Below are 55,409 nucleotides of genomic sequence, written 5' to 3' on the forward strand. Positions count from 1 at the left end.
GGAAACTTCATTAAAAACAGGAAGTTTAAATAAGGTGTTAGAAAAAATGGAACAAAACCCTATCTATAGCCATGAGTGGTATCACAAGATGTCCGGAAACTTTGATAATATGAAGGTTGATGAAAAATTCCCTTATGTTTTAATAGGAACCGATCCGAAATGGGGGAGCGGGATTGAGAGTGTTATTTACCTTGAGCGAGATGGCAGAGGACTACTAGTTACATCACAAAAGGGCCAACATTATTTCCGTTCTGAGGAATCTCTTCTAGAGGAGGGTAGTCAATGACTAAAAAGAGAATTTCAGTCATCGTGATTATTCCTATAATTTTAGTATCTCTATTTATAATCTATTTTATTTATTTTTCAAAGCCAACTGCCCTCCCGGCGGATGATGAATTAGCAAATCAGATAAATGAAATCTTTCCGGAAGCAAATGTAGAGACGATTCAGGAAACAATTTACTTGGATCAAGAGCATGTATATGTTCCATTCATATCTAGCGAGAATAATTATGGTTCAAGCTATTGGGTATGGGAAAGTCGTAATTGGAAACCGATGAAGATAGATATTGGGGGAGAACCAACTGCTTGGACGATAAATAAGGAGGAACCTTCTTCATACATTGTTTGGAATATACATCCGGATGATAAAGTTAGCTATGCGAATTTATCAATGATGCGGGAGCGAGACTTTCAGATTTCTCACACTGAGCATCATTATAGCCCGAGCATTCATATGAAAGAACAAATATCTTTAAAGGAACAACCTTATGGTGTGCTCGTGTTTCCAGAGCAATGGCAAGCTTTATTGACTCAAGAGAACAAATTGATATCGTCACAAAATTCCCGGGATATCAATACTAGTGTTTTTTTGGATGTTAGACTTCATTTTGGTTGGACACCATTTAACGAGAACGATGATATAATTTTCCCGGAAGAATCTATAAGCAATAATGGTTTCATTAATGGAAATATAGAAACGAATTTCGTGGAATATGTTGAGGAACCTCAATTAGAGAATTAGCTTAGTAATTATTTCCGTTCAGATAAGTCGCTGTTGGAGGAGGGTAGAAATGACTAAAAAAAGAGTTTCAATCGTTGTCATCATTACATTTATTTTAATATCTCTATTTCTTGTCTATTGGTTTTATTTTTCAAAGCCGACAGCCCTCCCGGCGGATGATGAATTAGCTAAGCAGATGAATGAAATCTTTCCGGAAGCAAATGTAGAGACGATTCAAGAAACAATTCAATTGGATCAAGACCATGTATATGTCCCATTTATATCTAGCAAAGATACCTATGGAGCAAGCTATTGGGTATGGGAAAGGCGTAAATGGAGGCCGGTGTATATAGATACAGTTGGAGAACCAATAATTTGGATGATCGATGGGAAGAAACCATCATCATCCTTTATTGTGTGGAATCTTCACCCGGACGATCAAATCAGTCATGCTAATTTTGCTTTGGTGAGGGAACGCGGCTTTCATATTTCGAACAATGAACATAATTATACTCCTCGTATTCAAATGGAGAATGAAGTTTCTTTGAAAGAGGAATCATACGGTGCACTCGAACTACCTGAAGATTGGCAAGCTTTTTTGAATCAAGAAAATAAACGTGCTTCCTTACAAAAATCACATATTAATACTACTAGTATTTTTCCGGACATTGGTTTATATATCGGGTGGACACCATATAACGAAAAAGATGAAATAAGTTTCCCGGAAAGTTCTGTAAACGGACATGGTTTCTATAACGGGGACATCGAGACTGATTTCGTGAGATTTATAAATGAATCGGAATTAGAAGAGTAGCTGTTCTAGATGTACTTAGCGACCATTAAGCCTAAGGGAAGCACATCCTAGCAGGTTGTAAACAGAACGGATTATGATTTTCGAAACTTTTTGTATAGATTCATTACTAAATACTAATGAATTTCTTAACAAAAAAGGAGGTGCGATATGCACCTCCTTTAATATTGATTTAAATTTAGTATGATTTTGCACCTAGATATTTCGGTGCCCAGTAAGAGTTATTCATGTCGCTTACTGTAACTCCTGTTGATGAACCAGCGTGAACGAATTCACCGTTACCTAGGTAAATTCCTGCGTGAGATGGGCCTGGTTTGTATGTTTCGAAAAATACGATGTCCCCACGTTCAGGAGATCCTGTACTTTCACCTGCATTCCAAATGTCGCTAACGGTACGCGGTAGGTCGACCCCTTCTTGAGCGAATACGTACTGTAGATATCCACTACAATCGAAACCAGACGGGGATGTACCTGCCCAAACATATGGAGTACCTACGTGTTTCATAGCTTCATTGATTAATGATTCTGTAGAAGAAACTTGATCTGAAGTTGAACCATATGAACTTGTTGTCGCTTCGCCATTTACTTTTAAGGTCTGTCCAGCATAAATCAAATCACTTGAAAGGTTATTTAGTGATTTCAAGCTCGAAACGGTTGTGTTATAGTCTCCAGCGATTCTTGATAATGTATCACCTGATTGTACTGTATAACTTGTCGTTTTAGTTGCCGTGCTCGTGGTTGTTTCTTCAGTCGCGGACCCTGATACTTTAAGTTGTTGTCCGACTAGGATAAGGTTTGATGATAATCCGTTCAGCTGCTTTATGTTACTTACTGGTGTGTTGTATTTACCTGATATATGAGATAGTGTGTCTCCAGATTGTACGGTATGTATTTGTGTATTCTGTTCTACTTCTACGTTGTTGTTATCTGTATTGCTGATAACAAGTATCTGTCCCGGGTAAATCATGCTTCCTGATATGTTGTTCAATGATTGTAATTCTTGAACACTTGAATCAACTTGCTGTGAGATCTTCCATAAACTGTCGCCTGATTTTACAGTGTAAGACTCCTCTGCATGAGCGTATGTTTGCCCTGCCACGACTAATCCTGTTGTCAACGCCAATGTTGTAATTGTCTTCTTGATGATGTCGTCCTCCTTTGATGTCTAGACACGTTTTGCGCCCGATATATGCATTTTATAGGAGGATATTACAAAATAAAAGAGTAATTTCTTCCTTCACTTTAACGCAATTTCCACAACCGATGCGTGGTAAGGGGTGAGAGGTGTATCGCGACCATAGGACTATTTTTAAAGTATAAGTCCTTTGTCCTGCGTAGTGTGACAGTTTGTTATGTAATTGAAATATAACTGTAAAATAATCAACTAATCTATTAATATTTTATTTCTATTACTGTGGAGTTAAACAGATACTTAGTAAATGATTGGTAAATTTATGGTATCATAGATTAAATTTAAAAATTGATTGACCCTATTTGCAAAATAATAGAAAAATCTATCCTAAATTTACAGATGTAAATTATGTGGCATATTTATGAAACTTTAATTAAATGGAGAACGTACTATTTTGCTAGAAGAGGTGATACATATGGGACACTTAATGCTCTTGCTTTTTGCAGTCTTGGTGGGGTTAACATTGCGCCTCATAGTAAACGGACAATTTGAGATGGACCAATTTCTCTTAATTTTATTGTGTTCGTTAGGGGCAGTTGGGATTTTGCTTTTCGAAAAAAATCAGATTAAAAGGGATCGAAATTTTGTTCCTAATCATTCAGGAAATCAGATGGTCACAAGAATGAGTAATAGACTGGTTTCAAGCTCAAAGCAAATCTACGATTATAATAAATTTATTGGTACATATCGACGTTTTTATAATAGTTCATGGAAACGGTTCGTTGCTGGAATTATGAGGAGACCAGGCCATTGGTACCTGAATCTATCATTTTTATTTTCCGATGGAGAAGAATACATATTTGTCGGTATTAATGAAAATAAGTTGCACGGAAACCAGAAGTGGAAAGTATATCGTGGTGACGAGGAAGTTGGTTTGGTGAGGACAGATCTCTCAATAAAAAATGCTTCTAAACTAAAAGAAAGTCTCTTTCTTGAATATGACCATAAGACTTATTGGTACAGGTCATTTGGTATTGGTTCAAAAACTGAGGTCAGTGTGGATGAAAATACTGTAGCATCAGGTGAAAGGGCTCGGGGGTTTGTATACCAGTTTACACCTAGCCATGGCACTGAGCATGACGCCAAAATGTTATGTATGGTTTATATTCTATTTAACTATCAGTTTGGGCAATAAACAGAAGTGAAAAAACATAAAGGGTTTGGTGAGTTAAGTTGAGCAAAAGTGAAAAGGTTGTACTTACAAATATGTGTATGATATATGAAGGCGATCGTATTTTGGTTCAGGATCGCTTGAAAAGTAATTGGCCAGGCATTACCTTTCCTGGAGGCCATATCGAAAAAGGAGAATCATTCACTGAATCCGTTGTTAGAGAAGTACTTGAAGAAACGGGTTTGAAGATTGAAAACCCATCTCTGTGTGGTGTGAAACAATTTCAAACGAAGAATGATGAGCGATATATTGTGTTCTTTTATAAGACGGACAAATTTACTGGAGATTTGGCATCATCAGATGAAGGTGAAATTTTTTGGATTAATAAAGATGATTTGCATGAGTATCAGTTGGCTAATGATTTTGAAGAAATGTATAAAGTCTTCGAATCAGAAGAATTGAGTGAATTTTTCTATGATCGAGCCGGAGAAGAGAATGTTTTAAGGCTTTTATAGGCCAACTTTATCAAGTGCTAGTAACAAGGAGTTAATATAATGGAATTTACCCCAACAAAAGATTTTGAACTAATTGCTAGATTAAATGAGTATGTCCACGGTTTACATCACTCCCTTTTCCCTGAACGATTTCAGCCCTATAACTATGAAAAGTTTCAGGTGTTCTTTGAGGAAATGGTTGATAAAGAGAACCATTATTTTTTCAAAGGTGTCGATGGTGACGAGGCATTCGGTTATGTATGGCTTGAAGTGAAGGAACAATCCGAAAGTATCTTCAAAAAAAGATATTCTTGTGTCTACGTTCATCAGATTAGTTTAAAGAAGAATAAAGAAGGTAGAGGGTATGGAACTTTTCTGATGGATCAAGTCATTAACTTCACTGCAGAGCGAAAAATCAAGTTTATTGAGTTAGACTACTGGATTAAAAATGACCGTGCAAGAATGTTTTACGAAAAGCATGGCTTTGTGAGAACTAGAGAAATAGTTTGCAAAGAATTGTAATGAGGATTCAATTCCCTATACCTGGATGGAGGTATCATTGTGCCTGAATTCGAAGATTACATGAATGAGGAACCAGCAGATTTATTTATCAAAGACATCGGTTTTTCTGAAGGTGAAGAAAAACCACCACTAAGGATCCAATTGCAGCGCGGTCACATTGGCGATGAAGCAGGGCGTACTATCTTGGAAAGTAAAGAAGTGGTTAAGTCGAGTCCATATGTGATGGATGATAGTATAATACAAGTAGATTTTTATTGGTATATCAGTTATTCAGTTGTTGAGGAAAGTTATTCTCCATTTGATGAGTATGAAAAATATAGTGGAGGTATGTTTCGAATTTATTCTCAATCGAGATTTATAGATTACATCAAAAAAGGTACATTGGCACACCATTTACACCCAACAGAAAATATTAAGCATTATCAAATTCCGACCTTGAACCACCTCATTGATGTAGTTGCGGTAGAGAACCCGGTTGTAAGTGAAATAAAGGTGAGTGATCTGAACATTTAAAGAAGTTTGGCTATCATCGGTCTAGAAATGTTGAATATATTGTAAGAAAACCTTGCATTAGTAAAACCAATTGTATATAATTTCAAATAATATAATTTTTCGGTGATGAAGAGAGTAATTATGATCAAGTTTCAAGCGAGTTAGGGTTGGTGGAAGCCTAATAAACTTTTCATAACGAACCGCACTTCTGAGATACCTCCTGAAACAAAAGTAGGGTAGGTCGGGTTATTCCCGTTATCAATTATTTGAGTTGGTTCTATAATGGAACAACAAGAGTGGTACCACGGGTAATCTCGTCTCTGTATAAGAGGCGGGATTTTTTTATTTTATATAAAGGAGGTTGTTTGGATGAATTTAGTTGAAACATACGCAGATTGTATTGTTCAAAATCTCGACGGAAAGTTGGGTAAGCAGGAAGTAATAGGGTTGATTGAAAAGCCCAAATACAAAGAACAAGGAGAACTAGCCTTTCCTTGCTTCGCTCTAGCAAAAATATTGAAGAAATCACCTGCTCAGATTGCGAACGAATTAGCTGAAGAATTTAATGATCCACTTTTTGAAGAGGTTGTGGCTGATGGCCCTTATTTGAACGGATTTTTAAACAAAGATTATGTCAGTGAGATCACTTTGAAGAATATAATTGAGGAGGGGGAGAAGTATGGCTCACATACTATTGGTGAAGGAAAAAAGATTGTGTTGGATGTTTCGTCACCTAATATCGCTAAGCCATTTTCTATGGGTCATTTACGTTCAACAGTTATCGGAAATTCGCTCTCAACAATAGCTGAAAAGTGTGGTTTTCAGACGGTCAAGATTAATCATATTGGAGATTGGGGTACTCAGTTTGGGAAATTAATCGCTGCTTATAAATACTGGGGTGAGGAACAAAAGGTACGGAGGAATCCCATTAAAGAATTATTGGATCTTTACGTTAGGTTTCATGAAGAAGCGGAATACAAACCAAAACTAGAGGATGAAGCAAGAAAGTGGTTTAAAAACTTAGAAGAAGGAAACGAAGAAGCGTTGCAACTATGGAAGTGGTTTCGCGATGAGTCTTTGAAGGAATTTGAGAAAATTTATCAGCTATTGGATGTGGAGTTCGATTCTTTCCATGGAGAAGCATTTTACAATGACAAAATGGTTCAAACGATTGATTTAATTTCTAACAGGGGGTTACTTAAATACTCCGAGGGTGCTGAGGTTGTTGAATTGAGTGAATATGATTTACCTCCTTCTTTAATCAGAAAGTCTGATGGAGCTACTTTATATGCAACAAGAGATTTGACGGCTGCGATCTATAGATATAACAAGTTCCAATTTGATAAAGCGATTTATGTGGTGGGTCAGGAACAGAGTATCCATTTTCAGCAATTATTTTTGGTACTTGAGAAGATGGGCTATGAATGGGCTAAAAACATGCAGCATGTATCATTTGGTTTTATTCTTAAAGAAGGCAAAAAGATGTCGACCAGGAAGGGGAAAGTTGTCCTCTTAGAGGAAGTTATAAAGGAGGCAATTGATCTGGCTGAAGAAAATATTAAAACTAAAAATCCGCAGCTAGAAAACAAAAGAGAAGTAGCAAAGATGGTCGGTGTAGGAGCTATCATCTTTCACGACTTAAAAAATCACCGTAAAAACAATGTAGAATTTTCCCTTGATGACATGCTGAGATTTGAAGGTTCGACAGGGCCATATGTGCAATATACACATGCAAGAGCAAAGTCTATTTTAAAGAAGGCTGAAGCGAACGAAGTGATGAAGTCACCGCAAGGAATTTCTGATGAATATGGTTGGCAGGTAGTAAAACAGCTGATGGGGTTTCCTGACGTTGTAGAACGCAGCCACTTTCAGAATGATCCATCGCATATTGCAAAATATCTATTAGAACTCTGCAGAGATTTCAACAAGTATTATGGTCAAATAAAAATTCTTCAAGAAGATGATCAGTTGGAGAGTAGATTAGCATTAGTTAAGTCAGTAACAATTGTATTGAATGGTGGGCTGAAACTTTTAGGGATAAAAGCACCGGCTAGGATGTAAAATCACAGTGGAAAACTGCCAGCTGACGAAGTGGGCTCTTACGACAGCTGGCATTTGAATGTAGTAAGCGAGTAGGATAACAGGGTTATTTCATGTGCGCTTTAACCTTTTTAGGTATCATTACAACTTCTGTATTTAGATCAACAAATCCAAAAGAGGGGTCAATGCACTCCTCCCAATATTCAAGATGCTTTTTTGCGATCCAGTTCTCATTTTCGGTAATTTCTACCCCACCCTTTCCTTGAACGGAGTACCAGTACAAATATTCTTCACCATTGAGCACTTCTCTGAAAATTGTTTCGACGTACATTTTTTCGATTTCTAATCCTTCCTCAAGCTCGTCCATATGAGCTCTGAGGAAGTTCAACCACTCATCAACTTTATGGGATTTCCCATTTTTTACTTTGAATCGGGTCAATTCAATTTCCATAATTTCATTCCACCTTTAATTCTTTACCCAATACTTGGTACAATCTTTGCTTCGATCCATGAAACCATATTCAATCATATATCTTCTTAATGTCGCGAAGTCGTTGAATTTTGATTTTAGGACTTCATTCACTTCTTTCTCAGAATAGACTTCATTCGATTTAAAAGATTTTAGTATTTGCTGAAGCACAATGATTTTACGTTTTTCTTTACTTGGAAATGTTGATAGTGGACCTTCAACACCCTCATCAAAATAGGTAGATAATACTTTCTCTTTTTCTTCTACTGTAATTGTATATCGTTCATCCACCATTTTTGCCCCCTTATGGATTCCAACCAAACTATTTTTGTTTTCCTTTTCATCACTTTTTAAAAGGTTCATGATTGCGAGGAATACCTTCGCTTGCTTTTCTTTTTCTCTGAATTTAAAACGATGATTTCTGATCGTAGAGGGGCTTCCGCTGTCCAACTCTTTGACGATTTCCTTATCAGCCAAACCCCTTTTGAAATAATGAAGAAGTTCTTTTTGGTGATCAGATAATCCGGTATACTTTTTATCCATACTCAACAGAGAATCGAACATGGAGTCGTGATCGTCTTCAATGTGATATTGAACCGCTTTTTTCGCTTCTAAAAGTACATCGCCTCGACGGTAAATGACTCCGCATTCAAAAGGTTCGTCACAAACGAGGCATATGTATGTTTCGTTCTGGTCGTCATAAATATACCCTTGGGAAAGTTCTTCGACTGTTGAGTTCCAAAACATACCTTCCTTAGACATACAATAAACACCTTCCATTATAATCTTATTATTTATAAACAATATAACATATTGTTTGTTAAAATAACAGATGACTATTAGTTTTATATTTTTTATTGTCATTTTTAAGGAATGTCATGTTAGCATTATTTGCTAAGGGTATATGGAATGTTAAGTTAACGAAAAAGTAATGTAGGTTAAGTTTTTTGTAAACTGCAGATAATATTTGTAGTAATTTATTGCATGGAGTGAATATGATGAGTGGGACCAAGATAACAAAGGAAACTATCGTTGTTTCAAATGTAGAGATATATTGTGAACATGTTTTAAATGGAAAACCCCCGATATTTTTAATTCACGGGTTTCTATCTTCAACTTACACATTCAACAAGGTAATCCCCCTTTTAGCTGAAAACTTTTCTGTCGTGGCTATTGATTTACCGGGTTTTGGAAGAAGTGAAAAGGCAGATTCTTTTCATTATTCGTTTACTAGTTTTGCTCAACTAGTTGTGGGTTGTATGGAGTATTTTGGGATAGAAAAAGCCACTCTTGTTGGTCACTCAATGGGAGGTCAAGTAGCTCTGAACGTTGCTAGAATGACTCCTGAAAGAGTAAATAAGCTCGTCTTATTATGTAGTTCAGGTTATATGAAAAGAGCGAATAAATTACTTGTTTACAGTACGTATTTTCCATTCTTTAACTTGTTCGCTTACCGATACGTTAATCGAAAAGGGGTTAGAGAAACATTAAAAAATGTATTGTATGATCATTCGTTGATTACAGATGAAATGATATCCGAATTTAAGAGACCTTTGTCAGAAAAGCCTTTTTATAAATCTCTTATAAGGTTAGTGAGGCATCGAGAAGGTGATCTTTCGTCCGCCGAACTCAGCTCAATCAATACGCCAGCGCTATTAATATGGGGAGAAGAGGACAGGGTTGTGCCTGTAAATGTGGGACGTAAATTAGTAAAGGATTTACCAAACGCAAAATTAATTACTTATAAAGAAGCTGGACATTTAATTACTGAAGAAAGACCCCAAGAGGTTTATTCACAAATTCTTTCTTTTGTTTAATAAGTTAGTGTTCCAATGACTCAAATTTGTGAATGTGATTTCATTAATTCAACCTTTCAGGAGGCTTTCGCGAGTGATTTTTATTTTTTACTTCAACAAAGATATCATCTGAAAGGTTAGATTGGTTTTTATTTAATGGTTGATTACCCTTAAGTGCAGACATAAGTAGCTGGATATCTTCTTTAGTAGCATTTTGTTTCTCAGGCTTTAAGGAGTAGCCGAGCTGTCCATTTGATTCTATTGTGGCCCATTGCAGATCACTGATTCGGTGGACGTTATGTTGTCTGAGTCTAACTTCCAACATATCTACAGTTAGTCTTAACTGTTTTAAATTCTTCTCAACAAGTTGCCCGTTATCTACAACTAGAACGGACTTTCCATAAATAAATGATTCAGCAACATCGAATTTTAAGACGATATATTCTACGATTATAAGAGTAACGATCATCAAAAGTGTAATAAGCATGGAGACCCATACATTATTTTCGCTCACCGGTTGAATAATTAAGGATCCTACTGCAATCATTATCACGGTTTGAGCTACTGTTAACTGTGATATTGATTTTCTGCCAGCAAGCCTAAGGATCAAGATACCTCCGATTACAATGACTACTACCTTCCAAAGTATATTCAGATCCATAAACTACTCCACCTTTGTTATTTATATCTTTTTTATTTTGCGATTCCAAAATTAATATATACATTTTCGGTTTTTGATTATTTGCTATAATTAAAGAGCTAATAGAGGCGGAAATAGGGACCTAACAATGCTCTTTATAAAAAATGAATCAGTCATCATAGGAATAGGTTTTAAATAGAAAAGAATTATTTACTGTAATTAGTTACATAAGGGAGTTAAGAGTTTATGAAATTTTCAATTGAAAAATTATCACCACAAGACGCGGAGCAGCTATATCAATTTGAACTCGAGAACCGACACTTTTTTGAAAAAATGGTCCCTTCTAGAGGAGAGGATTATTTTCAATGGGAAACATTCCAGGAAAGGCACTCGTCTTTATTAGAAGAACAGGCATCGGGAGAATCTCATTTTTATTTGTTAAAAGAAGGTGATGTGATTCTAGGCAGGCTAAACCTTACCATTGACCTCGAAACGAAGACTGGAGACCTCGGATATAGGGTGGGTGAATCTTTTACAGGTAAAGGTGTGGCAGTTGGAGCGCTGAAACTATTATTAGAAAATGTAAACCGAAAGGACGTTGAAAGAATAAATGCCAGAACTACTTCCAACAATATCGCTTCGCAAAAAGTCTTAGAGAAGAATGGATTTGTTCGAATGGGAGAAGGAGAAAGCTTTGAAATGAATGGGGAGAATGTTACCTTCATTCATTTTACATGGCAGAATATCTAAGATTAGCATCACTATTTTGTAGAGGAGACTTCCTTTAAATTAAGAGTAGGTTTGGTGGTAAGATAAAGAAAAAACGCGGCACAAAGGAGGACACTACATGGAAGTTTTTAAAGATTACTTAGCAGGTATCGATCCTCAACATAGAGCGGAGATGGAAGAAGTGTTAGGTTGGGTAATGAAGGAATACCCGAATTTAGAGCCAGTTGTTAAATGGAATCAACCTATGTTTACTGATCATGGAACTTTTATTATTGCTTTTAGTGTGGCCAAGAAACATATGTCTGTTGCACCCGAAAGAAAAGTGATTCTACGCTTTTCAGATGAAATTGTTGCTGCTGGGTTTGACCACAGCAAGGAGCTCGTACGTTTTCCATGGAATCGCCCATTCGATTATTCATTACTTCAGAAGATGATAGAGTTTAACATTGAGGACAAGGCAGACTATACAAATTTCTGGAGAAAATAACACAAAAAAAGAGTGGGCTATATTTTCGGAATATATATTCAAAAGTAAAAATTTGAAAATTCGTATATAATGGAATGAGATATTAAAAATTGAATAGTAGAGGGTGAACGACTAATGACCCAGGAAAACAAAAATGAAAGTAAGAAGAAGCTGAGCATGCAAGAGATTGTCCAACAGCAGTTAGAAAGAAAAAAACAATCACAGCAAGCCGGAAAGAATCAACAGAACGCTTACAACTCGAATCATAGAATGGAAAGCCAACATGTTAAGAGAGCTAGCGGTACTCCCAGAAAAATGGGATAAATAATTAAAAGCCATATTCACACTAATAGAGGTGGATATGGTTTTTTTTGTGGTTCCATTTAATTTTTGGATGCTTTTTTTTATGTAAATAATAATTGACTTAATGTTAATTATAGTTTACATTATGGATATAATAATTTACATAAGTTAGTGTGGAAGGAGTGGAGAAATGCTCCGAAATAGAGTAAGGGAGTTACGGGCTAGGTATGGCTTTTCACAAACAGAACTAGCTAATCGCGTAGGTGTAACGAGACAAACGATTGGTTTCATTGAAAAAGGTGACTTTTCGCCATCTATTGCTTTGTCTTTGAGAATGGCAAAGGAACTGCAGGTGCGAGTGGATGAGCTTTTTTGGCTAGAGGGGGATTCGGATGAATAAAAAGGACTTTAGAATTCAGTATCCATTATGGATGATTGCTCTTTATATCATCCTCGCTTTTTGGACCTATGGGGTTGTATATACAGTGGATATATCACTTAATGATTTCGAAGACGTGTTCGTAGTTGAAGACGGAGGGATGTATGTCGCACTAAATACTTTACCTGTGATATCAATAATACTTGGATCTCTTTTACTCACAATATTTTTCGTTTTTTATTCATTTAAGGTCAAACGACATAACAAAGAGAATCCGGACGACAAGTTAGGAGCTACTTTTTTATATAATGCAACTGAGTTTTTGGAGAAAGATGAAATGTGGAAACAAGTCACTCAGAAAGCAACAAAAAAAGTGTACACTTTCTATCTTCAAGCCCTTCCACTTTTGGTTGTAGTTATGTACTTTCCACTAGATCGATATATTTTTATATTGCTGGTGTATGCCATGCTAATCATCCACAACGTCATTTATTACCGTGAGATTCGTCAATACGTTGAAGAATAGAAATCAAGTGTAAATAGCTTTGACTTCTACACTTAGGAATTCTGGTATATACTTGAAGTAATTAGAAAATCGTAAAGGTGGTGCGGTTCCATGAGGAAATTTACACTCGAACAAATTAATGAAACCGTAACTAATAACCGTACAAGAGCGAATGCCATCATTAAGAAGGAATTACAACCCATAGGTCGCGTGAAGAGATATCGACCTCGTTCACCAGGCGAAGTGAAGGCTTTGAATGAAATCTCTATCTCGAGATGGAATAAAGCGGTTGAAGAAGGAAAGATCAAGAAGTTGGGCGAAAGGTCTTACTATTATGACTACAATTGAGGAAATGAAGAATGCACTAGCGGACTTAAAAGGCAAACCTAAATTCAAAAAGCAACTTGAATTTGCTTCTCTTTTAACCGAGTTTTTTGCTTCGGAAAATATTCGTCCAATTGTGGTTGGTGGATTGGCTGTGGAAATCTATACGAGAAACGACTATCACACTCATGACATTGATTTCGTAAGTGATGGATGGCATAAGTTTGATGAACTTCTTAGAGAGATAGGGTTTACTAAAACGGAACGAGAATGGTACCATTTGGAAACCGAAATTGCGGTGGAGGTTCCATCTAATTATCTTGACGGAAGTTTGGATTTAATCAATGAGTTGGAACTCCCTAATGGGAAAAAAATATTTGTGATCGGTGTGGAAGATCTCATTATAGATCGTTTGGAAGGAATATCAAGAAACGCCCCTTACCCTGAGAATGATGAGGATTATGAATGGGCATATCGTATGTACCTTATTCATAAGGAAGAATTGGATCAAGAGTATTTAATGAATCAAGCAAAAAAAGTGAATGTATCACACTTTATGGATCGCTGGTAACTGAATATACTACAAGAAGACACTTAATTTTCTAAGTGTCTTTTTAATTTGCAAAAAAAATCTAGAAATAATTTTTCCTCTGACATTTTCCTGACACATTCACTTCCTACACTGTGATGAGAAAGAAATTGATCACAAGTAAAATAGGAGGTTCTTATAATGAAAAATACGATAAAAATGTTGTCTGCAAGTATCATTGGTGGAGTTATTTCCGTAGGGATTTTGATGCCATGGATGGATGGTGAAAATCAAACGAGCACAAACGAACAGGTGTCAGGAGATGAAATACAGGAAAATATACAAGAAATTAATGAGGATGGTTTACCTGATGTAGTTGAAGAAGCGTCTAAGTCAGTCGTTGGTGTTACCAACATTCAAGAAGGAAAGCAAGGTTTTTCACAAAACAGTGGTGAAAATTCCAAGAAGGCGGGCACAGGTTCTGGTGTCATTTTCAATAAAACGGATGAAAGAACTCAGATTATAACCAACCATCACGTAATTGAAGGGGCTTCAGAAATTGAGGTAACACTGCATAATGGCGATAAAGTGAAAGCGGAATTAGTCGGTTCTGATGCATTAACAGATACAGCAGTCCTTAGTATAAGTAGTGAGCATGATGTAAAGGCAATTGAAATGGGTGATTCAGATGAGTTGAGACCTGGAGAAAAAGTATTGGCTATCGGTAATCCTCTAGGACTTGATTTGGCTGGCACGGTGACTGAGGGCATAGTAAGTGCTGTCGATCGTACAATCCCTGTAAATACGTCTGCAGGTCAGTGGGATCTTGATGTTATTCAGACGGATGCTGCGATCAGTCCAGGGAACAGTGGTGGAGCACTGATTAATACCGAAGGGGAACTAATCGGGATTAATAGCCTTAAGATGGCAGCAAACAATGCGGAAGGACTCGGTTTCGCTATTCCAAGCAATGATTTCGCACAAATTGTAGAAGAAATTATTGAAAATGGTCATGTGGAAAGACCTTATTTAGGCGTCGGTCTTCAGAGCTTGAACGATATTCCGCAGTTTTATCTTGAAAGAAGCAATGTGGAGGTAGAAGACGGTCTATTGATTGCCAATGTCGAGGAAGGTTCTGCTGCTGATCAGGCTGGATTAGAAGTTGAAGATATCATTACAGAAATTGACGGTGAACCTGTTGAGAAATTGAGTAGCCTTAGCAAGTATATGTATAACAACTTGGAGCCAGGTGACTCTGCGACATTGACGATTGTTAGAGACAATCAAGAACTACAAGTAGAAGTGACGCTTCAAGCTAAGGATAAATAAAAATTATTAGACTGTCACCTTGTGTCAAGGTGGCAGTTTTCTCTCTAAGATAGGGTACATGATATAGTAGAATCAAAGAATTCTTCTAGATGGGAGAACTCGACATGCAGAAAATATTGATTGTAGAAGATGAATATTCGATCAGTCAGGTGTTAAAGGCATATCTTCAAAAAGCGAATTTCAAAACGGAACAGGTTTTCGACGGTTCTGAAGTTATTGATACCTTCGAATCGTTCAACCCGGATCTTGTGCTGTTGGACGTTATGCTTCCCAATAAGAGCGGATGGGATCTTTTAAAAGAAATTCGTACAGATTATGAAACGCCAGTCATCATGTTGACCGCACTCGGCGATGTGAATTATCGACTGGAGGGTTTGAATGATGGAGCGGATGATTATATAGCTAAACCGTTCAACGGTGAAGAAGTTGTCGCAAGAGTGAATGCAGTTCTAAGACGATCTGAAAACAAAGTTCAATCGGTGAAACAGTTTGGGCAATTAGAGGTTGATTATCAAGGACACCGGGTCTTTTTGAATGGAAAAGAGCTTGATTTGACCCCAAGGGATTTATCGTTGTTATTATTCTTGACTGCTCATCCGAACCAGACGTTTACAAGGGAGCAGTTAATCGACCGAGTGTGGGGCTGGGAGTATGAAGGCAGTGATCGAGCGGTAGATTTGTCGATAAAAAGAATCAGAAAAACTCTTCAAGGTTGGCCAGGCGAAGAAGGAGAAATCAGAACACTAAGAGGATTGGGGTATCAGTTCAGTGTTTATGAAGACAAACAATAAAAAGATTCCTATACAGCGTTATTTAACCTCACGATATTTAGTTACTCTTTTCATCGGGCTGATTGTAGTTGCTCTTATATCAGCTTGGTGGATCAGGTCTCAAACGTTAGAGAACCGACTAAGTATGTTGGAGTTCATGGCGGAGGAAACAGCTTCGCAATTGACAGGAGAAGATGAACAACGTATTCCGCCGAATTCCGAGCTTCGTCAATTTTTAGACGAACGTGGTAGGTTCATGAATATGGACAGTGATCCGGCTCTTTACATTGTTAATGCGAGGGGATCCATATTATTCAGTAATTTTCCAGCGGGGCAAACTAATCGTCAGCTTTCTCGTTCTCTTTTGACGAATAACGATGATCGACAATTAATCGAAACAGATTCTGAGGAAGTCTATGTTGTGAAAAAGCCAGTCCAAGTTGAATCTACTGTCTTGGGGTGGGTCGTGTTTGTTGAATCGAAGGCGAACTTAGCGCAAGTCAATCAAGAGTATCGTCAACTGTCGATTATGCTGATCAGCTTAGCCTTGATCGGAGCTGCAGTCATTTATTTTCTTTCAAGAAAAATTTCAAGGCCGATTAAAGATGTGGCAGGAGCTGCTGAACAGGTCAAAGAAGGCAATTATGACATCGATCTCCCTGAAAATATCAAAGCAGAAGAAATTGATGAATTGGTGAGATCTTTTAAAGAGATGTCCCAAAAGTTAAAGCAGCTTGAATCCTTGCGTACTGAATTATTAGCAGGCGTCACGCATGAATTGAAAACACCCGTAACTTCGATTAATGGTATGATTCAGGCACTCAATGATGGAGTAGTCGAGGGAGAAGAGGCGAAAGAGTTTCTGCGTATCTCGTTGAATGAAACTGAAAAGATGAAAAGGATGGTAGAAGACCTTCTTGCTTTCAATTCGTTTGCGGCGAATGCGATACCAGTTGAACATAGGTACCATGAAGTGAACGACCTCATAAAAGAATGCGTACGCGAATGGGAAATTTCAAATGATGAACCTGGTTTAGACATACAAATGTTCTTGTTGGGTCAACCTACTGATGTAAGGGTTGATGACATGAGAGTCCAACAGATTCTGACCAATTTACTGACCAACGCCAAACAAGCGATAAAAGGTGAAGGTAAGATTTCTTTAAACTTAACTGAAGAAAAAGAGACCATAGAAGTACAGGTGACAGATAATGGACAGGGCATACCAGAAGAGGAGCAACCCTTTATCTTTGAACGTTTTTATCGCGGTGAAAACAAGAAGTACCAAATAGGTGGACTCGGTCTTGGTTTACCGTTCAGTAAAATGATTTCGAATGTTTTAGGCGGCGACCTTAAGCTGAAGGGTAGTTCTTCAGAGGGTACGACCTTCCAACTAACCTTACCGAAAGATTAAGTTGTGATCATTTTTCATTGAATAAAATCGAGTGCTTGAGGGTAATGAACATAGTAGATAAGAATTAAATATCCATTATGATTAAGGGTGAAGTTGATGAAGCGAATGAACAGAGGAATTTTGACAGCTATTTCTGCGATAGGAATTGCTCAAGCACTTAAGATAGTTACTCATAAAAGGGTGTCCGGTGAATGGGACGTGAAGCAAATAGCCACAACAGGTGGTATGCCAAGCTCTCACTCAGCAGGGGTTTCCGCACTGACTGCCTATATGGCGGCCAATAAAGGAACACGCCACACTGAAACAGCACTTGCAACGGTATTTGGTGTCATTGTTATGTATGATGCTCAGGGAATCCGCCGTCATACAGGTGAAATTGCTAAACTGGTCAACGAATTGGAAGATGAATTCGCGAATCTTTCAGGAGAATTCCCGAGTTTTGAATTCGTTGAAAAAGAAAAGGAACTGAAAGAACTTCTTGGGCACCAACCTGCAGAGGTTCTAAGTGGCGCAGTTTTAGGGATTGGCTTAGGATTGTTATCTGCTAAATTAGAGAATAAGTAAACAGTAGCGCCTAAAGGTTGTACGCTATAACTTTCAGGCGTTTATTTTTAGAACAATAGATAAAAACAAAGATAGACCCGCTTACTTGATAAAAATGGTAGTGAGAAATTAAAATGATAACAAACTACAACATAAGTGAGGAGCATCTCAGATTATGGATAATGAAACTAAAAATGTCGGTTGGAATTTCGACAACAGTTATACCGAACTCCCGAAAAAATTTTATGCGAGTGTGAACCCTACCCCAGTTACATCACCAAAGTTGATCATATTCAATTCTTCTTTGGCAAAATCTCTCGGGTTGAATGATAAAACTTTACAAGGTCTCGAAGGAATCGAAACATTTGCTGGGAATCGAATCCCCGAAGGTGCATCACCGCTTGCACAACCTTATGCTGGGCACCAGTTTGGCCATTTTACTATGTTAGGTGATGGTCGTGCTCATCTGCTCGGTGAACAGATCACTCCAGATGGTGAAAGATATGATATCCAATTGAAAGGTTCAGGTGAGACCCCTTTTTCTAGAAGTGGGGATGGCCGGGCAGTACTAGGGCCAATGCTCCGTGAATACATCATCAGTGAAGCGATGCATGCACTAGGTATCCCTTCTTCACGTAGCTTAGCTGTAGTTTCTACGGGTGAAAAGGTCATCCGAGAAACGAAAAAGCCAGGAGCGATCCTGACTCGCGTAGCCAAAAGCCATATTCGTGTAGGAACTTTCCAATATGCAGCACAGTGGCGTAGTGAAGAAGAACTTCGTGAACTAGCTGATTACACGATTAATAGACACTATCCAGAGGTAGCGAATGATGAAAATCCGTATCTTTCACTCTTTAAAAAGGTGCTCGACCGTCAAGCTAAACTTCTGGCTCAGTGGCAATTGGTCGGCTTCATTCATGGTGTCATGAATACGGATAACATGACCATCAGTGGAGAGTCGATCGACTATGGCCCATGTGCATTCATGAATACGTATGACCGTGAAACTGTTTTCAGCTCAATTGATGTTCAAGGACGTTATGCCTTTGGTAATCAGCCACGCATTGGTGAATGGAACCTAGCAAGATTTGCTGAATCCTTGTTGTCATTGTTCGATGAAGATCAAGATAAAGCTGTCGAGATCGCTCAGGATGCCTTAGGCGAATATCCTAGTCTTTTCGGAGAATATTGGATGGATGGAATGAGGAAGAAGCTCGGTATTTTTGATGAGAAAAAGCAGGATAAAGAACTAATTGAAACGTTGCTTGATTTGATGGAAGAATACAAAGCTGATTATACGAATACATTCTTAGCTTTAACATTTGATCGCTTAGAAGACTCACCCCTTCATGGAAAAAAGGAATTCAGTGACTGGTATAAAAAATGGCAAGAAAGATTGGAAGGACAGAAGCAGTCGAAAGACGAATCGAAGCAATTGATGAAAAGCAATAATCCTGCGGTCATTCCAAGAAATCACAGAGTGGAAGAAGCTTTGTCTGCTGCAGAACGCGGGGACCTTGATGTAATGAACCAACTTCTAGACGTCTTGCGGGATCCATATGCACACACATCTACCCAAGCAGAATACTCAAAACCACCAGAGCCATCTAGTGAACCTTATCGAACGTTTTGTGGAACTTAATACGATAACACTTAGATAAACATCGAGCTACATTTTCTAACACTCAGGATGTTTTTTATGAACTTCGGGAGAGAAGACGGATGAAGTTAAACAAACAAATAGCAAAAACATCTTATGGGGAGATCGAATACAGTTTGATGGGGCAAGGAGAGCCAAAGGTTATTTTAGTAAATGGAGCAGGTGGGCCTTTAGAAGGTTGGATACGGATTATGCCTGAACTTGCGAAGACGAAGACAGTGTTTGCCTACAACCGTCTTGGGGTTGGAAAGAGCTCAAACCCAACTTCAAAACAAGATGGCATCACCATTGTAGAAACATTGAGAGAAGCCTTGAAAAGAGCTGGGCTTCAACCTCCATACCTGCTTGTCGGCCATTCTTTGGGAGGATTGTATGTCCAGCTCTATGCTAAAATATACCCTTCTGAAGTCGAAGCTGTTGTATTCGCGGAGGCAAGCCACCCGAAAGATGTTAAACAGAATAGTTCTCATGGAAAAGAAATACGAGGCCTCAACAAAATTTTTGATATGGTGGATTCATGGTTTCCAAGCAAACAATTGCGAGAAACAAAATTCGTATCTGATACAGTAGAAATGATTCATCAAAATGGACCTTTTCCAAATATCCCAGTGTATGTACTTATTGGTTATAAAAAGAATCTATTTATGCCGAAAGATCTTTTCCAAAAAAGAGTGGAAAATCAAAAAGAACTGTTGAAGTTGTCAGAGATAAGCTATTTGATAAAAGCTGAGGGAAGTAGCCATTTCCCTCAGGTAAGGCAACCTGAATTGCTTGTTAAAACAATTGAGACATGTGCCGACCAAATTCGTCAGGGTGAAAGTCATTCATCCTGATATTTTTATACATATTGATTTTTGTTTCGGTTATTTATGTATTTATTGAAAAGAAGGATTATTAGAGAAACGAATATTGATAAGGTCAAAAACATAAAGAAAGTATTGATATTGTATAAAAGACCATTCACATGCGTGGATACCCAAGTGTCCGTTGCTTGATTGATGTATGCCCAGTCAATTACTTCATAATGTTCTTTGTGCGCATCTACTAATATTTTTCTGTAATTTTGAAATAGAACCTGTTGATAAACCAATCCTAGACTCCAATGGATGATGATCACGACCATGCCTATCACTAACCAACTTATTTTGAGGTTAGATTGTGCCAGAACTTTTGACCAAAGTGCAACAAGAATGCAGAATAAGATAAAAATTAAAGGGATAAGTAGTAACACTGGATTACCGTTACTAGAATACATTTCTGGAGATGGTGCTGCTTGGTGAATCAGATAAAACAGACCACCTGTTAGAAGGCACGTTAACGTTAAAAATATGTATCGTTTCTTCACCCAATCACCCTTTTGTTGTATGAAACGTAATTACATACATTCGATTGTATCACAAGAAATTTATACATTAAAAAAGCTGACGAAATGATCGTCAGCTTTTTCCTTTTTGAGTAACTAAATCGTCGATTAGTTGGTTGAAGGTCTGTGTAACTCGCTCCAGGCTTGTATCGTCGCTAATAGGTTTTTATTTCTGCAGTTATCAATTGAGTCTACTCTGGCACGCTTAAAAATGTAAAAAGTATTTGACATATTCAAAGCCGGTGTTACAATAATAAGTGTCAAATACTTTTTACATTTTCGATAGGGAGGAATAAAAAATGGATTGGGTTAAACTTGTGTATTCAGTTATATTATTAATCTGTGGAATTTCTATTTTGGTTTCTATATTTTCTCAAAAGGGAGATGAAAGAAGAAAATTTATTAACCAGAAAGCTCAATCATATGTATTTATCGTAGTTTTTGGTATGTTAATTTTATTTGTTGCACAATCAATTTATCTAACATATATGGGGGAATCTTCTTATATAATTTCACCAATAATGTTTCTGACGATTATTTCAATAATATATCTAGGAACGTTATTAATTTACAGGAATAAATATGGTGATTAAATGAAAAATCAAATAAAGAAATTGAGAAAATCAGCTAAATTATCTCAGGATGAACTGGCTAAACAATGTAAGGTATCCAGACAAACAATCAATGCAATTGAAAATGATAAATACGACCCTACTCTTCAATTAGCGTTTGACATAGCTTCTGTATTGGATACCACAGTAGATGATCTTTTCATCAGTGATTCTATTAGAAAATAGTAAAAAGACCTCATTTGGTCCTGCACCCCAAATGTTAGAGCAAAAATCTAACTCATAGGGTTCACTACCTTTCGAGGTCTTTTTTATGCACTCCTCAGTATTTCAATTCGATAAAGGCTTAAATATACTCATTTTCTAATTAAAACGGTTGCAAGTTGTTTCTCATATATATTCATTTGGCACCACCATAATAGAAGAATAATTCGAGGCCGCGTTTGATGATAAAATTACATACCAGATTATATATTAAAGTTGAGAAGGTACACTATAGTTATAATAATAAAAGTTATTGTGAATATAACCCCAGTAGCTATAGAACTTACAAATGTTTTCTTTGTGTATCCTTTCAATTGGTCCTCGCTAGATCTGTCAACTTTCCTAGCGCGAATGTATAAAGAAATATTAATTAAAATTAAAATTGAAGTCAATAATGGAACAAAAAATCCGTAATCGAGATCCATTATTAAATTGGAACTTCCACGATTCAATAAGTAGTAGAGGAACATTATGCATCCAAGAAATAAATGCATAATAGGGCCTAATCTTCTTTCTTTATACCATTCACCTCCTAATTTCTCTTTTTCGTATTCAGCCACTTTTTCTAAAATCGGAATCAATGATTTAGTTGAGTTCCTTTTGACCATCCCAAAGCAAAATTGAAGGAGTAATATTATACTAAGGGTTAAAAATAGTTCGGCAATTCTGATTTGGAATGTTTCCAAGAGGGCTATAAAAATAGCCATTAATGTTATATAAAGTATATTCAATATCATACCTTGTTTTAGTCTCAACTTATGTACGTATTCTTTATCCATAAAGCACCCTCCAGCAACTTTCTCCCTATAAATTTATTCAGAAAAGAGCATGAGTTGGTAAAATTTGATAAACTTAGTTTAACATATGTGAAAATAAGTAAATGCCTGATCGATAACTTAGGAGGAGAATTTATGACAAAGCTATCTTTGGTTTTATCAAGTTTGGCGTTGAGCTTTATCTTATTGAGTGGATGTTCGTCAACTTCAACTGCACAATTCGATGATGAAAATATCATTATGGACGTGGTAGACACACAAGTCGACGATTTGGGGATCTCAAAGACAATAAGGGTTATGAATAAGACTGGTTTTGAATTGGATGATCTTACATTAGGTTTAGGATATGTAGAAGTTAAATCTGAAAACAACTCTAATAATTATATGGAAGATTTAGATTTACAAAATTTTGAAGATATTAGTCTGAATAAAGGAGAGAATATAGAGATTTCTTTTTATCATTCTTTTGATGGTCACAAAAAATCTATCAATGTTGATAATCCTCAAATTGAGTTTAAAGGAAATGTAATTGATGGAAGTGAGAAGAAGCCATTCAATATGGTCGGTTCATTACAACTATTTCTTGTAAACAACTGAAGATAGCAAGTGAGGGATGAACACTTTAAAAACTGTGTCGTGTAGATGCTGATCTTAGGTGGGAGATAAAATGTTGATAAATAATCTAGCTAATCGCTTCCAAAGATTCGCAGTAGATGAGGCCGTAGGCTCCTGTGAATTATATAAAGAATTATCCTTTCAAATAGCTGAGGACGAAGAAATTCTCGAGATGTGTACATATGCACAAAAAGGTCAGCCTGCCCCGAACTTGTTATTCGGTGCCGTTCATTATTTGCAGCTGAAAGGGAATAGTCATGGGTTAAAAGAATTCTATCAGAGCTTGGTGGATAACCCTCAGCCACCCAAGGAGGCTTTTCCATATTTCAAGGACTTCTGTCAAAAACATAGAAATGAAATCATCAGCCTATTAGAGACCAAACTAGTCCAAACGAATGAAGTAAGACGTTGCGCTTATTTATATCCAGCTTTTTGTTACATCCACGAAAAAGTGAAACGCCCATTAGCTTTGATAGAAATTGGCACAAGCGCAGGGCTTCAGCTCCTTTTTGACCATTACCAATATTCCTATGAAACAGAGGAGGTATTTGGTGATCGTAAGTCCGATGTTTTTGTCACTTCAGAAGTTCGGTCGGAGCAACCTCCTTTTTTGTACGACACGCCACCACCAGTATCATACCGTTTCGGACTTGACTTACACATCAATGATCTGAGCGATCCAGAAGACGAGCTTTGGTTAAAAGCATTGATTTGGCCTGATCATTCACACCGACGTGATTTATTTGAGAACGCTTCGGAGTATGTAAAAAGCAATCCTTTGAATTTGATTGAGGGAGATGGAGTAGCATTGCTGCCGGGGATAGTGGAACAAATCCCACAGGAATCAGTTATTTGTGTGTTCCACACTCATGTAGCTAATCAGATTCCTGACGAAGGGAAAGCCCAGCTAGTTCAAACAATTGATTATATTGGAGAGAAACGCGATATTTTTCATTTATATAATAATATGTATGACGCTGAACTACATCTTGATTACATAGTTGGTGGAGATAAAACGACTGAAACAATAGGCCAGACGAACGGCCACGGAAGATGGTTTGAGTGGAGAGTTACAAACTAATTATCTTAGCGGGGTGTGAGTCTGCTGAAAAGTGAATTAGAAGGTGGTACGGGATGAGAAAAAAGTTAATATTGATAATATTTTTATCAATTTTAATTGTCGGATTCGTCGTTTTACATTCAACACCCCATTTAGCCTTAAGAACACATGTATTTTTCACAGGTCATCCAATTAAAGCTTTCACAACAGAAATTGTAGATGATGAATCTCGCAATGAAATAGATAAAGAAAAATTTGATCGATTGAATGCAAAGGCATACTCATTAACAAAACCTCCAATCGAAAAAGCAACAGATGGTGAATTAAAAAACTATCTCGTTAGGAAACGGGGTTGGCTATATTTTGCTAGATATTATGGCCATGGATAGCCCAGACCAAGAGCTTTCGTTCAAAGTTGCTTTGGTCAACAAAATATAAGGTTAGTAAAAGAGAGGTTGAATAAAATGTTAAACAAAGTGTGTGTTATTACTGTAAAAGTTGAAAAAATGGACGAGGCGATTGATTTTTATACAAAGGTGCTGGGCTTTCAAGTTGACCAACGATACGGAGAGAAGATTGTGAGTTTAGAACATGAAGGCCTTCCAATAGTATTGGAAGAGATAAGTACTGGGAAATCGAATGATCAGAGCGTGTTATTTGCCCTGTATTCAGATGACCTTGATGGAGATATACAGCACTTAGAGTTTCATGAGACAAAGATATTATTTAACCACCCAGAACCTTGTCCACCTGGTCGCTACACAATTATTGAAGACCCTTCAGGTAACCAGATTGAAATCGTGGAATTTTCTAATAAGAATAAGTGAGAGATTGAATAGATCTAGTATCAAAGGAGATGGATTAATGGGTTCGCGAATAATGCACCTAGTAATCGCCAATAGAATAGCAGAACAACTATCGATTGAAGATCGAACAGCCTTTTTGCTTGGGGGAATTGCACCTGATGCAGTTTCGCCTAAAGACTTATCACATTTTTTTGAAGGTGATGTAGATGATTATTCCAGGAGTATTGACTATGATAGATTTCTGGATAAGTACAGTTCGAATGCGGGGAGCCACTATTTACTGGGGTATTATACACATTTGATTGCTGATGATATATGGCTGAAAGGTTTCTATCTTCCTTGGTTAAAAAACAGAATGGAAGCGGATGAAGATTTATTTTATTCATATCACAATGATTTCCGTTTGTTGAATGGAAAATTATTAGAATACTATGGCCATAATGCGGAACTAAGAAATAACCTTCGGAATGGTGCTGCAATCTTTGATTTACAAGAGGTTAAATCGAGTGATGTCGAGGACTTCATTCCATATGTTTTAGGTGATATGGATTATGATATGGAAGTTTTAGAGGAGGAGCTGAATGTTTTTACACTTAAACAGATCATTGGTTATGTTGAAACATCGGTCGATATGAGTGTTTTGAAAATGAAACCCATTTTCACATAATTCATTTTTAAAAAGGAGTTTTCTTATGAAGGACATTGAAGCTGTCTTTATAGACCGTGATGGTACCATTGGTGGAACGGGTCATTTCATACATCCTGATGATTTTGTTCCGTACTCTTTCAGCCCCAGTGCGCTCTTACTTCTTAAAGAAAACGATGTTAAAATTTATGCTCTTACTAATCAACATCGGATTAGTAAAGGAGAGGCATCATTATCTGATTTTCGAGACGAGTTTAGTTCGATGGGGTTTGACGATTCGTTCATTTGCCCCCACAGTTCTTCCAAAGGGTGTCGGTGCCATAAGCCTAAACCGGGATTGCTTCAAGAAGCGGCAAGTAAATATGGATTGGATTTAGCTAAAACAGTTGTCATTGGTGATGTTGGTTCAACTGATATGTTAGCTGCCGACGCGGTAGGGGCTATCAAAATTTTAGTTCTTACTGGATGGGGGAAGGGGTCCATGAGGGATTACCGTCATACTTGGAGTGGTGTAGAACCTGACTTTATAGCTGAGAATCTGCTAGATGCAGTTGAATGGATACTCGAATAATTTTTATAAAAATTACCCTCACTTCTCTAAAAAAGTGAGGGTTTTCTCATGTTACCTAGTAGCACTCTTTAAGTTCTTGAATGCGTTCCAAATTAATATTGCACCAAATATGATTGCAGAAACTAGTCCGACAAAATAGAGAAGTGTGTCCATGAAATGGGTAATTCCTTCAAATAAATCTGATCGTAAAGGGATAAACATAAACGCAAATCCTGCAATAAAACCATACAGTAATCGACTTTCCATCAACATTCTCCTTTCCATGAGTTCATTACAGAAGAACTCGGTTAATTAATCTTATTAATTGGTAGGAGAGAATATGACGGGCTTATAGGACCAGAGTCTAATCGTTCAACTTCGCTGTAATGGTAATGTACAACATCTGAATGATCCACCCGATTTAATGATTTCAGAAATATCGACGAGTATGACCTCAAAACCTTTAGATTCCAAAACCTTATTCAATCGCTCATTTTGAGGGAGACTGATGATTTTTCCATCACCGATTGAGAGAACGTTTGGCCCCATTTGAAACTGTTCTTCATCAGTAATATAGATAACTTTATAGTTAGATTTGATTGTTCTCAAATCTTTTTTAGTAAAAGCTTGAGGGTAAACAAGTGCAGTGTTTTCACTTATTATATTTAAGACACAATCAAGGTGAAGAATATCATCTTTAATTTCTAATGGTTGCACGCTGTGGTCAGGTATTCGTTGCTGCAGATCTTGAATTCCTTCTATCGTGGTACGCCCACTTAATCCTACCCACACAGTATCCCCATCAATAAGGACATCTCCGCCTTCAATAGTACCTGCCAAACCATCATGGAAAGAAATCGAGTGCTCATGCAACCACTTTTTCAAATGCTTGGTTTCACTTTGGCGAACTTCTTCACTCATAGAAGCAACAAACAATTCATCATTTATCGCAAATGCAATGTCGCGAGTAAATACTTGTTCATTCAAACGAGGTTCTGGAGAAAGCTCAATGACTTTGACTCCTTGTGCCCTCATAACATCTAAAAATTTGGCATGTTGCTTCAGGGCGAGCGTTGTATCTATATTACTTACTTCGTAGTGCTTCTGAGTTTCATTGATCACTTCTTTAATCTTCATGAAAGCTGGTTTCACGACCAGTACTTTTTTTAGTGTGGAATACTCAGAATTACAATTTATTTTGTAGTTGGATGCTATTCCCTTCATGTTGGAACCTCCGTCTATTTCGATAAAGTTAGGTTTACCATTCGAATAGAACATAAACCTAACAATTTTTAAAAAAGCTTGCGTCCCATATTATTCAAGATTTACTAGCTACTTTTATGTTGAAAAGGGCATTTCCCTTTGATTGGTTCGATGTCGTCTCCAATAAAAGATTGCTTCCATTCATTATGGTCAGGATCCCCGAAATGGCTGATGTCAGGGTGCTTAGGAAGACCATCCCATGCTTCTACGCGGGCGCGAACTTTTTCGCGGGACATGATGCCACCTTTTTCGGTACCTTTGAGACCTTCAAAGATCACTCGAGGTTGAAATCCTAGTACCAGACTATTGCCGAGATCCCTCGTTTTTCTCTGCTTATAAGCTGGGGCATTCCCGAAAGTGAAAATCGGTTCACCCGCAAAATGGAAGTCCCACAAATAATGTTCAGGATCCTTAGGTGCATCAGTTGGCCAATCAAAGCGATCATTTTCGTGGAGGTATTGTAAGATGTCCCAGAAATAAGACCGATAATATTCAATTGATTTCTCTTCAGTCTCAGGCTCAACAAAGATGAACAAACCGTGTCTCGTTTTATTTTCAGGAGTGAAAAGACTTAGAAAACTTTCTACGGCTTCAGGTAAATGATCCCACTTATCATGCTCAATGTAAGAATAACGAAGTTCGCCTTTCCGTTGAGCTGTCATGCCGAAGAAACATGGGAATGTGGGGTCAGTAACAATTTCACTAAACGTTTTATATTCTCTTAAAAGCCAATCAGGTAAGTGATCGGCTTTTTCAAAATCATCTTTTGTAAGTAGATATGAGCTATTTTTAGTTAGCATTTGAAAACTCCTTTTGTACTTAATTCCTGCTGTTTGTTGTTTAGATTATATCCCCGATTTGACGGTATATTAAACATATCTTTCCAGCTGTAATATTTATTTTCCATCATAGCAAACTAAAAAACGAATATATTTTAAGAGAGGACAACTAAGAAGTGTGAATTTTCTTAATTTTAGTGTAAAATAGTACTATAGTAATAAATAAATTTTAAAAAGGGGGAAATTAGGTGGAAGAGTATAGTTTATCTGTCGGGACATGGTTTTGGTTATTTGTTCCCATGTCAGTAGTGGTCATCTTATCACTTATATCATGGTTGAAAGGGCGTGGAGCTAAATAATGGATACCGCTACTTTAGTCACATTTATAGTTTACATTGTTGGTATGTTGCTCCTTGGTGTCATTGGTTATAAGATGACGAGTAACCTCTCAGATTACTTCCTGGGTGGCAGAAAATTAGGTCCAGGTGTAGCCGCATTAAGTGCTGGTGCATCAGATATGAGTAGTTGGCTCATCCTAGGTTTACCTGGTGCGATCTATATCTCAGGTCTTGCAGAGGCTTGGATTGCAGTAGGTTTGACGATTGGGGCTTACTTGAACTGGCAATTCGTCGCCAAGCGTTTACGTATTTACACAGAAGTATCGAACAATGCGATTACGATCCCGGATTTTTTCGAACAACGCTTTAGAGATAAATCGAGGGCTTTGCGTATAGCATCTGCTGCAGTTATTTTATTATTCTTTACTTTCTATACCGCTTCTGGCCTTGTAGGTGGGGCGACACTATTCAGTAGTAGCTTCGGATTATCTCAAAATAGTGCTCTTCTAATCGGTAGTGCTGTTATTATCGCTTATACTTTCTTAGGTGGGTTTATTGCGGTTAGTTGGACCGACTTTATCCAAGGTTTACTAATGTTCTTGGCATTGATCGTCTTGCCGATTATCGCTGTTCAAAATGCAGGCGGTTGGAACGAAGCGGTTAATGTGGTTGGTAATTTAACAGACGGACAGAATTTACAAATGATTCAAGGGGTAGGAACCGTCGGAATCATTTCATCTCTTGCTTGGGGTCTGGGTTACTTTGGTCAACCACATATCCTTGCGAGATTCATGGCGATCCGCTCTCATAAAGATGTTCCTACTGCACGTTTCATTGGTATGACATGGATGGTCCTATCGTTGTTCGGGGCAGTATTTGTAGGGATTGCAGGTTATGCTTATCTTGCGACAGCTGACGTGTCAGCTGAATTGGCAGAGCGTGGAATTGAAATGTCAGGTGGGGTATTAGAGAATCAAGAGACAGTCTTCATCGCCTTGACACAATTGCTGACTCACCCTGTAGTTGCAGGTATCTTATTAGCTGCGATTTTAGCTGCGATCATGAGTACAGTCGACTCACAGTTACTAGTATCATCTTCAGCAGTAGCAGAGGACTTTTACAAAGGATTTTTTAGAAAAAATGCATCCAACAAAGAGCTTGTATGGGTTGCACGTATTTCCGTTGTAGCCATCGCTGGGCTAGCATTGTTGATTGCCTCTGTTAATGAAAGCTTAGTGCTTGAGCTGGTAGCATATGCTTGGGCAGGCTTCGGTGCATCATTTGGACCGATCATTCTTCTGGCATTATTCTGGAAGCGTCTGACTCGTAATGGAGCTTTGTTTGGAATCATCACAGGTGCTGCGACAGTTGTTATTTGGGCTGAATTCGTACCAAGTGATCTTTACGAAATCGTACCAGGCTTCGTATTAGCAGCCATTGTTGCTATTGTAGTCAGTATGATGGGCAAAGAACCTTCTGAAGAAATCCAAACAGAATTTGAAGAAGCACGCAAGATCGCTAATTCATAATTTTTAATAAAAGGTATTCGGGATGATCTCGCAGTGATGCGAGGTCATCTTTTTTATGATAGAAAACGTGTGACGTGGAGGGGAGTGCCGAATGGAATGGAAAAGTCGCCGGATGGGATGAGAAACCCGCCCGTTGGAGTGGAAAACCCGCCGGATGGATTGCGAAACCCGCCCGTTGGAGTGGAAAACCCGCCTGATGGATTGCGAAACCCGCCCGTTGGAGTGGAAAACCCGCCGGATGGAATGCGAAACCCGCCCGTTGAAGAAGAAAAACCGCCTTTTTACTACTAACTTAAATTCCTTACTGCGACAAAGAACCCTAAAGGTATCGAGGCCCACAGTAAAATGTTCAAAGTTACAAATATGAGTAATGAATGTCTTATAGATTTCAAAAAAAAGTAGAGCGTTAGTAATGCTGCCCCTAAAAACCATACAATTAGAATCGCAAAGAAACTTGGTGCTACATAAACCTCGTCCGTATAGTTTTCTGCTATTGCTCCTCTAGCCATGAATTCAGTGACAAAATAAGCAATGGCCCCAGTCACTAATAAATTGGCTATGGCAAAATACTTTTTAGTTTTCATCAAATTTCCCCCATTCAATTAACAAACATTTCCTAAGATTGGTATAATAGTGTAAACATTCTATCGTATTAACTTAATCTACTAACAAAAGGAAGTCAATAATAAGTGAGGTTTTACATATGAGTAATTTCTATATTATAAAATCAGTCATTGATAAATGGGATCCACTGAGTTTGTTACATCACGCCCCAGCTGATGAGTATGAACCAGAAGTGGAAGCTATAGATAACCTATTATCAACAATTCATTCAGAGGAAGCTCTGGCTGTTTTAATTCATAAGGTGTTTGTTCAATATTTCGGTGATGAAGTAACTGATGCCAAAAATTATTCGATCAATGGTTGCAGACCAGTTGCTAAAGAAATTTGGAGTCGCTTGGGAACAGAGGAGGAATTTTAATTGAAAAATAACACGGTGGTTGCGAATAATAATGGCACCAAAGTTCTTACAGACGCACATGGACGAACGTACTTATCGGTTGAAGAAAATGAATCTGTCGTCGTCCTCGCAAAAGATGGAGAGGACTTCATACTTATCAATCAATACCGGAAGCCAGTGGATTCGTATATCGTCCAGTTGCCTGGTGGTGGAGTTGAGAAGGGTGAAGATCTACCAGAAGCGGCTAAAAGGGAACTTATAGAAGAAACAGGATTCGAGTGTGGTGAAGTACATTATTTAGGAAAGATGCTTGCAGCACCTTGGCTCTGTGATGAAGTGACACATGTATTTTTTACAGAAGAAGTACTTGAAAGAAAAGATCAACAGCTTGAAGCGCATGAAACTATTGAGGTGCTGAGAATTAGTGTCGATGAATGCCTTGAGAATATAAAAAATAGTAACTTCAATGACCCTGAACTTTGTTATGGAGTTCTACAAGCAAAATTGCAAGGATATATCAGTAGTTGAAGGGAGACTCCCACAATCGATAATCTAAAAAATGAAGTAGAAGTACAAATTGATCAAGTGTCATTCAAATTAAAGGAGCCTCATGATTTTAGTTGGCTAAAAGATTTAGGCGAAGTAGTAAACGTTTTTGATCAGCAAGACTCAGGAAATATTTGCTTTGTAGTGGAATCTCAATTCAGAAGGCTTTTCATCAAATATGCAGGTGCGCGCACTGTTCAATATGGAGGTGTACCTGAGGATGCTATTCAGAGGCTGAAAGAGGCTGTTACAGTATATGAGTCATTAAAGCATCCTCATCTGACAGAGCTATTGGATCATTTCGAAACTGCTTCAGGGTACGTCCTTGTTTTTGAGTGGTTCGATGGAGAAAACCTCCACCCTCATTGGCGCTTTCCACCTCCACATAAATACACCCACCCAGAATCCCCTTATTACAAGTTTAAACAATTAACTGTGGGGCGTAGGCTTAAAACATTAACAAACATATTCGAATTTCATGTACATGTTGAAAGAGAAGGATATGTTGCTATCGATTTTTACGATGGAAGTATTATGTATGATTTCCAAATGAATCTCGCTAAAATTTGTGATATTGATTTGTACCGAAAGAAACCATATACCAACACAATAGGAAGGATGTGGGGTTCAAAAAGATTTATGTCTCCAGAAGAGTTTGAGAAAGGTGCCTTAATTGATACAAAGACGAATGTATACAATATGGGAGCAATTGCCTTCAGTCTATTAGGAGGAGAACTCGATCGGACAATTGATAAATGGGAAGCGAATATTGAATTATATGATGTTGTGAAAAAAGCTACGAATCCAAATCGTGAAAAGCGTTATCCAACGATTGAAGCCTTTTATCATGACTGGGTGATGAATATTAATTGAGGGTCAAGTGGGTGAGTAGTTATGAAGAATGAAACACCAAACAAAATACATATCATCGGTTCAGTCGGCAGTGGGAAGACCACACTCGCGAGGAAGTTATCTGCTAAGTATGATATTCCCTTTTTCGAACTAGACAATGTCGTATGGGAAAGACATGAAAACGGGGATCGACGTCGAACGGAAGAGGAAAAACGTGAATGCTTGATGTCCATTTTTGCACAAGATCGCTGGATAATCGAAGGTGTTCATAATGAAGAATGGGTGAAGGACTGCTTTGAGAATGCGGAGACCATTATTTTCATGGATCCAAGTATGAACGTAAGGAGATATAGGATTTTCAAAAGATTCTTAAAGCAACGTTTTGGACGAGAAAAGTCGAACTATAAGCCGACATTAAAAATTTTCTTCAAAATGTATAAATGGAACAAACACTTTGAAGGGAAGGGGAAAGCTAATTTTTTTAAGAAATATAAGAAGTACGACGGGAAGATAGTCGTGGTAAGTAAAAAGGAAGATGTAAGTTCGTTTATGAAGTAAACGCTTGAATATTAAAAGTTCATTTTACTTCATAAACCTTATCAGCTTTTTCAATTGGCTGCTCGTTTTTCATATAAAAATCTTCCCCAGCCCAATATCTTCGTTTGTATTTATGGAGCCGTTCCTCTAGATTACCAATATAAGAGTCACGATCTAAAACTCTTTGATACCTAATTGCGCGGGGGCAGTCTAAGAATACTGTAAAATCGTAAAAACTCATCCATTCGTTTCTTTGCAGAAAAATCCCTTCAATTATAATGATGTCGACATTGTTGGTAGGTATTTCTCTGTTGGAGGTGGTATCAGTGGGTTGATTATAAAATGGTAAATATAATTCACTACAGTTTCGATGTAGAGGAATGAATAATCTCTTTTGAATTGAGGAGATATCCCATTGCAAAAAATAATATTCATACCATTCTTCTCTTCCAGTATTGTAGCGTTTATCACGTTTTTCTATATGGTCATCAATATGTATTATGGAAACATTGTATTTATGTTTTTCGGTTAACTCCCTTTGTAGTAAAGATGCCAAAGTTGTTTTACCAGATCCACTCAAGCCATCAATTGCAACAATAAACGGACGCTTCCTAAAATGGTTGTTTAAAAACCTAGCTAACAATTCACGGGCGATTTCTTTATACATAAAATAACTCCATTTCATCTATTAAGCTTGAATTCTAGTTTAAGAGCTGATTAATTGTTCCGAAGAAAAGATTAAGAGTAAAAGGTTTTGAGAAAAAATCTTACCTATAAATTTTATCATCACTAAGATAATAAATGTAGGTTGAAAAACAGGAGAGTTATAATGAAATATCTATTTATGGTTACTAGTACACTTCTTTTCCTAATGACTGCGTGTAGTTCTGAAGAATCCATCCCGGATGAGCTTCTTTCAGAAGAGGAAGGGGAATTTCGTGTGATTGCTGTAAGTGAAGTTGAGGGGAAGAAATTGCACAAGGCACCTTCTTTTTTTCATGAACTCAACGATCCTAATGTAATCATGAGAAACCTTGAAATGATCACTTTAGATAATGCCCAACATGATCCTTATAAATCATTGGGCATTGAAGAAGCTCCTTATTTCATTTTTTTCGATCAGGAGGGTATCGCATTTGAGACAAATAGTGAAGAGGAAGCATACGAATTTGTTGAGAAAGCTTTAGAAAAAGAAATTGATTGAAGACGGATGATTGTTATATCTTCATAGAAATAATCAAATAAAGGAGGAACTATCATGTTATCTATTCCAGAAAGGTTATTGTTGCTTACGTTGAACGATAAAGGGAAGGTCAAGATGAGCTCTTCGACTGGTATCAGATACGGGTTGGCTGGGGCCATTCTCATGGAGCTCGCTTTACTAGAAAAGGTAGAAGTCGATAAGAATCGAGTAATATTGATAGATGACCAACTTACTGGAGATCCAGTATTAGATGGGGCTCTTGCTAATATGAAAGAAATAAAAAAGACGAAAAAAGCGAAGTTCTGGGTAAATAAACTGGCGAAAAAGAAATATCAGGACCTAGTTTTCCGGTCACTAGTTGAAAAAGATATTGTTGAAAATGTTGAAGAGAAGATTCTTGGAATATTTCCAACCAAGCGTTACCCAATAAAAGATATAGAAACTCAAAATCATCTAGAGCAAGATTTGCGGGCCTTCATTTTGAAAGAAGAAGTTCCTGAAGAACGGACCCTTCTTCTTGTGGGTTTGCTTAATACTTGTAAGATAACAAACCATATCTTTGCAAAAGATGAGAGAAAAGAAGCGCGTCGTCAAATCGAGAAGATCATGAAGAGTGACCTCATTTCCAAGTCAGTATCAGATGCTGTGAAATCAGTAGAAGCAGCAACAATAGCTGCGATGGGCGCAGCCGCAGCCTCAAGCGTGTCGTCTTAATAGGCAAGCCTGAATGAATACTGAGATTATTTTACTCAGACTTAATAATCTATCACTTACCATTCAATGACTTCATCCAAATCTTCGCATCAAAAAAGGGATGACTCGACGTCATCCCTTCCATTATTTAATATCTTCCCATACCCATATGTTGGTATCTTCCTCTGGCAATCTGATAAATTCCATATAGAAACAGGCCTATTGCGGCGATCCCTAATAACCACTGCCCATAGGATTCTTGGGCGATCTCGTTCAGCGCCCCGTCTAATCCTTTTGCTTGATCTGAGTCAGCTGTGTAAGCTACTTGGATAAAGAAGTATCCTACCATGGCGAGGACGATTCCACGAGCAGTGAGGCCTAATCTACCAGAGTTTCTAGCAACCTTTTTTTCTTGGGTACTCATATCTTGTGTGTGGAATCTCTTCATAAACTTCGTAGTGATTCCCTTGTAAGCTTCATTCAGTCCATAAAATATAATAATTCCACCGATAATTCCAATAATCCATTGACCATAAGGTTGGGATAATAATTCTGCGGACATGGTTTTTTCACTATTTCCACCGCCACTTCTACCCCCTGCACTTGAAGCGACTTGAATGGCACTTAAAGCTAGTCCTGAATAAATGATTGCAATAACTAGACTGGCTCCTCGTCCGAAGATCCCCTTCATGCCCTTTCCTTTATTCTGAGGGTCTTTAACGACTTTAATCAATAGCCACATGATGTATAAGAAAAGACCAATTCCAATAATCCATAACAACACTTCTCCAAAAGGCATACCAGCTAACGACTTGAACATTCCTTGTGTACCTTCTGTGTTACCGCCAATTCCGATTGCAGCCATGAAAGTCAGTATACCTACAAGAACGAATACTAGACCTTTTGCCATATATCCGACTCTTGCTAATCTCCGAACCCAGGGCTTGATTTCCTCTTTTGTTTTCCTAGATGAGTAACTGCGACTGCTAGTGCTCATTCCTCAATCCTTCTTCCCATTAAAGTTGTTGGTTGATTGATGTATTCCCCATCTTTAAGTAGAGAAAACAACTTAATAATATTCCGAATTTTGTTGTTTTTTTAATCATTCCGCTTAAAAGTTGTGAATTTTAAACCGAAATATACTAAAATATTTAATTTATTTATTGTTGTGGTAATATAGAACTATAAAAAATGGAACCAAAAGTATTATGAAGCTTTCATTTTGTAGAGGTGAAAAGGAAGTGGGGGATGCTATGCAATCTAGTAAAATATCAGCAATGATCTTAATAGTGTTATTCACCCTTATATCTTATGCGTGGATCTTTATTTTTACAGGTAATGAATGGATGATGCTACTTGGCGCATATATCTTTCCGATTATTGGCGGTTCTTTAAGCTTATTTTGGCTAGTCAACGCTTACCGAACATTAACTGGTAGTAGAAAATATTTCTGGCTTTTATTAGGTATAGGCGTTTTATTTTATATTTCATCTAATCTGGTTGGGCTTTATGCTCTATTAATACAAGAAAGCTCTGCATACCCTGATTTAGCAAGTGTTCTATGGTTAATAGGATACGGCATATTCTTGATCGCATTGATATATAAAATGCAGATAATAAGCATTTCAAACTCTAATAGTCAATTTGTATATAATATACTCATATTTATGACGATAGCAGCTGCGATTAGTGGACATTATTTAATTCAGCCAATCTTTGAACAATCTGAATTTGTTCTTTCCAATTTTACGCTGCTATATCCAATACTGAATCTAAGTATTCTTTTCGTCACAATTTCTCTCTATTATTTGACGAGAGCCTTAGAGGATCGAAGAGTTATAATATTATTAGTTAGCGGATTTTTGGTACAGATATTTGCAGACTCGGTTTATGTCTATTCGTATGTAAATGAGGAGTATTTGCTAGGCGGTTGGATTGATCCAATTTGGACAATTGCAATCTTATTGATTGGTTTTGCTAGTTTTTATGTGCAAGAAAGAACAGACACCGCGGTTTGGAAAGAAAGTAAGTATTTTAAATTCAGAAATACACTCTATCCCTATTTGAGTGCAACACTTCTAAGTATCTTAGTGATTGATAGTTATCAGTGGAACTTGAATGCTCTTAGTATTGGAATGGTAGTTGTATTTCTTCTAATAGTTATCAGGCAGTATTTCGTCATGAGACAGAATGAGATTCTAATGAGTAAGTTCAGACGACTAGCTTACTACGATTCTCTTACCGGATTAAGAAATCGAACTAAATTCAATAAAGATCTGAAACATATTGTAAGTGAAGCTCAGAAATCAAACACAGTGTTAGCTCTTATTCTAATCGATTTAGATCGTTTTAAAAATGTGAATGATGCCTTTGGTCACGATGTGGGTGATCAGTTGTTGCAAGGTGTTGCTAAGCGATTACAGAACTCTTTAGGTAAAGGTGAAAGACTTTATCGACTGGGTGGTGATGAATTCATTATCATTATCCCAAATCTGTCAGGTAATATTTGTGAGTCAAGGGCGTCGACTATTCTAGAAGGTTTCCGTAGCCATTTTTTAGTGGAAGAACATGAAATATTAATGACCCCAAGCATTGGTATCAGTCATTATCCTAGAGTAGGAGAAGATGAAGAAACTTTATTAAAAAATGCTGATGCGGCTATGTACTTAGCTAAGAAATCCGGGAAAAATAATTATGAATTTTACACTCCGGAATTGAACAAAACAATGACCAGAAAAACCAAAATTGAGAGAGAATTGAGAAGTGCTATAGATAAAAATCAAATGGAATTGTTCTATCAACCCCAAGTCGATCTCAACACTGGAGAAATAGTAAGTGTGGAAGCTTTGCTAAGGTGGAAGCATCCGGAATTGGGGTATATTCCTCCAGATGAATTCATTCCTATGGCAGAAGAGTCAGGGCAAATTGTTCCCATTGGTGAATGGGTGCTGAAAGATGCTTGTAAGCAGAACAAGACTTGGCAAGAAGAAGGACATCCTAAGATCATCATTGCCGTCAATGTATCTGTGCGTCAGTTCCAATATGGTAACTTCATACAAAAAGTTGAGGAAACCCTAAGAGAAAACGCGCTTGACCCTCAATATCTTAAACTAGAAATCACAGAAAGTATCATTCAAAATATCAACGAATCCATCATGGTTATGGAACGTTTAAATGAGTTAGGAGTCAAAACATCAATCGACGACTTCGGTAAAGGTTTTTCCTCATTATCTGTCCTGAAAAATTTACCTATCGACACGATTAAAATTGATAAGTCATTTATTAATGACATTGGGGACAAAACAAGTGAGGCGATGGTGAAAACAGTAATAGATTTAGGATTGAACCTGAACTTGAATGTAATTGCAGAAGGAATAGAAGAAGAACATCAGGTTAATAAGTTATTGGAAAATAAATGCTTTGTGGGGCAGGGTTATTATTATTCCAGACCTGTTCCAGCTGAGGAATTTGTGAAGCTACTAATGGAGCGTACACTTATATATTAATTTCGAATAAAACACAAAAGGGGTGCGCAATTCAGCACCTCTTTTGTGTTTTTACTTCTTATATTCTTCGAAAGAAGCAGCTATTTTCAAAATCTCCTCTTGTGGAATTGGCTCTGAATCATGTTCCTCTTCAGTTTCAACTGACACTAAAATCGAGTAAGTCGTACCCTCATTTTCCCATGACAGTATCTGTGTCATTCCATTAAAATAATACGCCCCTTCCAGTCCATCCCCAAACTCTACTAAGTTCTCTTCTGAATAATGATTAATATTTTCAATTGGAAGATTCGATGCATCATGTTGCTCAACTTCTATCGCCTTCCTAGGTGATTCTCCACCGAAATATCTTGTGATGATAGTTTGGTATTTGTTATCGTCTTCTAATGGCACGATTTCATCGTCTACAACTTCCATTGGACCCAAGTAGTCTAACTCTAGTGATCCATTGTCAATATCAAAGGGTGCATAAGTTGGGAATTTGATATTACGATCAAAATCTTTCAACTCAGCTTCCCATTCTTCCATTTCATCCTCGGCCAAAAAATCTGCCGCTTCTGTACAAGCACTTAATATTCCTAGCAAAAAAATAAACAGAACAAGTTTTTTATACATTTAAACAATCCCTCTCGTTCTTCTTCTTATAATACACTTTATAAAAGTTTACCATAAATATGTAAAAAATCTACTTACTTACTATGAAATTAATCCACAAAACAATAATTATTTATTGTAATTCGATAAATGTTAAGCTATAATATAACCAACAATTGGAAGGTTGAGGTGTTTCGATGAAAAAGAAAACGGTAATTTTTTTGAAGGTGATAACATATTTGGTTGGGATAGGTCTCCTGATTGGAATGTTTGTTTTATTCCATCTTTCTAATTATACAGCGAACATGTATCCTGAATTTGCATATCTGAAATTTCCAGTGTTAATCGGCATGTATGTGTCCACCATTCCTTTTTTCTATGCTTTGTTCCAAACATACAAATTGCTTAAATTTATTGAAGAAGACCACGCATTTTCAATTGACGCTGTATTATCTTTGAAACGAATCAAACTGTGTGCTATAGCTATTATTTTTATGTATTTTATTGGGATGATCTTCTTAGTCACCCAGAGTGCTCTTCATCCAAGTATTGCATTAGTTGGTTTGGCGATTATCTTCGTATCATGCGTTATCTTTTATTTTGCTGAGGTTCTTCAAGGGATATTTAAAAATGCTGCAGATATTAAAGAAGAAAACGACCTAACGGTTTGAGGTGAATTAAATGGCAATTGTAATTAATATAGACGTTATGCTGGCCAAGAGAAAGATGAGTGTCACTGAGTTATCTGAAAGAGTGGGTATTACAATGGCGAACCTTTCTATTTTGAAAAATGGCAAGGCGAAGGCCATTCGAGTTTCGACATTGGATCAAATCTGCAAGGCGCTTGACTGTCAACCAGGTGATATTTTGGAGTATAAAGAAGATGAATAATCCTCTGAAACTTTTTTCGTGGTTAATCGTCTGTATATATATAGTGATTTTCACCGGATGGTTGATGAATTCTCCCATCCTTTTTTCATTGTGGGGCGTTATAGGGTGGCTTATGGTAACCGCTGCGGGATGGTGGATTCAAAAGCTCATCTATGGAAGTTCATTGACTGTAAAGATTCTGTTGCTCCTCAATTATTTTATGATTTTCCTCATAGGTTTAACTGTATTCATTTATGTTGCGACTAGCTCTATGCCCTAATAAATGGTATGGTACAAATAATACATTTTTTGGTAGTGAAAATTAGGAGTGGTTTGGTGGAAACTCTTGGTCGAGATTGTGTATATGTCATCATCGGAATTTCAGTGCTCTTTTTCCTTTCGCTTGTCACGCAAAGCTTCAACGTTCTCGCTCTTATTGTCGGGCTTCCGTTGATTGCCTTAACTTTGTGGGTGGTAAGTTCCGAGTTAAGTAAGGAAAATACACAAAGATTAGCTGAAAAGGAAGGTAAACATGGATAACCTTAATGAAAAGCGCGCGAAGGTGATGTTGCTTGGATCGTTTCATTTCAATAAGCCTGGAAACGATATGATCGAAGAGACTTATGATTTCGATCCTTTTTCAGAAGAACGACAGAAAGAAATTTCAGAAGTAGTGGAGCTCTTAGGAAGGTTCCGTCCTACAAAAATTGCCGTGGAAACGAATCGTGGAGATCAAAGTTATTTAGATGATACCTTCAAGCAATATCTAAATAACCAAAATCATTTACCAGCTCATGAAGGACTGCAGATTGGAGCTCCTTTAGCGAAAAAGTTTGATATTGAAACGATAAGTGCTGTGGATGATAAGCAAAGATTCGTTTTAACCGATGAGGAGGGCCAACAGCTTGGGAGTGATATAGAAGGTATTGACCCTAAAGGATGGAACCAATTTTTAGAGTACAATGAACAATTAAATAATGGTATTTCTAATCAAACTTTAAAAGAATCACTTACATATAGGAATAGTCCAGAGTGCTTGAATTTTCAAGACTCATTCTATTATAAGATCATGATGAAGGTTGAAAGTAACGAAAATTATCTCGGTGCGGATTGGATGACAGGTTGGTACGGACGTAACCTTCGTATTTTTCGAAACCTACAACGAATCACACAAAGCGAAAATGAACGAATTCTAGTAATCTTCGGAACTGGTCACATCCCTATATTAAAAGAATTAATCAATAACTCACCTGAACACGAAGAAGTCGATGTGCTAGACTATCTCAAATGAGGTGATCAACGATGAGAAATAATAGAGAAGAAGATACTTTCGATCGAGCTTTTGTAGGTAAACCTGGCTGCATGATTGTTGTGATATTGATTATTATTATATATTCGATAATTATGAATGCATGGTAATAATTTTTTAAAAAAGGAGAGAATGCTTGGGTGGAAACATTTGGGAGAGGTTGTATGTACATTATAATAGGAATAGCCATTCTGTTTTTTCTTGCGCTGATCACACAAAGCCATATTAACATTCCATGGATAATCGCAATTCCATTAATTATTTTAGCCTTTTTCGTTGCAAGTAAGAAAACTAATGATGAAGATAACCAGGGCGATGAGTAATAATACATATTATACTTTTCACAAAAGTTGCTTTCGTGATCAGTCGGATAAAAACACTATTATAATTTAGGATGATTGAAGTTGAGGAAAGTTATCTTAGCTATGTTAATTTCATTAGTAGGTTTATCTTTCATGGGATGTTCTGGTCCTGAACAAAAAGTAAAAAATGTGACCAATAATTATTATCAAGCACTTATTAATGAAGACTTTGAAAAAGCATTCGAAATGTTATATTTATATGATTTTGCTGAAGACAAACATCCAACTGATGGTACAACTTTAAATAAGAAAAAGGCTAAAGAGTTTTATTTGAAAAAAGTTGAAGTATTGAAAGAAAACAACTATAAGGTTACGGATTTTGAAATTACTAAAGTTAGAAAAGAAGACGGTCATACATCTTTTGCAGAAGTAAAACTCAATGTTGAAGTTAATGGAGAAAGTATTGAGTGGCATGAAACAGTAGATGAGTGGGAAGGTAAAGCTTGGATTATCGATGAACATGATCCATTTGCAAAGTATCGCGATGGAAAAATGAATTTCGATTTTGAAAAAGAATTAGAGGAAAATGAAATGACGATGGTTGAAGAAGAAAATACATTTTAAAATGAACTCTTCCAATTTTAAAATGTACACCATATAAAAGTAGGTGAAACCTATATGCCGACCTGTCAAAGCTGTGGGAAAGAATGGAGCTGGAAACAGACTTTCAGAAAGATGTTCTCTTTAGATAAGGGTTTAGTGTGCCCATATTGTGGAAAGAAACAATATCAAACGAAAGCATCAAAGAAAAATATGTTTTATGTAACATTGATCATTTTGTCTCCCCTGCTATTACCAGCTGCTATTGAACTCAAACTAGTTATGTTATTAAGTTTATTCATCATTTCTATCTTGAGCTTCCCATACATAATCAATCTAGCGAATAAAGAGGATCCCATTTTTGGTTTTTCCAATTTGATAAAGAATAAGAAGTATTTGTGGACTTTTCTCACATTATTTCTATCCGCATTGTTTTTAAACTACATCTTTCCTCGTAACTTCCCACTTGCTAGCAGTCCACGTCTGATTTTAAATATCCCTTTAGAGACCCGAGAAGGAATTAATACGATCGGAATAATCGCATTGACCCTATTATTAGGAAGTTTGGTTTTTTTAGCTCTAGGCTTGAATAAATATCGTGTACGTCTGATTATTCTGTTCATCATCGTCTTCATGGTCTTACCGTCCTTACTTTTCTCTGCATATCAAAGAACTGTTGCTGAAGGAATAGATGCCATTTCTTATGATAGGGATTCCTCTTTGTGTGAATACGAAAGAGTGGATGGTAAAAAGATGGTCTTCAATTGCCAAATGACTTTTGAAAACCATAGTGGAGAAAATGTTGATTTCTGGATTGAGTTCCCAGAAGATAAAACTATGAAAAGGGAAATCCCACTAGCAAAGTTAATTAATGAAAATGGTCCTTATGAAGTTATGATTCCTGCTGATCGTCCTCGAACAGTTTATATTGAAGGACAGCTAGATATTGCCGAATATGAAGATGACTTTCAAAGTGGTGGGTGGAGTATCTTTAATGTTATGATCTCCTCTGAAAATAAAAGTAGAGAGGTTGATTAATCTAATATAGATTTACAGGCTGCTTATGAGATAATACATAGCACAGAAAGTAGGATATATATGCCAATATGTCAGAGTTGCGGAAATCAATGGAGTTGGAAGCAAACCTTCAGGAAGATGTTCACTTTGGATGTGAGTATAGAATGCCCTTATTGTAAAAAGAAGCAGTATCAAACCAGAACATCAAGAAAAAGAGCTGCTTATATGACATTGCTTATACTATTGCCACTAATCTTACCGATTGCACCAGAAATCAAGCTAATAATACTCTTCAGCTTTTTCGTCATATGTACTATAGGTTTTCCGTATATGATTCAACTGTCTAATGAAGAGGAGCACATGTTTTAAAGGAGCATTTTGCTTTTAGTTTAGGGGGGTTAAAATGAAAGCACTTTTAGTTATTGATGTACAAAATGGGGTTGTGGATTTAGGGGATTTCAAAGAAGAATTGTCTTATATGGAGTCTGTCATAAAGGATTTTCAATCAAAAGATCTACCGGTTATTTTCATGAGACACTTCGATGATATGGAGGAGAGTCCTCTTTTTGAAGGTTCTGAGGGTTCTAAACTACATTCCTCTTTAGATCAGTATGCGAGTAATGTAATCGACAAGAGAACGCCAAATTCTTTTTATAATACCACCTTGCAAAAAGAACTAGAGAAACTAGGAGTCACACATTTATTTATAACAGGCTTTAACACAGAGTTCTGCTGTATGTTCACTGCAATCACCGCATTCGATAAAGGATACAAGGTGACATTCATAGAGGATGCGACAGGTACAGTAAACACAGAAGACACCTACGAAATGAAAGGGCTTGATATAAGAGATTTTGTAGGTACCGTCTTGGATTGGTCGGAAGTAATCGAAGTGCTAGACTTTGAGGAATACGCTGAGAAGTACACTTCACTAGGATCAAGTTGAGTGATAAATGGAGGTTAAAGTATGAAAGTGAAAACTTTTTCTGCCGCATCCGAAAAAGGTATAGATAATAAACTCAATGAATTCTTAGATGAAAATAATCACTCGATAGAAATCGTAGATATCAAATTTTCATATGGAGCGATGGTTGTTTTTAAAGAAAAACATACGGATTCTATAGACGAATAAAAAGAGGATTGAATCGCAAATAAGATTCAATCCTCTTTTAGTTATATCAAATTTTCGGAACTACACATTCAACAACTCACGAATTTCGTTTTCACTCAGGCTTTGGAAGTTCGTTTCTCCTGGTTGGATCACGTTTTCGATGAGCTCTCTTTTACGTTGCTGCAACGCATGGATTTTCTCTTCGATTGTGCCTTTAGTAATCAACCGATACACTTGAACGACTTTTTTCTGTCCCATTCTGTGAGCACGGCCTGTTGCTTGTTCCTCGACTGCTGGGTTCCACCACAAATCATATAAGATTACAGTGTCTGCGCCAGTCAGGTTCAAACCTGTTCCCCCAGCTTTAAGAGATATGAGGAAAATATCCTTCTCACCTTCGTTGAATCGGTTCACCATATCGACTCGTTGTCTTGATGGTGTTTGCCCATCCAAATAGAAAACATCTTCATCCATCGCTGTCATTTCTTCTCGGATCATCTTCAACATGCTTGAAAATTGGGAGAAAATCAATATTCGATGACCATTTTCTCTAGCTGTTTCAACCATCTCGAGCAGCTGATTCAACTTGCCTGATTCGCCTTCATACCCCTCAATAAATAAAGAAGGATGGCAGCATAGCTGACGTAACCGAGTGAGTCCAGCTAGTATTCTCATCCGATTCTTCTGAAAGCCTTCGCTGGAAATCGCGCTTGCGGCCTCTCCTTGTATCTTTTCCAAATACCCAAGGTAAAGTTGCTTCTGATCCTTCGTCAATTCAGAATGATTCACAGATTCAATTTTATCCGGAAGCTCCGTCAACACATCTTGTTTGATACGACGTAAGATGAACGGACGGCTCATACGTGAAATCTGTTCTTGTGGAAGTTCGCGGAACGCTTTTTTGTTCGGGAAAAATCCAGGCATGATCACATCGAATAACGACCACAGCTCATCGAGTGAGTTCTCAATCGGTGTGCCACTTAAAGCGAATCGTTTTCCGGCGCGTATCGCTCGGATCGCTTGCGCCTGCTTCGTCAAATGGTTCTTGATCGCTTGCGCTTCATCTAAGATGAGTGTGGAGAATCGTCTTTCGCGATATTGCTCTAAATCCTGACGTATCAAGGGGTAGGACGTGATCAATACATCGAACTCATCTGCGTCTTTAAATAGCATCTCGCGTTCTCCGATACTCCCGTGGATTACACGAACCTTCATCGATGGTGCGAATTTCTCGAACTCTGACTCCCAATTATAGACGAGTGAAGCAGGGGAGACGACGAGGGCAGGCTGATCCAGGTTAGGATTATTTTCTTTTTCCGATAAAAGATAAGCAATGCTCTGAAGTGTCTTTCCAAGCCCCATATCATCCGCCAGAATTCCACCGAATCGGTAACGACTTAAAGACTTTAACCACTGGAACCCGAAGTTCTGATACTCACGCATGTCAGCTTCGAGTCCATCTGGCAATGGTGTATCGAAGGTTTCAGGGTTTTTGATGTCATCTATCAGCTGTTGAAATGCTCGATTATAATTTTTCCTGAAATGCTGAGACATTGCTTCGTCCATTTGAAGTCCACGATAAGCTGGAACCTGAACTTTTCCATCTTTCAAATCATCTGGATTGAGACGCATCTCATCAAACATGTTAGAAATTTGAGAGAAAGAATCGTCCTGAAGCGGTACGAATGTGCCATTAGGCAAACGGTAATATCGTTTTTTCTCGACTACTGATTGAATTAATTGGCCGATCTCACTTTGGTCAATATCACCCAAGTCAAAATCGATCTCCAAGAAGTCCCCGTTGGAATCCAAATCCACATTAACGGTCGGAGAAGCAATGTCATCCACCAGCATATGTTTTACGGAATTCGTTAGGTAAATATCTATCTCTTGATCCAACTGAGGTAACAATTCATACAGGAACACAAAGATATCTTCATCATCATCCAGGTAAAGCTCGTGGCCGTTGAACTTAAACCCTGCATGCTCGATTACACTCATCACACGCTGTTCTTTTTCATTATCTCGAACTAAGATTTGTGAAGAATCCTGTTTCTGTACACGATTAGGCTGCATGGGATTGATTTCGATATCGTCATACCAATAGCGAACTTTCGCAGTTAAACGAACGTCATCTTGATCCAAATGCATCTTCGCTTGAAGTGGTGGATTCACAATTGCTTCAGATACTTTTTCTGAAAGGTTCACTTCACCGATTCTCTTCAGATTTGGCACCACATTCGAAACAAAGGAATCCATCTGTTGTTTTTTGATTGGGACGCTCGCCTTTGGATTTCTTTCCAACAATCGATAAATATTCTTCATGATTTCCTGTTGTTTAGCATTCAAGTGATAGAAGAATTGGCCTTCCTGAATGATTCCGTAGTCTTTGTAATAGTGGAACTGATCGATTGCATCGAAACCGAGCTCATATCCCTGACTATTTTCACTAAGAGAAAAATCAAACGGCAAAGAGTCCTCCATCCATTGAATTTCGTGAAAAGTCCTGGTACCGTCCTCGAACGTACACCCTCTCTCGGAAAGTGCAGTTAAGAGCTGGTCCACAAAATATGGGGGAATTGTCATGCCTTTTTGGTTCGACACAGGCTGCCATTTATTATCGTAAAAAGCATCGCTGCGATATATATCCAGAAGAATCTGCATCACTTGCTGATCTTCTTCTTTGAAAAATTGATGTGTTGGGTCGTAGGTGAATTTAGGTGTGAAAAAATGTTCTACCTTTTCATCGACACTCTCTAAAAACTTTTTCAGGTTCTTCACGACGTATGTACGATCAACGCCAGCCTTCATCTCAACAGAAAGTAGAAGCCCCTTCCACAGTTGATTCTCGATCTTCAGAACAAATTCTGTCTGAAGCGGTTCTTTATCAAATGTCGAATCCAGAGATTGATCACTTGAATCCGAAAAAAGATCGATCATTTCAGCCGAAAAATCTCTAGGAGGTGCAGGTTTTTTCATGATACGGTGGTCCGGTATATATTCTCGTTTACGCTTCTCCACATACTCATCGAACATTTCTCCTTGGTCAGGGTTTTCTTGACTGGCTATTTTCAACATAACCGCAGCAACGTGTTTGCACTGACCATATGTTTCGTGGGCAGGGCATGAACATTCGTCATCTGCCACAGAGCTGTCATCCATATGAACGATCACATGATAAGACTCACTTCCAGAAACATTAGCTGTCCAGATATTTTCTTTGTTATGATATTTCAAATTGTGGACTGCACCTTCGCGAAAATAACGGCGTCCACGCTGAAAAATGTTATTAGAAAACATACTCTTAACTGTTTCTTTAGTTAACAATTGAAATCATCCTTTATAAGCACTTGTCCATTACTCCATCATAACACTTAGAGCATGAACTTATTAAGTGTGAAACATTTTCAAAGAAAAGTCCCACGAATTTTGGAAGGTATCCTAGGTAAAAAGACAGAATATTTATTTAAAAAATTCTATATTATGGTAAAATAAGCACAATTGAATTTCTAAACGGGCATCAATTATACGAAACTCACCAGAAGCAATTCCGGCAAAAAAAGGATAAAAGAAAGGCATGGATTTATTGCGAAATTATAACCTGTTAGAACGTTTTTTATTCTTATTCACATATGTAAACGATCGTAAATTTAAGCAAGAAGTGCAGGGGAAAACTATATTAATCACAGGCGCAAGCTCAGGAATAGGAGAGAAGCTGGCGTATCAACTTGCTAGCTATGAAGTTCATTTGATTTTGGTTGCTAGAAGAGAAGATAAGTTGATAGAAATCAAGAAAATCATAGACAAGCAAGTCGCTGAAGTCAGTATTTTTTGTGCCGACCTTAGAAATGACGAAGAAATAGGAGGGTTAATTGAGTTTCTTCGCCTCTTACCTCAAGGGTTAGATACTGTAATTAGTAATGCAGGTAAATCGATTAATCGACCAATTGTAGACTCGCTGGATAGAAATCATGATTTTACTCGAACGATGGCGATCAATTATTTTGCACCAGTTCGTCTATTATTGTCAGTCATACCATTATTAAAAGAAAAAAGTGGTCAAATCATTAATATCTCAACCATCAATGCCTTGATTTTACCCATTCCGCACTGGGCAGCCTATCAAGCTTCTAAGTCTGCATTTGATACGTGGCTAAGGTCAGCTGGTCCTGAGTTAAAAGTGATGGGGATCACGACTACGTCCATTTATCTTCCATTAGTGAATACACCAATGATTTTACCCACCAAAGCTTACCATAATATGCCCGCCATGAGCACAGAACATGTCTCGAACATTATTCGTAAATCTATCTATACAAAAAAGAGCATATATAGACCATGGTGGTTAATTATCGCTCAGATTGCTTCGGTTTTCTTTCGAGGGATTTTTGAGGCAGTAGCAGCTCGTCGATTAAAGAAAAAGGGGAGATGAAGTTGAGGATCATCAAATTGATCTACGTTTTATATAAAATGAAAATTCTCTCCCCTATAGGGTTAAACCGACTCATAAAATCCGTGCGTAGCTGTGGAATCAATCTTATGACGCTACTCGATTTTGCAGAAAAGAACTATGGGGAGCGGGTTGCAGTAATAGATGACCATGAAACCATTCGTTATCAACAACTGTTGAATGATTCATGGAACCTAGCTGTTAGACTTCATGAAGAATACGAAATCGTTGAAGGTCGAAAGGTAGGAATCATATGTAAAAATCATGGTTCACTAGTAAAGTCCATTTTCGCGCTCTCTAGGTTAGGGGTTGATACGTATTTGCTCAATTCAGAAATGAGCGAAGAGCAGTTCAACGACTTACAAGATCATCATCAGTTTGACTTACTAGTTTATGACTTCAAATGGAGTTCAGCGATCGAAAACTCTATTTATAAAAAAGGTAAGCTATTAAGTTACGATGAACAGCTGCCAGCCATCAACAACTTACATAAGCGTAATGAACTTGCTAGACTACCTAGAACTAAAATGGGGAAGCTCATGCTACTGACAGGTGGTACGACTGGAAAATCGAAAGCAGTCGAGCACCAACCATCACTTTTTAATTATTTAAATCCATTTTTAACGCTGTTGACTCGTTTAAAACTCATTAACTATCAAACAGCTTATATTGCGACACCGATTTATCATGGGTATGGAATAGCCATTTTATTATCATTCATTGCTCTCGGTAAAAAGATGATCATCACTCAAGGATTTGATGCTCACAAAGCCTGTGGAATTATCCGAAAACATGAGGTGGAAGTCGTATCAGTTGTCCCTCTCATGGTTCATAAAATGTTACGAACGAATTCAGGTGATTTACAATCACTTTCTTGTATCGCTTCAGGCGGTGCAGCTCTGAACCCTAAGCTCATTGAAGAAGTATTTAATGAAATAGGTGATATATTATACAACTTATACGGAACTTCAGAGTCTGGATTGAACATAGTTGCCAAACCTGAAGACTTGAAGTACTCACTAGAAACTGTTGGTAAAAAAATCAATGGTTCTCGGTTAAAAGTGCTTGATGACAACCATCGAGAAGTTGCTAATGAAGAAGTTGGACAACTTTGTATGAAAAATAATTGGTCAATGAGAAATAAAACAAGTAGTTGGATAGAAACAGGTGATCTAGGATATCGAGATTCTAAAGGATACTATTTTTTATGTGGAAGAACCGATGAAATGATTGTTTCAGCTGGAGAAAATGTCTATCCAATTGAACTAGAACAAACCCTCAATCAACACGATCAGATAGAAGATGTAGCAGTTATCGGTGTGAGTGATGAAGAATTTGGTCAAAGGTTAAAGGCATATGTGCAGGCTAAAGAAGGTTTATCACAAGATGAGCTTTGGGAGTGGCTCCGACCTAGGGTTGCTAGATTTCAGGTACCAAAAGAAATTGAATTTATTGAAGAAATCCCCTATACACCTGTAGGGAAAAGGGATAAAAAACAGCTTAAAAGTTCTGAAGTTGGAGGAAAGTAAATGATTATACGAGAGGCAGACTCTACCGATGCAAGGGGAATTGCGAAGGTGCATGTTGATAGTTGGAGAACAACTTACAGAAATGTTGTTCCGGATAGTTTTCTAGAAAGGATCTCCTACGATCAACGGACTGAGTTATGGATTAATAACATTTCAAAAGAAACTAGCGAAAGTGCACATATTTTTGTAGCCGAGAACGAAGAAAAGGAGATTGTTGGCTTTTCATCTATTGGAAAAAGAGACACTAATCGTGTGGAAGACTCGGGAGACCTGACAGCTATTTACCTCCTTGAAAGTTATCAAGGGAAGGGAATTGGTAAACAACTTCTGAAAACATCATTCGAGAAATTTCGGGGACTAGATATTAATCGAGTGTTTGTTGAGGTCTTGGAAGATAACCAATCCCGTTATTTTTATGAATCAAACGGAGCACAATTTATCAGAAGAGAGACAGTGAAAATAGCTGACAAGGAATTGAATCTACTGATATATGAATGGAATAACCTTAGGGCAGTTTTTGATAAATAGAGAAAGTAGGTACTTGTATGATTTATAAAGCAGACTCAAGTTTAAAAAACAAACTATATCCAATGTTCGATGGTTTAGAAGATACCGTGATTTATTCATGTCTTCAAGGACACATGGGGGAAGCATGGGTAGATGACCTTGATAATCCTACCGTAGCACAAATAACAGTAGGTATATTCGTATTTTTCGCAGGTGATCCGAAAGCAGATGGGGTAGATGAAATGCTTCATAATCTGCCTGATTTTACGTTTACGACAGTTGAAACAGAAGAATGGAAAAAGCGTATAGAAGAAGCGCATGAAGGTAACTTTGAAAAAATTACTAGGTACAATTTTGAAAAGGATCCTGAGCATTTAGATCGGGAGCACCTCCAAAATTTGAAGACGCAATTACCGGATGGATACGAACTAAAGAAAGTCGACACGAAAATAGCAAACGACCCTGGGTTCCACGAGCTATCTGAGGATTTTATAAGTAACTTCGCGTCTATTGAGGATTTCCTCAATCGTGGGGTTGGTTATGCCATTCTGAAAGACGACCAAGTGGTGTGTGCCGCAACTTCTTTCAGTGTTTATGATGATGGAATTGAAATTGAAATCGCGACGCATCCCGACTTCAGGCAAAAAGGTCTTGCGACAGTTACAGCTTCAGCCCTGATTCTTGATTGTCTAGGTAAAGGAAAATATGCAAGTTGGGACGCTGCAAATAAAGAGTCTGTTAAGCTAGCTCAAAAGCTCGGTTATGTATTGAAGGGGCCTTATGATACGTACGTTATTGAAAATGAAGAATAACTGCAAGGAAGAAAGACATAAATTGAGATAAGAAGAGCAGAGGAAATTGAATGATAGAATTTCGGAAATTAACTGAAGATATTTTCTTTGAATGCATCAAGCTAGAAGTTCATGAAGAACAGAAAAACTTTGTAGCTTCAAATGTATTTAGCATTGCCCAGTCATATGTTGCCTTATTGAATGATGAGTTTCCCCCCATAACCTATGCCATTTATCATGGTGATACTCTCATAGGATTCTTGCTGATGTGCTATGAACATTCAGAAGAAAATGAATACGGTGATGAAAATTGCTACCACTTGGTAAGGTTTATGATTGATAAACAATACCAAGGTCAAGGCCTTGGGAAGCAAGCGATGGAAAAATTGTTGAGTTATATCAGAACTTCTCCTCAAGGAAAAGCTGAAGCAGTGTACCTATCTTACGAACCTAAGAATGAAGTAGCTAAAAAATTATATGCTTCCTATGGTTTTGTAGAAACCGGGCAAGTGGATGATGGTGAAGCGATAGCAAAGTTAGTTCTATAGGTGGTAAAAAAGAAGCCGATATAGGCATTGAAAAGGTTTGTGAATATTGGTTTTAGAGTGAAAGGGTGTTAAAAATTAATAAGGTTAGATTGTTTGTTTCGATGGGGTTACTTGGAATACTTACATATTTGAATTCATCTTTTGTCAATGATCCTTTATGGAAAACGGTTTTGGGTTTGGTGTCCCTAACAGGGATACTACTATTTATGTTCTTACATTTTATAAAAAGAAATAACGCATATTGAAAAATAAAAGGGATCAGAAAATAATAAGATGGGAGTAAAATTATGAGCAAAACAAAAATTTCACCTATAACGTTAATAGGTTTAACTCTGGTTTCAATATCGATTGCGATCTATGCTTATAGAAATTTTGAAAGTGAGCAAACGGGGTATGGCGTTACACTTAGTATCATATTTGTAATTTTAATTGCGATGGTTATTGCAGGGGTTAATCGGAACAAAAAGATAGACAACTAAAAATAAGAAAACCAATTCAAGGAGTGTTTTGATGAAGAAATTCATCATAGGAATTATTGGTTTATTAGTCATAGGCATTGGCAGCTACTTCTTCATACAAGATGAACCTCCGCTAGTAACTTCGCAAATGGGCGGTGCAGATTATGAGGATGTTGATGTCAGGCTGATAAACATTGGGAATGAAAGTTCAAGCGGAGAAATTAGTATACAGGAAGTTCTTGTGAATGATAGGGAAGAACCGACCGATGTGATGATTCAAGTGAGTGATCATGAAAAAGGCGTTGTCACATCTAATACTTGGGAAGAGGAAATGGAATACAAATTTGAAGAAATTGAAGATGTATCACTCGAAACCAATACAGAATTAGAAATTCCTGAGGACAATGAAAAGTCTAAACCTATTTATGCATTAACGTTAAAACACACAATGAAAATTAACCAGGCAATCATTAAGTATGAACATCTAGGAGAAATATATGAAAAAGTGGTAAGTATTCAATAGCATAACTTTTGTGCATGAACGAAAAAGGGGGGAGAAAAAGTGGATCACTGGATACTCCAGGTCATTTTTGTATGTGGAATTGTTTATGGTTTAGCTACATTTGTACTTTTTATAAAAAGAAATTCTAAAAAAGAGAAATATCAATTGGTACTCTCCATTTCTACTGTGGTAATGTGTACCGTTTCTTTATTATTAACCATTTTCAATTAGAGGTATTATATCTATCAATAACTAATGGATAACCACAAAAAGCCTAATGTAGCCATTCCAAAAATGACAATCCTCCACTTAGGTCGGTTGTTTTTACCCGCATCTACAAACCCCAAGAAAAACACAACAGTTAACATAAAATAAATAAGACTTAACGAACTCCCCATATAAACCCTCCTGTCTAATTGATCTTAATTTATTTATATTCATCTTTTTCATAATATTGTATGGCTTGCAAAGAAAGGTGCATACGAATCAGATAACGCTTTGGAAATCATTTATTACAGAATGTATCAACAATGTGAATTAAAAAGTAATTTTGAACCTCGAAAGGATTTTGTAAATTTTTGTTGAATAAGTATATAATAGGTCAAATGGTGTAATACATAAAAGAAAGGTTGATTTTCGTGGAGAAGAAACACATATTCTCCTTACTTTACATAGTATTGGCTCTTGGTTTAAGTTGGTTGATTGTTTTAGCGATGCGTCCGTCTACCGTATGGATTCATCTATTTTATTTCCCGATCGCGCTTGCAGCGTGGCGCTGGAGAGCTCGTGGTGGATTGATTGTCGGAGTGATTGCCGGTATCTTAGCTGGACCCCTGTTATTTATGGAAGTCACTGAGAATGTGAATCAAATGACGATGAATTGGATGATTCGTTTATTTTTCTTCAGTGTTTTCGGTGCCTTTCTAGGGGTACTAGTTAAAAAAATGCATAACGATTCGGTGACTTTAGCTAACCACCAGAAGGAAATTGAAATTCAAACGAAGTTCGCAACAGTCGATGGACTTACACTGATTCCTAACCGCCGGAAATTTGATGAAGTTCTGCAGGAAGAGTTCGATAAATTATCAGATGATGATACTCCGCTTTCGCTGATGATGATGGACTTGGACGAATTCAAGGTTTATAACGATACATACGGACACTTACAAGGGGACGAATGCTTGAAGAAAGTTTCCTCTCGTATTGAGTCATTGCTTCGCCCTGGCGATTTCTTAGCAAGGTATGGTGGGGAGGAATTCGTTCTCATACTTCCAGTAACAGACTCCCCCGAAGCAAGAGAAGTAGCCGAACGAATCCGCAAAGGAGTCATCGACTTGGGGCTTCCTCATGTGAATTCTTCAGTCAGATCAGATGTAACTCTTAGTATCGGACTAGTTACTGCTTACGGATCATCTAATTTGAATGCAAAAGAAATGTTAGGAAAAGCTGACCGAGCATTGTATCAGGCAAAAGAATATGGCAGGAACCGAGTAGATGTATATGGTGAACAGGGAAAGAGAAAAGGTGCTTGATTACATTATAGGAAACGAAAATTCTGATTTTGCTAAAACAACCTCCAGAGAGAGGTTGTTTTTTTATATTTAAGAATTTTTTAAGAAATAGATAAGAATGGTTTAAGCTATCGCCTCCATACTAGAAACGAACGAGAAGGAGGAGATTGAATGCGAGAGCCAGTAGCTCAAATTAAAAATGTAAAGAAAAAGATCGGTAAGAAGACAATCATTCATGATATGTCGTTAGACATTTATCCTGGTGAAGTACTGGGTTTCTTAGGGCCGAACGGAGCAGGTAAAACGACGATGATCCGTATGCTCGTCGGGCTTATAAGTACAACTAAAGGAGATATCTACATCAAGGGGAACCATGTGAAACGAGATTTTGAAAAAGCCATGACCGAGGTCGGTGGAATCATCGAGAACCCAGAGATGTATGGATTTCTTTCGGGGTACGATAACCTGAAGCACTATGCCCGCTTAGCAGCCAAACCTATATCAAAAGAACGAATCAACGAAGTGGTGGAATTAGTCGGTTTGAAGAATCGAATTGGTGAAAAAGTAAGGGGTTATTCTTTAGGGATGAAGCAGCGTCTTGGCATTGCCCAAGCCTTGTTACATTCACCATCGCTTCTTATTTTAGATGAACCTACGAACGGGCTTGACCCTGCTGGAATTCGTGAGATTCGTGAGTATATCCGGAAGATTGCTCATGAAGAGAATATAGCCGTTTTTGTTTCGAGTCATTTGTTATCTGAAATGCAGCTCATGTGTGACCGGGTAGGCATTATTCAACACGGTAAACTTCTAAGAGTGGAAAAGATGGACACGCTCCTTCAAGAAGAACAGAAACGAATGGCCCAATTGAAGGTGGAGCCAGTTAATGAGGTGGTTCAATACCTAAAGGATCAGACGTGGAATGTTCATCAAGAG

General features: G+C 37.5%; 73 protein-coding genes and 1 other annotated feature (2 of these 74 running past the window's edge). Of the genes, 58 read left to right on the top strand and 15 right to left on the bottom strand.

Annotated elements, in window-relative coordinates; genetic code table 11:
• The 3 genes in view from CEY16_RS13030 to CEY16_RS13040 are tightly spaced (at most 49 nt apart) and all read left to right on the top strand, a layout consistent with a single transcriptional unit that may run on beyond the window.
• A protein-coding gene (locus CEY16_RS13030; RefSeq protein ID WP_143484629.1) for a hypothetical protein crosses the window boundary here: on the top strand, positions 1–286 show its end. 404 nt of this gene lie to the left of the window's left edge; 286 of the gene's 690 nt are visible here — the last part of the coding sequence; the start codon falls outside the window, past its left edge; it ends in the stop codon at positions 284–286.
• On the top strand, positions 283–1,023 hold the full coding sequence (locus CEY16_RS13035; protein ID WP_101332488.1) for a hypothetical protein: 741 nt from the start codon (positions 283–285) through the stop codon (positions 1,021–1,023). The genes CEY16_RS13030 and CEY16_RS13035 overlap by 4 nt, the downstream gene beginning before the upstream one ends.
• Before the next feature lie 49 nt (positions 1,024–1,072).
• Positions 1,073–1,816, top strand: coding sequence for a hypothetical protein (locus CEY16_RS13040; protein ID WP_101332489.1), 744 nt, complete (start codon positions 1,073–1,075; stop codon positions 1,814–1,816).
• A gap of 175 nt (positions 1,817–1,991) precedes the next feature.
• Here CEY16_RS13040 and CEY16_RS13045 read toward each other — a convergent pair whose 3' ends face one another.
• The gene (locus CEY16_RS13045; protein WP_238378854.1) at positions 1,992–2,936 is read right to left on the bottom strand and encodes a C40 family peptidase; all 945 of its coding nucleotides are present in this window, start codon (positions 2,934–2,936) and stop codon (positions 1,992–1,994) included.
• A gap of 484 nt (positions 2,937–3,420) precedes the next feature.
• Here CEY16_RS13045 and CEY16_RS13050 point away from each other — a divergent pair, with 484 nt between their 5' ends.
• From CEY16_RS13050 to argS, 5 genes are all read left to right on the top strand, one after another.
• A complete protein-coding gene (locus CEY16_RS13050) occupies positions 3,421–4,140 on the top strand; it encodes a tubby C-terminal domain-like protein (protein ID WP_101332491.1) in 720 nt (239 codons plus the stop codon).
• A 38-nt stretch (positions 4,141–4,178) separates the two neighbouring features.
• Positions 4,179–4,631, top strand: a complete 453-nt coding sequence (locus CEY16_RS13055; protein WP_101332492.1) for an 8-oxo-dGTP diphosphatase — start codon at positions 4,179–4,181, stop codon at positions 4,629–4,631.
• Between the two features lie 39 nt (positions 4,632–4,670).
• Positions 4,671–5,132 carry a GNAT family N-acetyltransferase gene (locus CEY16_RS13060; RefSeq protein WP_101332493.1) on the top strand — a complete coding sequence of 154 codons (462 nt, stop codon included), beginning with the start codon at positions 4,671–4,673 and terminating at the stop codon, positions 5,130–5,132.
• A 39-nt stretch (positions 5,133–5,171) separates the two neighbouring features.
• Positions 5,172–5,645 carry a hypothetical protein gene (locus CEY16_RS13065; protein WP_101332494.1) on the top strand — a complete coding sequence of 158 codons (474 nt, stop codon included), beginning with the start codon at positions 5,172–5,174 and terminating at the stop codon, positions 5,643–5,645.
• Between the two features lie 93 nt (positions 5,646–5,738).
• Positions 5,739–5,949: a binding site (T-box leader), on the top strand.
• Between the two features lie 44 nt (positions 5,950–5,993).
• Positions 5,994–7,685 carry an arginine--tRNA ligase gene (gene argS / locus CEY16_RS13070; protein ID WP_101332495.1) on the top strand — a complete coding sequence of 564 codons (1,692 nt, stop codon included), beginning with the start codon at positions 5,994–5,996 and terminating at the stop codon, positions 7,683–7,685.
• Between the two features lie 85 nt (positions 7,686–7,770).
• Here the strand turns inward: argS and CEY16_RS13075 are convergent, their stop codons facing one another.
• Positions 7,771–8,115 (bottom strand): DUF6176 family protein, encoded by a 345-nt coding sequence (locus CEY16_RS13075; RefSeq protein ID WP_101332496.1) that lies wholly within the window; start codon positions 8,113–8,115, stop codon positions 7,771–7,773.
• 15 nt (positions 8,116–8,130) lie between these two features.
• Positions 8,131–8,895 (bottom strand): DUF2087 domain-containing protein, encoded by a 765-nt coding sequence (locus CEY16_RS13080; protein ID WP_101332497.1) that lies wholly within the window; start codon positions 8,893–8,895, stop codon positions 8,131–8,133.
• A gap of 236 nt (positions 8,896–9,131) precedes the next feature.
• On the opposite strand from CEY16_RS13080, the gene CEY16_RS13085 reads away from it, so the two are divergent.
• Complete coding sequence (locus CEY16_RS13085) at positions 9,132–9,950, top strand: alpha/beta fold hydrolase (RefSeq protein WP_101332498.1); 819 nt, start codon at positions 9,132–9,134, stop codon at positions 9,948–9,950.
• 43 nt (positions 9,951–9,993) lie between these two features.
• Here CEY16_RS13085 and CEY16_RS13090 read toward each other — a convergent pair whose 3' ends face one another.
• Positions 9,994–10,590 carry a DUF421 domain-containing protein gene (locus CEY16_RS13090; protein WP_101332499.1) on the bottom strand — a complete coding sequence of 199 codons (597 nt, stop codon included), beginning with the start codon at positions 10,588–10,590 and terminating at the stop codon, positions 9,994–9,996.
• Between the two features lie 225 nt (positions 10,591–10,815).
• Between CEY16_RS13090 and CEY16_RS13095 the strand changes: the two genes are divergently transcribed.
• The 13 genes from CEY16_RS13095 to CEY16_RS13155 all read left to right on the top strand — a co-directional run bounded on the left by CEY16_RS13095 (position 10,816) and on the right by CEY16_RS13155 (position 20,353).
• The gene (locus CEY16_RS13095; protein ID WP_101332500.1) at positions 10,816–11,319 is read left to right on the top strand and encodes a GNAT family N-acetyltransferase; all 504 of its coding nucleotides are present in this window, start codon (positions 10,816–10,818) and stop codon (positions 11,317–11,319) included.
• 97 nt (positions 11,320–11,416) lie between these two features.
• A complete protein-coding gene (locus CEY16_RS13100; protein ID WP_101332501.1) occupies positions 11,417–11,785 on the top strand; it encodes an iron chaperone in 369 nt (122 codons plus the stop codon).
• A 114-nt stretch (positions 11,786–11,899) separates the two neighbouring features.
• Positions 11,900–12,088 carry a hypothetical protein gene (locus tag CEY16_RS13105; protein WP_101332502.1) on the top strand — a complete coding sequence of 63 codons (189 nt, stop codon included), beginning with the start codon at positions 11,900–11,902 and terminating at the stop codon, positions 12,086–12,088.
• Between the two features lie 169 nt (positions 12,089–12,257).
• Positions 12,258–12,467 carry a helix-turn-helix transcriptional regulator gene (locus tag CEY16_RS13110; RefSeq protein ID WP_101332503.1) on the top strand — a complete coding sequence of 70 codons (210 nt, stop codon included), beginning with the start codon at positions 12,258–12,260 and terminating at the stop codon, positions 12,465–12,467.
• On the top strand, positions 12,460–12,972 hold the full coding sequence (locus tag CEY16_RS13115; protein WP_101332504.1) for a hypothetical protein: 513 nt from the start codon (positions 12,460–12,462) through the stop codon (positions 12,970–12,972). The genes CEY16_RS13110 and CEY16_RS13115 overlap by 8 nt, the downstream gene beginning before the upstream one ends.
• Before the next feature lie 90 nt (positions 12,973–13,062).
• Positions 13,063–13,299, top strand: coding sequence for a hypothetical protein (locus tag CEY16_RS13120; protein ID WP_101332505.1), 237 nt, complete (start codon positions 13,063–13,065; stop codon positions 13,297–13,299).
• Positions 13,286–13,846 (top strand): hypothetical protein, encoded by a 561-nt coding sequence (locus tag CEY16_RS13125; protein WP_101332506.1) that lies wholly within the window; start codon positions 13,286–13,288, stop codon positions 13,844–13,846. Before CEY16_RS13120 ends, CEY16_RS13125 begins: the two co-directional genes overlap by 14 nt.
• Positions 13,847–14,005: 159 nt before the next feature.
• Positions 14,006–15,133 (top strand): S1C family serine protease, encoded by a 1,128-nt coding sequence (locus tag CEY16_RS13130; RefSeq protein WP_101332507.1) that lies wholly within the window; start codon positions 14,006–14,008, stop codon positions 15,131–15,133.
• A gap of 104 nt (positions 15,134–15,237) precedes the next feature.
• Positions 15,238–15,924 (top strand): response regulator transcription factor, encoded by a 687-nt coding sequence (locus CEY16_RS13135; protein WP_101332508.1) that lies wholly within the window; start codon positions 15,238–15,240, stop codon positions 15,922–15,924.
• Complete coding sequence (locus CEY16_RS13140; protein WP_101332509.1) at positions 15,908–17,317, top strand: sensor histidine kinase; 1,410 nt, start codon at positions 15,908–15,910, stop codon at positions 17,315–17,317. The genes CEY16_RS13135 and CEY16_RS13140 overlap by 17 nt, the downstream gene beginning before the upstream one ends.
• A gap of 96 nt (positions 17,318–17,413) precedes the next feature.
• Positions 17,414–17,881, top strand: coding sequence for a divergent PAP2 family protein (locus CEY16_RS13145; RefSeq protein ID WP_101332510.1), 468 nt, complete (start codon positions 17,414–17,416; stop codon positions 17,879–17,881).
• Positions 17,882–18,035: 154 nt separating this feature from the next.
• Positions 18,036–19,502, top strand: a complete 1,467-nt coding sequence (locus CEY16_RS13150) for a protein adenylyltransferase SelO (RefSeq protein WP_101332511.1) — start codon at positions 18,036–18,038, stop codon at positions 19,500–19,502.
• A gap of 80 nt (positions 19,503–19,582) precedes the next feature.
• On the top strand, positions 19,583–20,353 hold the full coding sequence (locus CEY16_RS13155; protein ID WP_101332512.1) for an alpha/beta fold hydrolase: 771 nt from the start codon (positions 19,583–19,585) through the stop codon (positions 20,351–20,353).
• A 5-nt stretch (positions 20,354–20,358) separates the two neighbouring features.
• On the opposite strand, the gene CEY16_RS13160 is transcribed toward CEY16_RS13155, so the two are convergent.
• Complete coding sequence (locus CEY16_RS13160) at positions 20,359–20,865, bottom strand: hypothetical protein (RefSeq protein WP_101332513.1); 507 nt, start codon at positions 20,863–20,865, stop codon at positions 20,359–20,361.
• A gap of 317 nt (positions 20,866–21,182) precedes the next feature.
• On the opposite strand from CEY16_RS13160, the gene CEY16_RS13165 reads away from it, so the two are divergent.
• Both CEY16_RS13165 and CEY16_RS13170 read left to right on the top strand, forming a co-directional pair.
• On the top strand, positions 21,183–21,476 hold the full coding sequence (locus CEY16_RS13165; protein WP_101332514.1) for a hypothetical protein: 294 nt from the start codon (positions 21,183–21,185) through the stop codon (positions 21,474–21,476).
• Positions 21,477–21,680 (top strand): helix-turn-helix transcriptional regulator, encoded by a 204-nt coding sequence (locus CEY16_RS13170; RefSeq protein WP_101332515.1) that lies wholly within the window; start codon positions 21,477–21,479, stop codon positions 21,678–21,680.
• A 239-nt stretch (positions 21,681–21,919) separates the two neighbouring features.
• On the opposite strand, the gene CEY16_RS13175 is transcribed toward CEY16_RS13170, so the two are convergent.
• On the bottom strand, positions 21,920–22,495 hold the full coding sequence (locus CEY16_RS13175; RefSeq protein WP_101332516.1) for a hypothetical protein: 576 nt from the start codon (positions 22,493–22,495) through the stop codon (positions 21,920–21,922).
• A gap of 132 nt (positions 22,496–22,627) precedes the next feature.
• Between CEY16_RS13175 and CEY16_RS13180 the strand changes: the two genes are divergently transcribed.
• The 6 genes from CEY16_RS13180 to CEY16_RS13205 all read left to right on the top strand — a co-directional run bounded on the left by CEY16_RS13180 (position 22,628) and on the right by CEY16_RS13205 (position 26,190).
• Positions 22,628–23,089, top strand: coding sequence for a hypothetical protein (locus CEY16_RS13180; RefSeq protein ID WP_101332517.1), 462 nt, complete (start codon positions 22,628–22,630; stop codon positions 23,087–23,089).
• Between the two features lie 70 nt (positions 23,090–23,159).
• Positions 23,160–24,188 carry a DUF2332 domain-containing protein gene (locus CEY16_RS13185; protein WP_101332518.1) on the top strand — a complete coding sequence of 343 codons (1,029 nt, stop codon included), beginning with the start codon at positions 23,160–23,162 and terminating at the stop codon, positions 24,186–24,188.
• Between the two features lie 53 nt (positions 24,189–24,241).
• A complete protein-coding gene (locus tag CEY16_RS13190) occupies positions 24,242–24,556 on the top strand; it encodes a hypothetical protein (protein ID WP_101332519.1) in 315 nt (104 codons plus the stop codon).
• A gap of 75 nt (positions 24,557–24,631) precedes the next feature.
• Complete coding sequence (locus CEY16_RS13195; RefSeq protein WP_101332520.1) at positions 24,632–24,994, top strand: VOC family protein; 363 nt, start codon at positions 24,632–24,634, stop codon at positions 24,992–24,994.
• A gap of 37 nt (positions 24,995–25,031) precedes the next feature.
• Positions 25,032–25,640 carry a zinc dependent phospholipase C family protein gene (locus CEY16_RS13200; RefSeq protein WP_101332521.1) on the top strand — a complete coding sequence of 203 codons (609 nt, stop codon included), beginning with the start codon at positions 25,032–25,034 and terminating at the stop codon, positions 25,638–25,640.
• A gap of 25 nt (positions 25,641–25,665) precedes the next feature.
• On the top strand, positions 25,666–26,190 hold the full coding sequence (locus tag CEY16_RS13205) for an HAD-IIIA family hydrolase (RefSeq protein ID WP_101332522.1): 525 nt from the start codon (positions 25,666–25,668) through the stop codon (positions 26,188–26,190).
• Positions 26,191–26,241: 51 nt separating this feature from the next.
• On the opposite strand, the gene CEY16_RS13210 is transcribed toward CEY16_RS13205, so the two are convergent.
• The 3 genes from CEY16_RS13210 to CEY16_RS13220 form a co-directional block, all read right to left on the bottom strand.
• The gene (locus CEY16_RS13210) at positions 26,242–26,436 is read right to left on the bottom strand and encodes a hypothetical protein (RefSeq protein WP_101332523.1); all 195 of its coding nucleotides are present in this window, start codon (positions 26,434–26,436) and stop codon (positions 26,242–26,244) included.
• 105 nt (positions 26,437–26,541) lie between these two features.
• Positions 26,542–27,393 (bottom strand): dimethylarginine dimethylaminohydrolase family protein, encoded by an 852-nt coding sequence (locus tag CEY16_RS13215; protein ID WP_101332524.1) that lies wholly within the window; start codon positions 27,391–27,393, stop codon positions 26,542–26,544.
• A 104-nt stretch (positions 27,394–27,497) separates the two neighbouring features.
• The gene (locus tag CEY16_RS13220; RefSeq protein ID WP_101332525.1) at positions 27,498–28,232 is read right to left on the bottom strand and encodes a YqcI/YcgG family protein; all 735 of its coding nucleotides are present in this window, start codon (positions 28,230–28,232) and stop codon (positions 27,498–27,500) included.
• Between the two features lie 337 nt (positions 28,233–28,569).
• On the opposite strand from CEY16_RS13220, the gene putP reads away from it, so the two are divergent.
• Positions 28,570–30,078 (top strand): sodium/proline symporter PutP, encoded by a 1,509-nt coding sequence (putP, locus tag CEY16_RS13225; RefSeq protein WP_101332526.1) that lies wholly within the window; start codon positions 28,570–28,572, stop codon positions 30,076–30,078.
• A 287-nt stretch (positions 30,079–30,365) separates the two neighbouring features.
• On the opposite strand, the gene CEY16_RS13235 is transcribed toward putP, so the two are convergent.
• Complete coding sequence (locus tag CEY16_RS13235; protein WP_101332528.1) at positions 30,366–30,662, bottom strand: hypothetical protein; 297 nt, start codon at positions 30,660–30,662, stop codon at positions 30,366–30,368.
• A 119-nt stretch (positions 30,663–30,781) separates the two neighbouring features.
• Here CEY16_RS13235 and CEY16_RS13240 point away from each other — a divergent pair, with 119 nt between their 5' ends.
• From CEY16_RS13240 to CEY16_RS13255, 4 genes are read left to right on the top strand one after another with little or no spacing between them, the layout of a single operon-like run.
• The gene (locus tag CEY16_RS13240) at positions 30,782–31,060 is read left to right on the top strand and encodes a hypothetical protein (RefSeq protein ID WP_101332529.1); all 279 of its coding nucleotides are present in this window, start codon (positions 30,782–30,784) and stop codon (positions 31,058–31,060) included.
• A complete protein-coding gene (locus CEY16_RS13245) occupies positions 31,061–31,567 on the top strand; it encodes an NUDIX hydrolase (RefSeq protein WP_238378855.1) in 507 nt (168 codons plus the stop codon). It begins immediately after the preceding gene.
• Positions 31,568–31,624: 57 nt separating this feature from the next.
• Positions 31,625–32,458 (top strand): protein kinase domain-containing protein, encoded by an 834-nt coding sequence (locus CEY16_RS13250; protein WP_238378856.1) that lies wholly within the window; start codon positions 31,625–31,627, stop codon positions 32,456–32,458.
• Positions 32,459–32,479: 21 nt separating this feature from the next.
• Entirely contained in the window at positions 32,480–32,995 is a 516-nt protein-coding gene (locus tag CEY16_RS13255; RefSeq protein ID WP_101332531.1) for a P-loop NTPase family protein, read from the top strand.
• A 19-nt stretch (positions 32,996–33,014) separates the two neighbouring features.
• Here the strand turns inward: CEY16_RS13255 and CEY16_RS13260 are convergent, their stop codons facing one another.
• Positions 33,015–33,641 carry a kinase gene (locus CEY16_RS13260; protein ID WP_101332532.1) on the bottom strand — a complete coding sequence of 209 codons (627 nt, stop codon included), beginning with the start codon at positions 33,639–33,641 and terminating at the stop codon, positions 33,015–33,017.
• A 162-nt stretch (positions 33,642–33,803) separates the two neighbouring features.
• Here CEY16_RS13260 and CEY16_RS13265 point away from each other — a divergent pair, with 162 nt between their 5' ends.
• A complete protein-coding gene (locus CEY16_RS13265; RefSeq protein WP_101332533.1) occupies positions 33,804–34,178 on the top strand; it encodes a hypothetical protein in 375 nt (124 codons plus the stop codon).
• A gap of 54 nt (positions 34,179–34,232) precedes the next feature.
• Positions 34,233–34,892 (top strand): GOLPH3/VPS74 family protein, encoded by a 660-nt coding sequence (locus tag CEY16_RS13270; RefSeq protein ID WP_101332534.1) that lies wholly within the window; start codon positions 34,233–34,235, stop codon positions 34,890–34,892.
• Positions 34,893–35,019: 127 nt separating this feature from the next.
• On the opposite strand, the gene CEY16_RS13275 is transcribed toward CEY16_RS13270, so the two are convergent.
• Positions 35,020–35,868 carry a DUF1206 domain-containing protein gene (locus tag CEY16_RS13275; RefSeq protein WP_101332535.1) on the bottom strand — a complete coding sequence of 283 codons (849 nt, stop codon included), beginning with the start codon at positions 35,866–35,868 and terminating at the stop codon, positions 35,020–35,022.
• Between the two features lie 256 nt (positions 35,869–36,124).
• On the opposite strand from CEY16_RS13275, the gene CEY16_RS13280 reads away from it, so the two are divergent.
• Positions 36,125–38,377, top strand: a complete 2,253-nt coding sequence (locus CEY16_RS13280) for a putative bifunctional diguanylate cyclase/phosphodiesterase (protein ID WP_162297940.1) — start codon at positions 36,125–36,127, stop codon at positions 38,375–38,377.
• A gap of 51 nt (positions 38,378–38,428) precedes the next feature.
• On the opposite strand, the gene CEY16_RS13285 is transcribed toward CEY16_RS13280, so the two are convergent.
• Positions 38,429–38,989 carry a hypothetical protein gene (locus CEY16_RS13285; RefSeq protein WP_101332537.1) on the bottom strand — a complete coding sequence of 187 codons (561 nt, stop codon included), beginning with the start codon at positions 38,987–38,989 and terminating at the stop codon, positions 38,429–38,431.
• A gap of 176 nt (positions 38,990–39,165) precedes the next feature.
• Here CEY16_RS13285 and CEY16_RS13290 point away from each other — a divergent pair, with 176 nt between their 5' ends.
• The 10 genes from CEY16_RS13290 (at position 39,166) to CEY16_RS13340 (ending at position 44,198) form a co-directional block, all read left to right on the top strand.
• Entirely contained in the window at positions 39,166–39,639 is a 474-nt protein-coding gene (locus CEY16_RS13290; RefSeq protein ID WP_101332538.1) for a DUF2975 domain-containing protein, read from the top strand.
• Between the two features lie 10 nt (positions 39,640–39,649).
• The gene (locus CEY16_RS13295; RefSeq protein ID WP_101332539.1) at positions 39,650–39,859 is read left to right on the top strand and encodes a helix-turn-helix domain-containing protein; all 210 of its coding nucleotides are present in this window, start codon (positions 39,650–39,652) and stop codon (positions 39,857–39,859) included.
• Between the two features lie 315 nt (positions 39,860–40,174).
• A complete protein-coding gene (locus tag CEY16_RS13305) occupies positions 40,175–40,378 on the top strand; it encodes a hypothetical protein (RefSeq protein WP_101332541.1) in 204 nt (67 codons plus the stop codon).
• A complete protein-coding gene (locus CEY16_RS13310; RefSeq protein WP_101332542.1) occupies positions 40,371–41,129 on the top strand; it encodes a DUF5694 domain-containing protein in 759 nt (252 codons plus the stop codon). The genes CEY16_RS13305 and CEY16_RS13310 overlap by 8 nt, the downstream gene beginning before the upstream one ends.
• Positions 41,130–41,287: 158 nt before the next feature.
• Positions 41,288–41,470, top strand: a complete 183-nt coding sequence (locus tag CEY16_RS13315) for a hypothetical protein (protein WP_101332543.1) — start codon at positions 41,288–41,290, stop codon at positions 41,468–41,470.
• Positions 41,471–41,551: 81 nt separating this feature from the next.
• Positions 41,552–42,073 carry a DUF4878 domain-containing protein gene (locus CEY16_RS13320; protein WP_101332544.1) on the top strand — a complete coding sequence of 174 codons (522 nt, stop codon included), beginning with the start codon at positions 41,552–41,554 and terminating at the stop codon, positions 42,071–42,073.
• Positions 42,074–42,127: 54 nt separating this feature from the next.
• On the top strand, positions 42,128–43,087 hold the full coding sequence (locus tag CEY16_RS13325) for a TIGR04104 family putative zinc finger protein (protein ID WP_101332545.1): 960 nt from the start codon (positions 42,128–42,130) through the stop codon (positions 43,085–43,087).
• 60 nt (positions 43,088–43,147) lie between these two features.
• A complete protein-coding gene (locus CEY16_RS13330) occupies positions 43,148–43,435 on the top strand; it encodes a TIGR04104 family putative zinc finger protein (RefSeq protein WP_101332546.1) in 288 nt (95 codons plus the stop codon).
• Between the two features lie 34 nt (positions 43,436–43,469).
• On the top strand, positions 43,470–44,012 hold the full coding sequence (locus tag CEY16_RS13335; RefSeq protein ID WP_101332547.1) for an isochorismatase family protein: 543 nt from the start codon (positions 43,470–43,472) through the stop codon (positions 44,010–44,012).
• Positions 44,013–44,033: 21 nt separating this feature from the next.
• Complete coding sequence (locus tag CEY16_RS13340) at positions 44,034–44,198, top strand: sporulation protein Cse60 (RefSeq protein WP_101332548.1); 165 nt, start codon at positions 44,034–44,036, stop codon at positions 44,196–44,198.
• Between the two features lie 60 nt (positions 44,199–44,258).
• On the opposite strand, the gene CEY16_RS13345 is transcribed toward CEY16_RS13340, so the two are convergent.
• A complete protein-coding gene (locus CEY16_RS13345; protein WP_238378857.1) occupies positions 44,259–47,504 on the bottom strand; it encodes a DEAD/DEAH box helicase in 3,246 nt (1,081 codons plus the stop codon).
• A 250-nt stretch (positions 47,505–47,754) separates the two neighbouring features.
• Here CEY16_RS13345 and CEY16_RS13350 point away from each other — a divergent pair, with 250 nt between their 5' ends.
• From CEY16_RS13350 to CEY16_RS15275, 8 genes are all read left to right on the top strand, one after another.
• Positions 47,755–48,609 carry an SDR family NAD(P)-dependent oxidoreductase gene (locus CEY16_RS13350; protein WP_238378858.1) on the top strand — a complete coding sequence of 285 codons (855 nt, stop codon included), beginning with the start codon at positions 47,755–47,757 and terminating at the stop codon, positions 48,607–48,609.
• A gap of 2 nt (positions 48,610–48,611) precedes the next feature.
• Complete coding sequence (locus CEY16_RS13355; protein ID WP_238378859.1) at positions 48,612–50,156, top strand: AMP-binding protein; 1,545 nt, start codon at positions 48,612–48,614, stop codon at positions 50,154–50,156.
• A complete protein-coding gene (locus CEY16_RS13360; protein ID WP_101332549.1) occupies positions 50,157–50,684 on the top strand; it encodes a GNAT family N-acetyltransferase in 528 nt (175 codons plus the stop codon).
• A 17-nt stretch (positions 50,685–50,701) separates the two neighbouring features.
• Positions 50,702–51,475 carry a GNAT family N-acetyltransferase gene (locus CEY16_RS13365; protein WP_101332550.1) on the top strand — a complete coding sequence of 258 codons (774 nt, stop codon included), beginning with the start codon at positions 50,702–50,704 and terminating at the stop codon, positions 51,473–51,475.
• A 50-nt stretch (positions 51,476–51,525) separates the two neighbouring features.
• Entirely contained in the window at positions 51,526–52,002 is a 477-nt protein-coding gene (locus CEY16_RS13370) for a GNAT family N-acetyltransferase (protein ID WP_101332551.1), read from the top strand.
• A 287-nt stretch (positions 52,003–52,289) separates the two neighbouring features.
• Entirely contained in the window at positions 52,290–52,481 is a 192-nt protein-coding gene (locus CEY16_RS13375) for a hypothetical protein (protein WP_101332552.1), read from the top strand.
• A gap of 31 nt (positions 52,482–52,512) precedes the next feature.
• The gene (locus CEY16_RS13380; RefSeq protein WP_101332553.1) at positions 52,513–52,983 is read left to right on the top strand and encodes a hypothetical protein; all 471 of its coding nucleotides are present in this window, start codon (positions 52,513–52,515) and stop codon (positions 52,981–52,983) included.
• Positions 52,984–53,022: 39 nt separating this feature from the next.
• Positions 53,023–53,193 (top strand): hypothetical protein, encoded by a 171-nt coding sequence (locus CEY16_RS15275; RefSeq protein WP_162297941.1) that lies wholly within the window; start codon positions 53,023–53,025, stop codon positions 53,191–53,193.
• A gap of 14 nt (positions 53,194–53,207) precedes the next feature.
• Here CEY16_RS15275 and CEY16_RS15280 read toward each other — a convergent pair whose 3' ends face one another.
• A complete protein-coding gene (locus tag CEY16_RS15280) occupies positions 53,208–53,360 on the bottom strand; it encodes a hypothetical protein (RefSeq protein ID WP_162297942.1) in 153 nt (50 codons plus the stop codon).
• 240 nt (positions 53,361–53,600) lie between these two features.
• Between CEY16_RS15280 and CEY16_RS13385 the strand changes: the two genes are divergently transcribed.
• On the top strand, positions 53,601–54,494 hold the full coding sequence (locus CEY16_RS13385) for a GGDEF domain-containing protein (protein ID WP_101332554.1): 894 nt from the start codon (positions 53,601–53,603) through the stop codon (positions 54,492–54,494).
• 150 nt (positions 54,495–54,644) lie between these two features.
• Positions 54,645–55,409, top strand: partial view of an ABC transporter ATP-binding protein gene (locus tag CEY16_RS13390; protein ID WP_101332555.1) — the 5' portion only. It continues 153 nt past the right edge of the window; the window shows 765 of its 918 coding nt (coding positions 1–765); its start codon is at positions 54,645–54,647; the stop codon falls past the right edge of the window.

The organism is Halalkalibacillus sediminis, assembly GCF_002844535.1.
GTDB classification, from domain to species: domain Bacteria; phylum Bacillota; class Bacilli; order Bacillales; family Alkalibacillaceae; genus Halalkalibacillus_A; species Halalkalibacillus_A sediminis.

Coding starts and splice junctions, on each gene's coding strand:
- CEY16_RS13105 (WP_101332502.1), top strand. CDS start 11,900: ATGACCCAGGAAAACAAAAATGAAAGTAAGAAGAAGCTGAGCATGCAA.
- CEY16_RS13140 (WP_101332509.1), top strand. CDS start 15,908: ATGAAGACAAACAATAAAAAGATTCCTATACAGCGTTATTTAACCTCA.
- CEY16_RS13200 (WP_101332521.1), top strand. CDS start 25,032: ATGGGTTCGCGAATAATGCACCTAGTAATCGCCAATAGAATAGCAGAA.
- CEY16_RS13125 (WP_101332506.1), top strand. CDS start 13,286: ATGACTACAATTGAGGAAATGAAGAATGCACTAGCGGACTTAAAAGGC.
- putP (WP_101332526.1), top strand. CDS start 28,570: ATGGATACCGCTACTTTAGTCACATTTATAGTTTACATTGTTGGTATG.
- CEY16_RS13220 (WP_101332525.1), bottom strand. CDS start 28,232: ATGCTAACTAAAAATAGCTCATATCTACTTACAAAAGATGATTTTGAA.
- CEY16_RS13130 (WP_101332507.1), top strand. CDS start 14,006: ATGAAAAATACGATAAAAATGTTGTCTGCAAGTATCATTGGTGGAGTT.
- CEY16_RS13120 (WP_101332505.1), top strand. CDS start 13,063: ATGAGGAAATTTACACTCGAACAAATTAATGAAACCGTAACTAATAAC.
- CEY16_RS13260 (WP_101332532.1), bottom strand. CDS start 33,641: ATGTATAAAGAAATCGCCCGTGAATTGTTAGCTAGGTTTTTAAACAAC.
- CEY16_RS13035 (WP_101332488.1), top strand. CDS start 283: ATGACTAAAAAGAGAATTTCAGTCATCGTGATTATTCCTATAATTTTA.
- CEY16_RS13075 (WP_101332496.1), bottom strand. CDS start 8,115: ATGGAAATTGAATTGACCCGATTCAAAGTAAAAAATGGGAAATCCCAT.
- CEY16_RS13335 (WP_101332547.1), top strand. CDS start 43,470: ATGAAAGCACTTTTAGTTATTGATGTACAAAATGGGGTTGTGGATTTA.
- CEY16_RS13100 (WP_101332501.1), top strand. CDS start 11,417: ATGGAAGTTTTTAAAGATTACTTAGCAGGTATCGATCCTCAACATAGA.
- CEY16_RS13095 (WP_101332500.1), top strand. CDS start 10,816: ATGAAATTTTCAATTGAAAAATTATCACCACAAGACGCGGAGCAGCTA.
- CEY16_RS15280 (WP_162297942.1), bottom strand. CDS start 53,360: ATGGGGAGTTCGTTAAGTCTTATTTATTTTATGTTAACTGTTGTGTTT.
- CEY16_RS13060 (WP_101332493.1), top strand. CDS start 4,671: ATGGAATTTACCCCAACAAAAGATTTTGAACTAATTGCTAGATTAAAT.
- CEY16_RS13080 (WP_101332497.1), bottom strand. CDS start 8,895: ATGTCTAAGGAAGGTATGTTTTGGAACTCAACAGTCGAAGAACTTTCC.
- CEY16_RS13175 (WP_101332516.1), bottom strand. CDS start 22,495: ATGGATAAAGAATACGTACATAAGTTGAGACTAAAACAAGGTATGATA.
- CEY16_RS13180 (WP_101332517.1), top strand. CDS start 22,628: ATGACAAAGCTATCTTTGGTTTTATCAAGTTTGGCGTTGAGCTTTATC.
- CEY16_RS13050 (WP_101332491.1), top strand. CDS start 3,421: ATGGGACACTTAATGCTCTTGCTTTTTGCAGTCTTGGTGGGGTTAACA.
- CEY16_RS13285 (WP_101332537.1), bottom strand. CDS start 38,989: ATGTATAAAAAACTTGTTCTGTTTATTTTTTTGCTAGGAATATTAAGT.
- CEY16_RS13150 (WP_101332511.1), top strand. CDS start 18,036: ATGGATAATGAAACTAAAAATGTCGGTTGGAATTTCGACAACAGTTAT.
- CEY16_RS13275 (WP_101332535.1), bottom strand. CDS start 35,868: ATGAGCACTAGCAGTCGCAGTTACTCATCTAGGAAAACAAAAGAGGAA.
- CEY16_RS13295 (WP_101332539.1), top strand. CDS start 39,650: ATGGCAATTGTAATTAATATAGACGTTATGCTGGCCAAGAGAAAGATG.
- CEY16_RS13280 (WP_162297940.1), top strand. CDS start 36,125: ATGCAATCTAGTAAAATATCAGCAATGATCTTAATAGTGTTATTCACC.
- CEY16_RS13185 (WP_101332518.1), top strand. CDS start 23,160: ATGTTGATAAATAATCTAGCTAATCGCTTCCAAAGATTCGCAGTAGAT.
- CEY16_RS13085 (WP_101332498.1), top strand. CDS start 9,132: ATGAGTGGGACCAAGATAACAAAGGAAACTATCGTTGTTTCAAATGTA.
- CEY16_RS13290 (WP_101332538.1), top strand. CDS start 39,166: ATGAAAAAGAAAACGGTAATTTTTTTGAAGGTGATAACATATTTGGTT.
- CEY16_RS13145 (WP_101332510.1), top strand. CDS start 17,414: ATGAAGCGAATGAACAGAGGAATTTTGACAGCTATTTCTGCGATAGGA.
- CEY16_RS13165 (WP_101332514.1), top strand. CDS start 21,183: ATGGATTGGGTTAAACTTGTGTATTCAGTTATATTATTAATCTGTGGA.
- CEY16_RS13375 (WP_101332552.1), top strand. CDS start 52,290: ATGAGCAAAACAAAAATTTCACCTATAACGTTAATAGGTTTAACTCTG.
- CEY16_RS13265 (WP_101332533.1), top strand. CDS start 33,804: ATGAAATATCTATTTATGGTTACTAGTACACTTCTTTTCCTAATGACT.
- CEY16_RS13040 (WP_101332489.1), top strand. CDS start 1,073: ATGACTAAAAAAAGAGTTTCAATCGTTGTCATCATTACATTTATTTTA.
- CEY16_RS13360 (WP_101332549.1), top strand. CDS start 50,157: ATGATTATACGAGAGGCAGACTCTACCGATGCAAGGGGAATTGCGAAG.
- CEY16_RS13350 (WP_238378858.1), top strand. CDS start 47,755: ATGGATTTATTGCGAAATTATAACCTGTTAGAACGTTTTTTATTCTTA.
- CEY16_RS13365 (WP_101332550.1), top strand. CDS start 50,702: ATGATTTATAAAGCAGACTCAAGTTTAAAAAACAAACTATATCCAATG.
- CEY16_RS13205 (WP_101332522.1), top strand. CDS start 25,666: ATGAAGGACATTGAAGCTGTCTTTATAGACCGTGATGGTACCATTGGT.
- CEY16_RS13215 (WP_101332524.1), bottom strand. CDS start 27,393: ATGAAGGGAATAGCATCCAACTACAAAATAAATTGTAATTCTGAGTAT.
- CEY16_RS13330 (WP_101332546.1), top strand. CDS start 43,148: ATGCCAATATGTCAGAGTTGCGGAAATCAATGGAGTTGGAAGCAAACC.
- CEY16_RS13170 (WP_101332515.1), top strand. CDS start 21,477: ATGAAAAATCAAATAAAGAAATTGAGAAAATCAGCTAAATTATCTCAG.
- CEY16_RS13380 (WP_101332553.1), top strand. CDS start 52,513: ATGAAGAAATTCATCATAGGAATTATTGGTTTATTAGTCATAGGCATT.
- CEY16_RS13255 (WP_101332531.1), top strand. CDS start 32,480: ATGAAGAATGAAACACCAAACAAAATACATATCATCGGTTCAGTCGGC.
- CEY16_RS13240 (WP_101332529.1), top strand. CDS start 30,782: ATGAGTAATTTCTATATTATAAAATCAGTCATTGATAAATGGGATCCA.
- CEY16_RS13195 (WP_101332520.1), top strand. CDS start 24,632: ATGTTAAACAAAGTGTGTGTTATTACTGTAAAAGTTGAAAAAATGGAC.
- CEY16_RS13190 (WP_101332519.1), top strand. CDS start 24,242: ATGAGAAAAAAGTTAATATTGATAATATTTTTATCAATTTTAATTGTC.
- CEY16_RS13340 (WP_101332548.1), top strand. CDS start 44,034: ATGAAAGTGAAAACTTTTTCTGCCGCATCCGAAAAAGGTATAGATAAT.
- CEY16_RS13325 (WP_101332545.1), top strand. CDS start 42,128: ATGCCGACCTGTCAAAGCTGTGGGAAAGAATGGAGCTGGAAACAGACT.
- argS (WP_101332495.1), top strand. CDS start 5,994: ATGAATTTAGTTGAAACATACGCAGATTGTATTGTTCAAAATCTCGAC.
- CEY16_RS13155 (WP_101332512.1), top strand. CDS start 19,583: ATGAAGTTAAACAAACAAATAGCAAAAACATCTTATGGGGAGATCGAA.
- CEY16_RS13210 (WP_101332523.1), bottom strand. CDS start 26,436: ATGGAAAGTCGATTACTGTATGGTTTTATTGCAGGATTTGCGTTTATG.
- CEY16_RS13270 (WP_101332534.1), top strand. CDS start 34,233: ATGTTATCTATTCCAGAAAGGTTATTGTTGCTTACGTTGAACGATAAA.
- CEY16_RS13110 (WP_101332503.1), top strand. CDS start 12,258: ATGCTCCGAAATAGAGTAAGGGAGTTACGGGCTAGGTATGGCTTTTCA.
- CEY16_RS13135 (WP_101332508.1), top strand. CDS start 15,238: ATGCAGAAAATATTGATTGTAGAAGATGAATATTCGATCAGTCAGGTG.
- CEY16_RS13310 (WP_101332542.1), top strand. CDS start 40,371: ATGGATAACCTTAATGAAAAGCGCGCGAAGGTGATGTTGCTTGGATCG.
- CEY16_RS13370 (WP_101332551.1), top strand. CDS start 51,526: ATGATAGAATTTCGGAAATTAACTGAAGATATTTTCTTTGAATGCATC.
- CEY16_RS13115 (WP_101332504.1), top strand. CDS start 12,460: ATGAATAAAAAGGACTTTAGAATTCAGTATCCATTATGGATGATTGCT.
- CEY16_RS13090 (WP_101332499.1), bottom strand. CDS start 10,590: ATGGATCTGAATATACTTTGGAAGGTAGTAGTCATTGTAATCGGAGGT.
- CEY16_RS13235 (WP_101332528.1), bottom strand. CDS start 30,662: ATGAAAACTAAAAAGTATTTTGCCATAGCCAATTTATTAGTGACTGGG.